Raw genomic sequence first — 45,524 nt, forward strand, 5'->3', positions numbered from 1 at the left:
AACCCACCGTCCGGTGGGCGCGCGGGCACCCACGGGAGACGTCGGGGTCACCGGATATCCGGTGACCCCTGAGCTTCTGTACCGAGATCTCGGCACAGAAGCGGATGGGTCACCTGATATCCGGTGACCCATCCCATCCGCCAGCGACCCGCTCAGGCGGGCGCGAGGTAGCCCAGCGACCGGAGCCGGGCGAGCTCCTCGGCGACCGCGGGGGAGGCGTCGGCGGCCCGGGCGCCGGCGACGTAGACGCCCTCGGCGGATGAGCCGGCTGCGTCGAAGACGACGGTCATGCGGTTGGTGTCGGGCGCGCTGACCAGCGACCCGAGGAGTGCCACCGGGTCGGCGCGGTCCTCGAGCGCGAGCATCCGGATGGCGTCCGGCAGCCGAGGCACCTGCGCGGCCGGGGCGCCGGCGGTGACCACCTGGTCGACCACGAACGGCAGGGGGCGCGGGTGCGCGCCCAGCTCGGCGGCCACCACGCCGCCGGCGCCGATGCCGACGACCATCACGCGCGGCTCGTCGTCACCGGCCACCGCGGCCGCGATCGTGCCGGCCACCTCAGTGGCGTAGGGGGTGAGATCGCCCGACGCCAGCCGCAGCGCCGGGCCGTCGTCCGGTGCGGGCTGGGCCGGCGGCCGACCGACGTAGGCGATGTAGCGCGCGGGGCTGGTCCGGTGCACGAGCACCCGGCCGTCGAGCGACTCGAGCGTGGTCATCAGGTCGGTCAGCGACGTCGGCACCCGCGGTGCCTCGACCGCCGGCGACACGTCGAGCGGGGCTCGAGGACCGGCCAGGAGACCGCCGGCGACGTCGCGGAGCGCCGCGGCGGAGTCCTGGCGCATCGGGTCGACCCCCACCGCCCGCAGCCCGCCGCGCGCGGCCTGACGGCCGGACTCACCCGAGATCAGTCCGGACGTCAGCGCCGAGCGCATCTGGAGGCCGTCGAGCAGGCCTCCGCCACCCGAGACGACGTGGTCGAGCAGCTCGGGGTTGGTGGCGGCCAGCTCACTGAGGTAACCGGCGAGCCCGTCGCGGTCGAGCGCGTCGGTCTCGATCAGCCCGGCGCTGATGATGGCGCCGCCGAGCGCGACACTCGGGGCGAGGTAGCCGATCGCCCGTCCGGCCACGGCGCCGAGCGTCTCGTAGGCGGTGGCGCGCAGGTCGTCGATCCACTGGTAGGTCAGGACGGTCGCGCGGACCACCAGCGCGTCGGCGTCCAGCTCGATCGAGCGCGAGAGCAGGCCGTGCTTGCCGGTGGTCGCGGCGCGGATGTCCTCCTCGGCCCGGGCGTGCGAGGACGACGACAGCTCGGCGGAGTCGGCGACCGCGTCGTCGCGCAGCACCTCCGCGCCGAGCGCGCTCATCGCCCGCAGCTCCTCGCCGGCCCGGTCGAAGACGCCGGCCAGCGCCAGCAGCTGGTCGTACTTGTCGGACCGGTCGGCCACCCGGACGGTCATGCACACACCTCCGCGAGCACCGGCGCGAGCTCGGCGGCGAGGTCCTCCGGGATCACCCGGGCCACCTCCAGCCGGAGGCCCTCCTCGGCGTGGTGGCCGCGCATCGCTCGCCAGCCGTCGCCAACCAGGGTCCACGCCAGCACCCCGACCGTCGTGGTCTCGTCGCCGGAGACGTCGGCGACCAGTGCCCGCAGCCGGCCGCGCGCCTCGGTGGCCAGGCCGGTGAGCACCGAGACCACGTCGCTGTCGGTGAGCTCCCGGCCCGCACCGTCGGTGACCGTCCCGCGCTGCTGCCGCACGAGCACCGGAACCAGGTCGGCGCGGTGGGTGCGGGTGGCCTCGATCGCTGCGTCCGCGAGCTCGTGCGGAAGGTCGAGGCGGTCCGGGACGACCGAGTCGGTCAGCGGCAGGTCCTCGGGTACGACGGCGGCCCGCGCCAGCTCGGCGGCCCACGCCCAGGTCGGGAACCAGGCGAGCTCGAAGACGAGCCCGTCCTGGGTGGACAGCGCGGCGACCGCGCCTCCGCTCTGCCGGTGCCACGACTTCACCTGAACCGGTCCGGCCGCGATGTCGAGGTCGACCGCCACGGCCGGCGTGGCCAGCAGGCCGACCGCGCCGAGGAGTCCCTCGTCAACGGCGCCGTCGTCGGGACCGCCGACCAGCAGCCCGCGGCGGGAGAGCGAGGTGGCCGGGTCGTGCAGCCGGCCCAGTGCTGCGGCGTACGCCGCGTGGTCGTCGGAGCCGCGGCTGCGCCCGAGCCGGTCGTCGAGGCCACGGTCAGCCGCGTCGGCGTCGCGCAGGTCGAACGGCAGCGGCGCGCCGTTGGCGCGCGCGGCCACCAGGTGCAGCTCGGGCAGCGTCAGCGCCACCCGGCGGGGGAGCCCGTCCAGGAGGTCGTGCGGGGTCGGACGGGGTGGACCGAGGTCGATCGTCGCCACGTCAGGTCATGACCTCGGCTCGGGGAGTCCCGGAAGCGTGACCGCCAGCCAGTCCTTGTGCCCGGGGGCGGGTGGCTCGAACCTCGGCAGTGCGCCGTCGTCGAGCAGCGCCGTGGCCCGGCGCTCGTTGTCGGCGATGGAGTCCTTGAGCTCGCCGACGAGCACGGTGTGGGTCTCGAGCGTGTGGGCCGCGACGTCGTGCCGGTCGGCGGCCTCGCGCAGCCGCGCGGCCCGCTCGCGGATCCGTTCGCGCATCGCGTCTCCTGCGCGGCCGGCCCAGGTGACGGCCTCGGTGCGGGCCACGAGCTGGTCGGCCATCGACCGGATCTCGTCGGCCTGCTCGCGCAGCCGTCCGACGTGCTTGCGCATCACCTCGGTGTCGCCGTACATGGGGTCCGCCTCCTCAGGGCACCACCTACCCCTCGACGCCGCCCCGAAACCCGTGCCGCGGAGCTGCCGCGGATGTGTTAGGCCTTGTGGATGGACAAAGGTGTTCTCGGGGACCTGAAGGTCAATCGCGTCGGGTTCGGGGCGAAGCGTCTGCTGCGTGCGGGGTTCACCGCCGCCGACCGCGAGGGGGCGGTGCGGCTCCTGCGCCGGGCCGTCGAGCTCGGAGTCGACCACATCGACACCGCGGCGTTCTACCCCAGCGTCGCCAACAAGGCCGAGGGGCCGACCGGCTTCACGTCGCTGGACGTCGCCAACGAGCTGATCCGCGAGGCGCTGGCGCCGTACGACGACGGGCTGGTGGTCGCGACCAAGGTCGGTCCGACCGAGCACGGGATGGCCCGTCCCGACCAGCTCCGCGGCCTCGTCGAGGCCGATCTCCGCGCGCTCGGTCGCGACCGGCTCGACCTCGTCTACCTCCGCCAGAGCGGGCTGGAGTCGGTGGCGGAGCACTTCGGCGTGCTGGCCGAGCTCCGCGAGGCAGGGCTGATCCGCCACCTCGGCCTCTCCAGCATCCGGCCCGAGCACCTGGTGCAGGCGCAGGAGATCGCCCCGGTCGTGGCCGTTTCCAACCGGTACGCCCTCGACTTCGGCCGGGTCAACGACGACCTGGTCGACAGCTGCGGTGCGGCCGGGATCGCCTTCGTGCCGTTCTTCGCGCTCACCGGTGAGGGTCGCGAGGCCGGCGGCGTGGCCGCGCACGACCGCGTGAGTGAGGTCGCCCGCGCGCACGGCGCCACGCCGGCGCAGGTCCGGCTGGCCTGGGCGCTCAGCCGCGGCCCGCATGTGCTCGTCATCCCTGGGACCAGCAGCGAGGCGCACCTGCTCGAGAACCTCGCCGCTGCCGACCTGGAGCTCACGCCCGAGGAGCTCGCGAGGGTCGGGTGAGCGTGGCCCCACTGCGGCGGCACGCGCCGCAGCAGGGCCACGAACCGGTCAGGTGTGCGCTGCCAGCTGGGCAGCCTGCTTCAGCAGCGCCCGGGCCTGGGCCATCTCGGACTGCATCTCGCCATGACCGGGGACGATCCCCATCGCTGCCCGGGCGAGGGTCGCCTTCATCAGCGTCGCCACTCGGTCGCGGTGCGCGGCCAGCTCCGCGAGCGTGTCCTGCTCGTCGGCGTAGCGAGAGTCGTCGGACGCCGAACCGCTGGCCAGCGCCTTCGAGTCCGCGATCAGCGTGTCGGTCGCGAACGCGCCAACGCTGGAGTTGACCTGCTGGTAGAGCTCCCCGAGCTCGGCGACCTGGGCGAGCGCGCTGTTGGGGTGGGTGAGCGCCTGTGTGATCACCTGACCGTCGGTCTGGTAGTCGTCCTGCAGGCCGACGAGGTGCAGCAGCGTCGGTCGCAGGTCGGCCTCCTCGACCCACGTGCCCTGTGCGCTGGCTTCGGGCACCGTGTGCGTCGAGTTCGGGTCCTGCGACTCGTTGCCGCCGGTCGGCCCCGGCCCGTCCACACCGTGCACCGCGACTCCCGGCCCGGCCATCCCTGCCCAGGTGATGTCGATGTTCGGCGAGTAGTAGCCGTGGTCGTAGGCGAAGCCGTTGTTGATCAGGACGTTCGGTGTCCCGCTCGTCGAGAAGAAGTAGTCCGGCATCGGGAAGATCGAGTACGTCGGCGTGCGCAGCGGGTCGTTGGTCTGCATGTGCAGCACCCGCTGCTCCAGCGCGCCGGCCTGGTACTTCGCGATCTGCTCGTTCGGGACGCCGCTGTAGGTGAGGCTCGACTTCATCCCTGCCGTGTCGCGCTCCAGCTGGCGCACGGCCGGGTCGTCCGCCGCGGGCTGCCCGTGCACGTAGATCGACGCGCCCTGCGGCTGCACGTCGTACTGCGTGGTGGCGCTCGCCGTGGTCGAGAGCAGCCCCTTGATGTTGGCCTGGAGCTCGCCGACCTGGGTGTTCGTGTAGTGGCAGGCAACGGTCACGCCGTCGCAGCCGGCCGGGGTCGGCTGGGTGTTACGGCCGACGGCGTTCGCGCCGGCGAACTGGTCGTTCTCCTCGGCGCCGATGACGAACACCGTGTTCGCCGGCGTGATGCCGTCCGCCGCGAGCCGCTCGAACCACTTCTCGAAGGCCTCGTCGTAGCTCTTCAGCGCGGCGACGGAGCAGGCGTCACCCGGGCCGAGCGCGTTGCCGGGCGAGGTGCAGCCGGTGGCGCCGCTCTTCTTGTCGTGGGTGTCGGAGATGTAGCCGTAGGTGACGGGGATGCCCGCCTCCTGCATGTCTGCCAGGACGGCGAGGCTCTGCGACGCGGTCGGGTTGAAGCCGGGGAACCCGGGGGTGTGGGAGAAGGGCTCCTGGAGAGTGTTGCCGTCGAGGTCGACGAGGTTCCCGTTGGCATCGGTGACCCGGTAGCCGTTGTGGAACACGTTGGGCCCACCACCGATGGCCGGCGCGACGTACTGCGCGCCGAACAGTCCCTGGTAGCCGTCGTAGCCGCCGGGCTCGGTCGGCAGCGCGTCGGTGACCGCGCGAGGCGAGCTCGCGCAGACAGCGGCGCCCTGGGCGCAGTGGATCGCCTCACCGACGTACTTCGCGACCTGGATGTCCTTGAACGGGTCGGGGTTCGCCGCGGTCTCCAGGGCCTCTGGCGAGCCGGCGCCGAAGACCGTCGGGACGTCGACCGTCGCGTTCTCGAGCACCATGTTGGCCGTCGAGAAGTCACCGACCGTGCAGCCGGCACGGGTGAACGGGACCCACGGTGCGGGAGTGACGCGGTTGGGAGCACCACTCGCCGGGACGGTGTCGGAGTAGGTCATCGACGGCGCCGCGTCGACCGCGCTCGGCGCCGCCGGGCTCACGCCGGTGTCGATGATCGGCGAGGTCCAGTAGGTGAACGACGTCGCGGTGTGGGTGCCGCCGCCGGGCTGGTAGACGTTGTAGGTGTTGGTCAGCGGCTGGCCGTGCCGGTCGCCGTAGAGACCGGTGTAGATCGTCAGGCTGTCGTCGGCGGTGTGGGCGATCAGCGGCGTGTGCGAGTTGGAGAACACCGTGCCGTTCGACTCGAGGAAGCTGAGCAGGTGCGGCATCTGCTCGAGGTCGGACGGGACGAACTTGTTGTCCCGGAAGAAGTGCACGTTGTCGAAGACGATGTTGATCACGTGCTGGACACCGTTGCCGAGCTGGCAGCTCGAGGGGGCGCTGGCGGCCGCCGGAGCGGCCGGAGTGGCGGCGACTGCTCCTGCGACGGAGCCGACCAACAGCGCGGTGGCGGCGAGCCCTGACGTGCTCCTGAGGTGACGCGGACGAACGCCCATGTTCGCTCCTTGACGTCGACGAGAACCGGACCAAATGACGCTAGACCCGCAGGCGCCCGCCAAGATGCCGTCAACCTGCAACGGTTGCGGCCGCCGGGTGAACATCGGGAGTACGCCGCGGGCGGCTCACGGCGCTCGGGTGATCTGGAAGACCTGGCTGATCACCGTCCCTCCCGTCCCGAGGTAGCCGTGGTCGTGGAGCGACTGCACGAGGTCGACCACCGACGGGTCGGTCGACGCGTCGACCAGCCCGGCGCCCTGCTCGTAGGCGTCGTAGGAGTGGTGGCCGAGGACGCCGCCGTCCGGGTGGGCGTCGAAGGTGACCGTCGTCTGCTCCACGGAGTCGGGGTTGGGCGCGCCGTCGAGCTCCGGGACGATGTCGCCGAGCTGCTCGAGGGAGAGCACGTGGGTGCCCGGCGGGAAGCCCGCGACCTGGGCGGTCGGTGACCCCGCGGTCACGACGTCGGTGACCTGGAGCCCGTGGTGGTGCGCGGCGAGCGCGGCGGCCTCCATGCCGCCGAGCGAGTGGCCCACGACCAGCAGCGGTTCGCCCGCGCCGACGCCGGCCTCGTGGAGCGCGTCGAGGATGCCCTGCTGGTAGGCGTCGGGCCGGCCGCCCATCGCGTCGAGGTCGGTCTCGAGGTCGCGGACGTCGCTGTCCTGGTCCCACGGGGCGTTGAAGTCGTCGGTGCCGGGAAGGTAGAGCACGTGCCGGACGGTGCCGTCGGGAGCGGTGATCGTCTGGACCTCCACGGTGCCGTTGGCCGGGGAGTCCGGGCCGCCGGAGAGCGAGGCGACCTGGTGCAGGTGCTCGAGGAGGCCGCGGACGGTGGTCGGCCGTCCGGTGTCGAGGTCGGCGACGTAGGGAGTGACGACCGGCCGGCCCGGCCCGCCGAAGGGCACGGTGAGGAGCCCGGCCGCGAGCGGTCCGCCGAGCCCGTTCACCACGTGCTCGAGGAGCCCGGGCGCCTCGGTGAGCAGGTCGGGGTCGGTGACGACCACCGCGGCGGCCTCCGGGAGGACGGCGAGCGCGAGCTGGTGGTCGAGCCCGGTCACGGCCGCCCGCACGGCGTCGTCGGTCAGTTCGAGGCACTCGATGGCCGCCCGGACGCCGACCGCGTCGGCCTCCCAGCCGAGCGATGCCGCCACCACGCCGTCGGGCCCGCCCGTCGCCTCCAGCACCGCCGCCTCCGCGGCCGCGCACGAGCCGGGCGCCAGCAGCCCGGACTCGAGCAGGTCGGGGTCGCGCATCACCCGCAGGCCGGACTCACCCCAGCCGCGGAGCCGGTCGCCGGCGGTGTCGAAGGCCTCGGCCAGCGTGCGGGCGGCAGCGTAGGACGCGGCGACACCGGCCGCCCCGCCACGGACGTCGACGACCTCGGCGTCACCCACGGGACAGCCCCGGCAGGTCGACCAGGAGCCAGTCGCGGTGGCCGTGCGGGGGCGGCACGAACCCAGCCAGCAGCTCGTCCACCGGGTCGGGCAGCACGCTGGACACCAGGCCGGCCAGCCGGTCCCTCGCCGCCGAGACCAGCGCCGTCACCCGGTGCTCGATCTCGGCGATCAGCGCCTTTCGACGATCGACCTCCTCGGCGTGGTGGTCGAGGGCGACCGCAGCCACGTCGGAGAGCTCGGCGGTGCGGCCGAGGGCGGCCGCCTGGGCCCGCACCCGGGCCCGCATCGCGTCGGCGGCCACTCCCTGCCAGGGCACGCTCTCGGCGCGCGCCAGCAGGGTGGCCGCCTCGGAGCGCAGCGCCTCGCCCTGCTCGCGCATGGTGCGGGCAAGCCCGCGGATCGCCTCGGTGTCGCCGTACATGACCCGGCTTCTGCCCGGGAGGGACGCTGGTCGAAACGCCCGTCAGAGAACTGTGGACAGCCGGTCGAGGGCCTCCTCGATCGTCGCCGCGCGCCCGGGGAAGCTGATCCGTACGAAACGGCTCCCGACCTCGGTGTCGAAGTCGATGCCGGACGCCATGGCGACACCGGTCCGGGCGAGCACCTCGTGGCAGAGGGCCATCGAGTCCTGGGTCAGGTGGCCCACGTCGGCGTAGGCGTAGAAGGCGCCGTCGGCCGGCGCCAGCTCGGTGATGCCCAGCCGCGGCAGACCCTCGAGGAGGATCCGGCGGTTGCCGGCGTAGCGCCGCACATGGCCGTCGAGCTCGTCGTACGACGCCTCGGTGAACGCCGCCACGCCCGCTCGCTGGGCGAGCACCGGCGGGCAGATCGTGAAGTTGCCGGTGAGCACCTCGCAGGCGCGGCGCAGCCGGTCGGGCACCAGCATCCAGCCGATCCGCCAGCCGGTCATCGAGAAGTACTTCGAGAAGCTCGCGAAGACCACCGCCTCGCGGGAGGTCTCCCACGCACTGTGCGCGAGCTTCTCCTCGGCGTACTCGATGCCGTGGTAGATCTCGTCGCTGATCAGCTGCACCTGCTCCGCCTCGCACCACCGCGCCAGAGCGGCGAGCTCGCTGGGCAGCAGCATCGTGCCGGTGGGGTTGGCCGGGCTGGCGACCACGAGGCCCTTCAGCCGGTGCCGATCGTGGAGCTCGGCGACCTGCTCGACGGTCGGTTGGAAGCGGGTCTCAGGGCCGGTGGGGATCTCGATCACCTCGATGCCCAGCGCGGTGAGCACGTTGCGGTAGCACGGGTAGCCCGGGCGGGCCATCGCCACCTTGTCGCCTGCCTCGAACGCCGCGAGGAACGCCAGCAGGAACCCGCCACTGCTGCCCGTCGTGACGATGACCTCGTCGGGGTCGACCTCCACGCCGTAGGTACGCCGGTGGTGGCCCGCGATCGCCTCACGCAGCTCGAGGATCCCGGTGGACGGCGTGTAGCCGAGCGGGTCGCCGCTGTGCAGCAGCCGGACCGCCTCGTCACGGACCGGCGCCGGGGCGCCGGTGCTGGGCTGCCCGGCCAGCAGGTCGACCAGGTCGCCGTGGGTCCGCTGCCGGGTGTGCGCCGCGGCCAGCAGGTCCATCACGTGGAACGGCGGCACGTTGGCGCGCGAGGCCACCTGCCAGCGGTCGGCGGTGGACGTCATGGGCCGAGATTACGGGTGGTTGCGGTCACCGGATATCCGGTGACCCCTGAGCTTCTGTAGCGAGATCTCGGCACAGAACCGGATGGGTCCCCTGATATCCGGTGACTCATCCACCCGAGCCGCGAGCGGCGTGCCGCCCCGCCCGCCGCCCGAAGAACGACCCCTCGCCGAGCTGGGTTCCCGAGCAGTAGCCGGCGCCGTCCTGGGCGATGTTGGAGGCGCACGCGCCGGCGGCGTAGAGCCCCTCGACGAGCGAGCCGTCCGCGCGCTGGACCTGCCCGTCGACGGTGGTCCGCAGCCCGCCGAGGGTGAAGCCGGCGTAGAGCGCCCTGCCCAGGGACAGGTCGTAGGCACCCCACGGGCCATGGTTCTGCGGGGCCAGCCAGTCGGGGTGCTTGTGGAAGTCGGGGTCATTGCCGCGCGCCGCGTGCTCGTTGTAGCGGTCGAGGGTCTTCGCCAGCGAGCCGGTCGGGAGGTCCAGCCCCTGCTCCATCTCCTCGACGGTCTCCCAGCCGTCGATGAAGGGCACCAGCGGCATCGTCGGGTGCTCGATGTGGGCGCTGTCGACGATGAGGTAGGCGACCTGCCCCGGCTGGTGCATGACGTGGTACGACGTCCGCGCGTGGTAGCTGTCCTCGGCCACGAACCGCTCGCCGTCTCGGTTCACGACGACCCCGGTGACCAGCACCGACGGCGGGTAGAACGGGGCGGTGACGAACGGCTCGTCCATGTGCTTGAGCTCGCCTCCGACCGAGGCGCCGAGCCTGATGCCCAGCCCGTCGTCGTAGGTCGAGCCGAGGGTGAACAGCTTCGAGCCGAGCGCCGGCGTGTGGGCGGCGACCATGTCGGGGTTCATCACGAAGCCGCCGGCGGCCAGCACGACGGCGCCGGCCAGGACGACGCCGGACCTGTCGAACGACCTCCACTCCACCCCGACGACCCGGCCGTCGTCGGAGGTGACGAGGTGGCCGGCGCCGGTCTCGTAACGGACCTCGACCCCCGCCTCCTCGACCCGATCGCGCAGCAGGTCCATCACCAGCCGGGCCCCGTCGGTGTCGCCCGGCACCGGCACCTTGTGACCACGCGGTGCCGGCCGGGCCTGGTCGATGAACGGCCACACCTTCTCGTTGCCGGTGTACATCAGCCCCTGGGTCCCGGGCTGGATCACCGCCTTCTCCGGGTAGTACGAGCGCTCGAACCGGAAGCCGAGCGACTCCAGCCAGTCGAAGTGCGACACCGACCCCTCGCAGTAGGCGCGGATCTTGTCGGGCTCGGGCTCCTTCGAGGTGATGGTCAGGTAGGTCACCATCTCCTCGACGGAGTCATCGTGGCCGGTCGCCCGCTGCACCGCGGTGCCGCCGCCGAGGTAGAAGTGGCCCCCGGACATCGACGAGGTCCCGCCGTGGACCGCCGCCCGCTCGAGGATCAGCACCCGCGCGCCGGCCCGGGCCGCCTCGAGCGCGGCACACCCGCCGGCGATCCCGAAGCCCACCACCACGACGTCGTACGACGGCGCGCCGGCGGCCACCTCCGTCGCGGAGCGGACCTCGGGGAGGTCGGTGCCGGCCACGAGCGCCAGACTAGAACAAGTTCTAGTTAGGTGGAATCCTGCACGGTGTGATCCTGATCGACCTCGTCGGAGGCGAGCACGAGCGCGCTCGGACCTAGGGTGGGGCCATGGCCGCGAGCATGAGCATGAACAAGGTGATCCACTGCGCCGTACGCCGGGACCTCACGCGGTTCCGGGCCGCGCTCGACGCGTTCCGGGACGGGGACCGGGACCGTGCGGCGGCCCTGCACCGAGCGTGGCAGAACTTCGACGCGCAGCTGACCGAGCACCACGAGGGCGAGCACGAGATCGCCTGGCCGGCGCTGAAGGCGATGGGGGTCGCGGAGTCGTCGATCGCGACCTTCGACGGGGAGCACGAGGCCATGGCGGCCGACCTCGCGGCCGCGCGGGCCACCATGGAGCAGCTCGCTCGAAGTGCCGGCCGCGCCGACGCCGACACCGCCGCGGCGGCGATGGCGAAGCTCGAGACCACCACGGTCACCCACCTCGACCACGAGGAGCAGGAGACCGAGCCGGTGCTGGCCGCCAACCCGGACCACCCGGCGTACAAGCAGATGAGCAAGCAGTTCGCCCGCCGGTCCGGGCCTCCGGCGGCCGGGACGTTCTTCGCCTGGATGGAGGACGGCGCGACCCCCGACGAGAAGGCCGCGCTGCGCCAGAGCGTGCCCGGGCCGGTCCTGGCGATCATCGGGGCGATCTTCGGCAGGAGGTACCGCAGGGAGGTCGCGCCCGTCTGGGCGTCCACCGGATCGTTCTGAGCGCAGGCGCGGGTTGAGTGCTCGGTAGGGTGGTGCCCCGCCACCCCGATCGAGCGAGGTGACATGTCCACCCCACGTACCCGTGAGATGGGGGCGCTGCGCGCCGACGGAGCACGTACCCGCGTGGACCCCGAGGCGGCATGAACTTCGACGTCCACCAGCTCGACGTGTTCGTGCTGTGGGGGTCGGTCGTCACGTTCCTGGCCATCCTCGCCGTCCGCGTCTCGTCACGCACCAGGCTGCCGTCGCTGCTCCTCTACCTCCTGATGGGCGTCGCGCTCGGCGAGGCCGGGCTCGGGATCGGCTTCGAGGACGCCGAGCTCGCTCACGCCCTGGGGTTCGCGGCACTGGTGGTGATCCTGGCCGAAGGTGGTCTGACCACGTCATGGCCGGACCTCCGCCAGTCGATTCGGCTGGGCCTCTCACTCGCCACCGTCGGCGTCGCGGTGAGCGTGCTCGTCGTCGCGGCCGGCACCCACTACCTGCTCGGCTTCGAGTGGGAGACCGCGGTCCTGCTCGGCGCCGTCACCTCGCCGACCGACGCCGCGGCGGTCTTCTCGGTGCTGCGCGTCGTCCCACTCCCCAAGCGGCTCACCGGCGCTCTCGAGGCGGAGTCCGGCCTCAACGACGCCCCGACGATCGTGCTGGTCACCCTCATCGCCACCGGAGCCCTGTCCGACCACGGCCTGGCCTACAACGGCGGCCTGATCGCCTACGAGCTGCTCGCCGGAACGGCGCTGGGGCTGGCGACGGGGTTCGCGGGCGCCTGGGTGATGCGGCGGTTGGCGCTGCCCTCGTCCGGCCTCTACCCGCTGGCCGTCATGGCGCTCTGCTTCATGGCCTACAGCGGGTCGTCGGTGGCGCACGCGTCCGGGTTCGCCGCGGTCTACGTCGCCGCGCTGGTGCTCGGCAACTCCGAGCTCCCGCACGGCTCGGCCACCCGGTCGTTCGCCGAGGGGCTGGCCTGGCTGGCGCAGATCGGGCTGTTCGTCATGCTGGGGCTGCTCCTCTCGCCCGCGCGGATCGACGTGGGGACCGTGGCGTTCGCCGTGGCCTCGGGCCTGGTGCTGACGCTCGTCGCCCGGCCCGTCTCGGTCGCGGTCAGCGCGCTGGTCCAGCCGCTGCCGCCACGCGAGCTCGCGTTCATCTCCTGGGCGGGGCTGCGCGGCGCCGTACCGATCGTGCTCGCGACCATCCCGCTCGCGGAGGGGAGCCACGACGCCGAGGACCTCTTCGACATCGTCTTCGTGATGGTCGTGGTCTACACGCTGGTCACCGGCCCGACGCTGCCGCTGGCGGCCAAGGTGCTCCGGGTGGCCCGCCGCTCCGAGCCGCGCGGCCTCGAGATCGAGGCGGCGCCCCTGGAGCGCATCGCCGCGGACCTGCTCCAGATCACCATTGCGCCCACCTCGAAGATGCACGGGGTCGAGGTCGGCGAGCTCCGGCTGCCGCCCGGGTCGTCGGTCTCGATCATCATCCGCGACGGCGAGACCCTGGTGCCCGAGCGCCGGACGGTCCTCAAGCACGGCGACGAGCTCCTCGTGGTCGCCCCCCGCAAGCACCGGGCGCAGACCGAGGAGCGGCTCCGCCAGGTCAGCGCCAAGGGGCGGCTGGCGCAGTGGTTGCGCTGAGCCCAGCGGGCCTCGGCCCCAGGTCTGCCGGCCCGTCGGCGCTCAGTCCACCGGCGGGCTGCACACCACCGCGTCGTCGGTGAGGACGACCGAGTCCGGTCCGTCCTGGAGGTCGCCGAACTGGTCGCCGACGACGAGGGTGATGCCGGCGGCGGTGTTCTCGGGGTGCTCCACGACCGGCACCTTGCCGACCCGCTTGCGCAGGAGCTTGACGCCCGGGTCGTCGGGCTTCTTGACCCAGATCTCGGCGGGCCCGCTGAGCGCGGTGCCCTTCGGCGCGTTGGCGGTCTCGCCGCCGGAGAAGCCGGCGTCCTCCAGCTGCTGCAGCGTGCGGGCCGCCAGCCCCTCGCGGGCGCTGGCGTTGAAGACGCTGACCGTGACGTCCTGGACGGACAGCTCATCGCCCGTCCGGTAGGTCGTGTCGACGCAGATCGGCGCGTCCACCTTGCCCGGGAACGGCTTGAGGACCTGGGCCCAGCCCCAGGTGATGCCCAGGAGCATCAGCAGGAGCAGCGCCGCCAGGGTGATCGCCGTGCGCAGCCGCGCTGTCAGCTGCCACTCCCGCACAGGGTCAGCCCGCCATCGTGTGGACGCGCGCGTGCAGCACGTTGCGCTGCTGCAGCGCCGCGCGCAGGGCCCGGTGCAGGCCGTCCTCCAGGTAGTACTCGCCCTGCCACTCCACGACGTGGGCGAACAGGTCGCCGTAGAACGTCGAGTCCTCGTCGAGGAGAGCGGCGAGCTGCAGGGTGTCCTTGGTGGTGACCAGCTCGTCGAGCCGGACCTGGCGCGGCGGGACGGCCGCCCAGGCCTTGGAGGACAGGCCGTGGTCGGGGTACGGCCTCCCCTCGCCGACGCGCTTGAAGATCACCGGGCGATGCTAACCCGGTCGGCGCCTCGGCCCCGTGCCGTGAGTGCGAGGGTGGACGGACCGCGGCCGGTCCGCCCCTCACTCCTCGGTGGCGCCGGCGGCCGGCTCGGTGGCCAGGCTGGCCACGGTCACGACGGCGAGCACGCCGACGATCACCGCGAGCGAGAACGAGGTCGAGACCTGGGGCACCTGCCACGTCGCGAGGTGACGGACGTGGGTCTCCCACATCGCCTCGAGGACGAGCTTGACCCCGATGAAGCCGAGGATGACGACGAGGCCGGCCCTGAGGAAGCGCAGCCGGGTCAGCAGCGACTCGACCACGAAGTAGAGCTGGCGCAGCCCCAGCAGCGCGAAGGCGTTAGCGGCGAGGACGACGTAGGCGTTGGTCGTCAGCCCGAAGATCGCCGGGATCGAGTCCACCGCGAACACCACGTTGGCCACCGCGATCGCACTGATCGCGAGCACCAGCGGTGTGCCCAGCAGCCGGGTTCCGTCCCGCACCACGAACCGCGAGCCGTGGTAGTCCTCGGTGAGGGGCAGCCACCGTCGCAGTCCGGCCACGACCCGGTGCTCGTCGGGGGTGTCGTCGTCCTGGTCCTCGAGGGCCAGGACGACCGCGGTGTAGAGCAGGAAGCCGCCGAGGACGTAGAAGGTCCACGTCGCCGCTGAGATCGCGGCCGCGCCGGCGAGCACGAACACCGCCCGCATGACCAGTGACAGCACGATGCCGATGAACAGCACCCGGTCCTGGGCCACCGCGGGCACCTGCATCCGGGACATCACGAGCAGGAACACGAACAGGTTGTCGACACTGAGGCTGTACTCGGTCACGTAGCCCGCGGCGAACTCCGGACCGCTGTGCGCGGGTCCCCACAGCCACAACCCGGCTCCGAAGAGCACGGCCAGCCCGACGTAGGCCAGCAGGGAGAGCAGCGCGGCGCGGGTGGACACCTGGGTGCGCCGCCGGGCCATCACGAGCAGGTCGAACGCGACGACGCCCATGAAGCCCAGGACGGTGAGCGCCCAGACCCAGGCCGGTACGCCGCCGCTCATGCCCGTCGCGGGGTCGTCACGCCGCGACCCGCTCGTGGCGCGGCGTCCGGGCCGAGACGAGCACCGCACCCAGGAGGACCAGCTGCAGGGCCGGAGCCCCGGCAGGGAGCAGGGTCACCAGGCCCGCACCGGCCGCGGCCCCCGCTACCAGCCCGCACAGGAGTGCCGCGGAGTGGCGGACCGTGTGCAGCGGCTGCCGGCTCACCAGCCGCACCACCACCGTGGTCAGGGTCCCGGTCAGGTAGGTGGTCGAGAGCCCCGGGACCCCGAACCGCAGGATCGCGCTGCTCTGGACCCCGAGGGCCATCGCGGTGAGGGCGAGCAGGGGCGGGGCCCAGCCCTGCGACGGGTCGTTCCCGTGCAGCCACCATGCCACCGCGAACACCGCGAACAACCCGAGCTCGATCGTCAGGGCACGCGACACCGCGGCGGGCCAGGGCGGGTCGTCGGGCTGTGGCGTGCCGGCCACCCTGGTGCCGAGCGCGGCGCCGGCGACGTACCCCCCGAAGGCCGAGAGCAACAGCACGACCAGCGAGGCGTCGCCCGACCCGACGGCGACGCCCATCAGCACCATGTTGCCGGTCATCACCGAGGTGAAGGCGCCGCCGAGCGCCAGGAAGCCGGTCGCGTCCGTGGCCCCGCTGACCAGCGCCAACAGCACCACCAGCCGGTTGCGCTGCGCACCGCTGACGCCGGTCGACGCACGCAGCACCCCCTCGCTCAGCGGCTTGCTCACCGGACAGATGGTGCCAGCGGGGACCCGGCGGAACGCTGGTGAAGCTGCACGAGAAATCATCGTTGATGTGTGCACTTCGACTGTGGGCCGCCTCGTGGTCGCGCACCTAGTTTCGAGACTCACAGCTACCCACGAGAGGAATGACGAGATGCCCGAGCTGCTCTCGCACGACGAGTTCCGCGCCGCCCTCAAGGACGCGATCAAGGGCCGGGAGGCGGCCAACGCGTCGTTCTCCCAGGCCTGGGCCGACGGCAAGCTGCAGCGCCACCACTTCGCGCGCTGGGCCGAGAACCACTACCACTACGTCGGCCCGTTCGCCGACTACCTCGGCTACATCTACGGCAACACCCCGGACCGCTTCACCGACGCCAAGGACTTCCTCCTGCAGAACATGTACGAGGAGGAGCTGGCCGACATCCGCCACACCGACCTGCTGATCCGCTTCGCCGAGGCCTGCGGCACCACCAGGGAGCGGATCGAGGACCCCAACAACATGAACGCGGTCACCCGCGGCCTGCAGAGCTGGTGCTACGCCACGTCGATGCGCGAGCACTTCGCGGTCGCGACCGCGGCCCTCGTGGTCGGCCTCGAGTCGCAGGTGCCCACGATCTACAAGAAGCAGATCGTCCCGCTGCGCGAGGCGTACGGCTTCACCGAGGACGAGATCGAGTTCTTCGACCTGCACATCACCTCCGACGAGGTGCACGGCGAGCGCGGCTACCAGATCGTGCTCGAGTGCGCGGACACGCCCGACCTCCAGCAGCGCTGCCTGCAGTACGTGCGTTGGGGTGCCGAGATGCGCTACGCCTACACCCGCTCGCTCTACGACACCTACGTCGCGCCGGACCTCGGCGCCGACGCCGGCGGCGACGGCGTGGTCATGGTCGAGGAGCTGCTCGGCTCGGCCTGAGCCGGGCAGCAGCGGCGGGCACCGCCGAGCCGACCGAGACAGCACGAGAGGAACCCCGGCATGACGGAGTGGCACGCGGTGGCGCGGCTGCGGGACCTGCAGGCGCGCAAGCGCACCGCGGTGACCGTCGAGGACACGACGATCGCGCTGTTCTGGATCAACGGGAAGGTCTATGCCCTGGCCGACACCTGCATCCACGAGCAGCGCCAGCTGAGCAAGGGCGCGATCCTGTTCGGCAAGGTGATCTGCCCCGGGCACCAGTGGAAGTTCGACCCCGAGACCGGTGAGGCCGAGGGGCAGGACCGGTGCACGACGACCTACCCCGTCCACGTCGACGACGATGGCACCGTCTCGGTGAGCCTCGAGCGGGAAGCCGCGGCGCGATGAGCGCCGGCGCGTTCGTGCTCGTCGGCGGCGGACAGGTCGCGGCGGTCGCGGCCCGCACGCTGCGCCGCCGGGGGTACGACGGACGCATCGTGGTCGTGGGAGAGGAGCCGCACCGGCCCTACCAGCGACCCCCGCTCTCCAAGGAATACCTGAGTGCGGGCGACGACAGCGGCCTGGTGCTGCTCCCCGAGCAGTGGACCGAGGACAACGACGTCGAGGTGCGCACCGGCACCCGCGCGCTCAAGGTCAGCGCCGCGGACGGTGCGGTCCTGGTCGACGACGGGTCGTCGATCGCCGCGGACGCGGTGCTCCTCGGGACGGGTGCCCGGGCGAGGCGGCTGCCGGGGGTCGACGGTGAGGGGGTCTTCCACCTCCGCTTCCGCGACGAGGCCGATGCGCTGCGGGACGCGCTGGTGCCGGGTGCTCGCGTGGTCATGGTCGGCGGCGGCTTCATCGGCGGCGAGGTCGCCTCGAGCGCGGTCGACCGCGGAGCGCACGTCACGCTGCTGGAGGCGGGGCCGGTGCCGCTGGCGATGGCCATCGGTCCCCGGCTCGGCGCGGCCTGCGCCCGGCTCCAGCAGGACGCCGGCGTCGACGTGCGCGTCGACACCGCGGTGCAGACCGTGACGCGCACGGGCGGCCGGCTCGTGGTCGCGACCACGCGCGGCGACGTCGAGGCCGACGTGGTCGTGGTCGGGGTGGGCGCCGTGCCGAACACCGAGCTGGCGGTCGACTCCGGTCTCGACGTGGACGGCGGCGTCCTCGTCGACGAGCGGTGCCGGACCAGCCAGGACCGGGTGTTCGCCGCGGGAGACGTGGCCCACCACGTGCACCCGGGCCTGGGCCGCCGGGTGCGGGTGGAGCACTTCGACAACGCGAGCCGGCAGGCCGCGGTGGCTGCGCGGAGCATGCTCGGCGAGGATGTCGTCTACGACGAGCCGCACTGGTTCTGGTCCGACCAGTTCGGCCACAACCTCCAGCACGTCGGCCACGCCCACGCCGATGACCGGATGGTCGTGCGCGGAGACCTCGCCGAGGGCGCGTGGACCGCCTTCTTCCTGGCCGGCGACCGGGTCACCGCGGCGTTCGCCGTCGACGCCGGCGAGGACATCGCCGTGGCTCGCGAGCTCATCACCACGGGAGTCGCCGTCCCGGACGCGGTGCTCGCCGACCGCGAGGCCGACCTGTTCGAAGCCCTCGAGGGGCTCGCGTGAGCGCCGCGACCACCACCGACGTCGCCACCGTCTCCAACTTCGTCGGCGGCGAGTGGGTCGGCGCCGGGTCGGGCCGCACCTACCAGCGCGAGAACCCCGCCCGCATCGACGAGGTCGTGGTCGTCGCTCCCGACAGCGACGCGGGCGACGTCGAGCAGGCGGTCGAGCACGTCGCGAACGGCTACCACGCCTGGGCGGAGACCCCGCCCGAGACCCGGGCCGACGTCCTCCTCAAGGCGGCCGACCTGCTGGCCGAGCGCGCCGACGCGCTGGCGGTCGAGCTGGTCCGCGAGGAGGGCAAGACCCTGGCCGAGGCGCGGGTCGAGGCCCGCCGGACGCCCCAGAACCTCCGGATGTACGCCGGCGAGAGCCTGCGCCTCAACGGCGAGAGCATCCAGGCGCCGGGCGACGGCCTGGTCGTCACCATGCGCGAGCCGGTTGGGGTGGTCGCGGCGATCACGCCGTGGAACTTCCCGCTCAATATCCCCTCGCGCAAGCTCGGCCCGGCGCTCGCCGCCGGCAACGGTGTCGTGTTCAAGCCCAGCGAGCTCACGCCGCTCCTCGGGCAGCGGCTGGTCGAGGCGCTGGTCGAGGCCGGCGTACCGGGCTCGGCGCTGGCCCTGGTGCACGGCCATGCCGACGTCGGCAAGGCGCTGGTCGCCGACCCGCGCATCGGCGCGGTGACGTTCACCGGCTCGACCGCGGTCGGCGAGGCGATCCACGGCAACGTGCCACCGTGGGTGCGCACCCAGCTCGAGATGGGCGGCAAGAACGCGCTCGTCGTCTGGGACGACGCGGACCTCGACCGGGCCGCCGACGTCATCGTCAAGGGAGCCTTCGGCCTGTCCGGCCAGGCCTGCACCGGCACCTCGAGGGTGGTCGCCCACGAGAGCGTGGCCAACGGGCTGCTCGACCGGGTGATGGAGCGGGCCAGGGCCGCGGTGGTCGCGGACGGCCTGACCGAGGGCACCACGATGGGGCCGCTGGCGAGCCTCCCCCAGCACGAGAAGTACGACGCCTACCTGCGCGTCGGGAGCGCCGACGGGGGCCGGCTCGAGACGCCGACCCACGGCTGCGCGCCGTCCGGCGGCTACTTCGTCCGGCCCGCGGTGTTCACCGGCGTACGCCCGGACCACCGGCTGGCACAGGAGGAGGTGTTCGCGCCGATCCTCGCCTTCCTGACCGTCGCGTCCTACGACGAGGCGGTGCAGGTCGTCAACGGCACCTCCTACGGCTTGTCCGCGGGGATCGTCACGAGCAGTCTCGACACCGCGCTGCGCTTCGCCCACGACGCCGAGGCCGGGGTCGTGAAGGTCAACCAGCCCACCACGGGCATGGCGATGAACGCGCCGTTCGGGGGGCTGCGCCGGTCGAGCACCCAGACCTTCAAGGAGCAGGCCGGTCCGTCGATGATGCAGTTCTACACGCGCGAGAAGACCGTCTACTTCACCCCCGAGGACTCCTGATGACCGATGCAGAGCAGAAGCCCGCCCACGACGAGGTGGTCTTCCACCGCGTGGCCAGGTCCGGGCAGGTGCCGGACGGGTACGTGCGGCGGTTCTACGTCGGCGAGCTCGAATGTGCGGTGGCCCGGCTCCACGGCAAGGCCTACGCGACCAGCAACTACTGCACCCACCTCGACTGCCTGCTCAGCAGCGGGAAGCTGATCGACGACGGCATCAAGTGCTCCTGCCACGGCAGCGTGTTCGACCTCGACACCGGCGACCCGATCTACCCGCCGGCCACCGAGCCGATCCAGGTCTACCCGGTGCGCGAGGAGGACGGTGAGGTGTACGTCGGCGTGAGCCAGGCGGACATCGAGGCCGGCGGCCCGCGCCGGCGCAGGTTGCGCCGCGACTGAGCGGCCACCGGTGACCATCCACCCGATCGCGCCCCGCCCATCCGCCGCCCTGGGCGCCTCGGGTGCCGTCACCTCCAGCCACCGCGCGGTCTCGCAGGTCGGCGCCGAGGTGCTTGCGTCGGGAGGCAACGCGTTCGACGCGACCCTCGCGATGGCCGCGATGTCCTGGCTGGTGCTGCCGGGTCAGTGCGGCCTCGGTGGGGACGCGTTCGTGCTGGTGCGCGAGGCCGACGGCCGCACGTGGACGTCGAACGGCAGTGGCTTCGGCCCGGACGGCGGCACCACGGACTTCTACCGGGAGCGCGGGCTCGACGCGTTGCCGCTGGCGGGGCCGTTGTCGGTTGCCGTACCGGGCGCACCGGCCGTGGTCGCCACCCTGAGGCAGCGCGCGACCCGCGAGCTCGCGGAGCTCTGGGCGCCGGCGGTCCGCGCCGCCGAGGACGGCGTCCCGTGCACGGCGAAGACCCTGGGCGACCTGTCCGAGCAGGCGGCCGTGCTCGCCCGCGACCCGGGCACGGCCGCGGTCTACCTTCCCGACGGCCGGCTGCCGCGGATCGGCGACCTGCTCCGGCAGCCGGAGCTCGCGGCCACCATGCGCCGGCTCGCCGACGACCTCGGCGCGTTCTACACGGGGTGGTTCGCCGACCGTGCGGTCAGCACACTGGCCGACGCCGGCGCGCCGTTCTCCGGCGAGGAGTGGCGGCTCGCCGCTGCCGCAGCGCCCGAGCCGTCGGTCGAGACGTCGTACGGCGGGATGCGGCTGCACCAGACCCCACCGCCGTCGGCCGGCTGGATGGTGCTGCACGAGGCGCGGGTCCTGGACGGTGTGCTGCGTGAGCACGAGCAGCTCGACGCGGAGTCCCTGCACTGGTTCGCCGAGGCCGCGCGGGCAGCGTTCCGCCACCGGTTCGACCACTGCGGCGCCGACAACGACCACTGGCGCACCGCCCTCGAGGATGCGGCGGTGCGGCGGACCCGGCACGCGATCGGGCTGGCTCGGGCGACCACGGCGGTCGGGGTGCGCGACGGCGACACGACCTCCATGGTGTGCGTGGACGGCGACGGGACCGCGGTGAGCTTCATCCACTCACTGGCCTTCACCTTCGGCTCCCGCACGACAGTCCCGGGCACCGGCGTGGTGCTCAACGACAGGCTGGGCCGCGGTGCCTACCTGATCGACGGCCACCCCAACGAGGTGCGGCCCCGGCGCAAGCCGCTGCACACCCTCAACGCCTGGCTGCTCGCCGACGACCACGACCTGGTCGCGGTCGGCAACTGCCCCGGCGGCGACGCGCAGGTGCAGTGGAACATGCAGGTGGTCAGCCACCTGGTCGACCACGGCGACGACCCGCAGCGAGCGGTGTCCCTCCCTCGGGTGTCGGTCTACCCGGGGTCCGACGCGAACGCGCTGGGCGATGCGGCCGAGCTCCGCTGCGAGGAGGGGATCCCGGAAGAGACACTCGCCCGGCTCGAGGGCTGGGGCCACCGCGTGACCCGCCTGTCCGCGCAGCGCGGCGGATCCGGTGGCTCCGCCTGCGTGATCGCCCACGACATCGAGCGCGGCGTGCTCGAGGCCGCCGCGGACCCACGGATGGACGGGGTCGCGCTTGCTCTCTGACCGGCTCTCCGAGCAGCTGCCGCCTCCGCCGAGACCGCAGGGCGGCTACGTGCCGGCCGTCCGCCACGGCGACCTGGTCGTCACCGCCGGGATGACCCCGCGCGTCGACGGCGCCCTGACCCACCGCGGCCGGGTCGGCGAGGACGTCAGTGTCGAGGACGCCCGGTCGGCGGCCGCGATCGCGGTCGCGAACGCCCTCTCCGCCGCCGTCTCCGTGCTCGAGGGCGCGCAGCTCGAGCGGGTCGTGCACCTGGCGGTCTACGTCAACGCCGCGGAGGGGTTCGAGCAGCACACGGCGGTGGCCGACGGAGCCTCGGCACGGCTGCAGGAGCTGCTGGGCGAGGCGGGTGCGGCGAGCCGAGCGGCCGTGGGCGTCACCTCGCTGCCGGGTGGCGCCTGCGTGGAGGTCGTGCTCACCTGCGGGGTGGCCCCGGCATGACCCGCGGTCAGGTGGGCGGGTTGGCCGCCACGTGGTCGGCGAAGGCCTGGAGCCCCGCCGCGCCCACCGCCTTGTCCTGCTCGCCGTTGCCGCCGGAGACCCCGAGCCCGCCGACGATCGTGCCGTCGTACTCGATGGGGAAGCCGCCCACGAAGATCGCGAACTTCCCGGGCAGCATGTGGCTGATCCCGAACGCCTCGTTGCCCGGCAGGGCAGGGCCGTTGGGGGGCTCGTTGAACAGGTGCGTGGCCCGCTCGTGCCCGGCCGCGGTGAACGCCTTGGCGATCGCGATGTCCACGCCGGTGAGCCGGGCGCCGGGGAGTCGGTGCAGCGCGACCACGTTGCCACCGTCGTCCACCACGCACAGGGTCTGCTTCACGCCGAGCTCCTCGGCCTTGGCGCGGGCGGCGGCGAGCACGGGCAGAGCGTCGTCGAGGGTGATCCGGAAGACCTGGTGCACGCGGCTCATTCTGTCCGGCCGTCCAGGCGGACGGTACGGGCAGCATGCTCACCTCCGGCGCGCTGGTTCGGATAAGGTGCACAGGTGACCGCCGCGCCGGTCTCGGTCGCGCGTCCGGCCGAGCCCACCCTGGCCCGTCTCCTCCAGGAGCGGCTGCTGCGTGGCGCGACCGTGGTTGCCGGCGACGACCGGCTCGACCGCCCGGTGCACTGGTGCCACACCCTCCTCGACGTGCTCCGGGAGGACGGAGACCTCACCACCACCGTCGCGCTCGCGGACGAGACCGAGCTCGACGCGCACCGGTGGCCCACGCTGCTCCGGTCGGGGTGTGCCGCGATCTTCGTCCGCGGCGAGGCCAAGACGCGGATCCCCGCGATCCCGCACCTCGACGCCGCGCCGGTCGTGGTGCACGTGCCCATGTCGGTCAGCCGGCGGGCGCTGGTCGAGCTGGTCGCCACCTTGAGCCTGGCGCACGAGACCCACGTGCTGCAGTACGGCCAGCGCGTCCACTCGACCCTCGCGGGGCTGCTCCACCGCGGGGCGGGGCTGACCGCCCTGTGCAGCCGGCTGGCGTGGCTGAGCGAGTGCAGCGTGGCGGTGCTCGGCACGAACCTGCACCTGCTCGCCTTCGACCCGGGACCGGCGCACCTCGACCCGCACGCGGTCACCAGCGCGGTCAAGGACGCCGCGGAGCGGCTCGCCGCCCTGGCGCCGCCGCGCGGTACCCACCACCACGTGGTCGACCTCGACCTCGTCGTGCGCGATCGGCCCGTCACCTGCGTGGCCGGTGCCATCGAGCTGGTCGAGCAGCGCGACGGCTGGGTGATGCTGCTCGACGACTCGGCGGCGGTCACCGACCACGACATCGCCGAGCATCGGGTGGCGGTCGAGCAGGCAGTCACCATCGTGGGCACCGAGCTGCTCCGGGTGCGTGGCCTCGAGCGCGCCGAGGAGCGGGCTCGCGGGAACTTCCTGCACGCCTTGCTGCACGCCCGCTTCTCCAACCGCGCCGACCTGATGGCGCGGGCCCTCCACTACGACTTCGACGTCGACGCACGCTACGGCGTCGTGGTGGCGCACAGCGGCGGACTGATCGCCCACCGTGACTCCCCGACCCGGCTGGCGGAGATGGCCCGGGAGGCGACCCGCCTGCTCGAGAGCCCCGGCCAGCAGACCCTCGCTGCCGTGGTCGGCGACGTCATCGCGGTCGTCCGACAGGTCTGCCCGAGCCGGCGCGGGCAGCCCGACCCGGCCATGGACGAGCTGCGCGACTTCGCCACGGCCCTCGACCGCCGGCTCGCCGAGCGCACCCAGCGCGACGTCCTGGTCGCCTACGGTCGCCCGGTCTCCGGGGCGGAGGCCATCAGCGAGAGCTACCGGGAGGCCCGGGTGGCGCTCGACCTGCGGCAGCGGCTCAACGTCGGGGGCGTGTGCGGCTTCGCGGACCTGCGTGTGGACTCGGTGCTGCTGGAGCTGGCGCAGCACCAGGACGGGAGGGAGTTCTCCGCGGAGCTGCTCGACCCGCTGCGCTCCGAGCGGGACGGCAGCCTGGTGGAGGTGGCCCGCGTCTACGTCGAGTCCGGTGGGAACCTCAACGAGGCCGCGCGCCGGCTCAGCGTGCACCGCAACACCATGCTCTACAAGCTCGACCGGATCTCACGGCTGCTGCAGCGCGACGTCCGCGCCCCCGACAACCAGTTCGCGCTCTGGCTGGCGATCCGGCTCACCGACCTCGACGAGACCGCCCGGCGGGTCAACCAAGACCTGAAGTCCGGGTGAGCTCCGAGGTCACCATCGGCTGGGGCTCCGGACCCAGGAAGCTGGCGGCGAACGCGAGCGCCGCCAGCACGGCGCAGCCACCGAACAGCAGCAGCATGTGGCCGGACGGGTAGACCAGCGCCACCCAGGCCGCCGCCATGCCGGACCCGGAGAACCGCACCATGCTGAACAGTCCGAGTGCGGCGCCGTACGCCCCGGCCGGGGAGCTGCTCGCGCCGGCGGCCGCCGGCGTCTGCACGCACGCCATGCCGGCGCCCAGCACGAACAGCATCGCCGTGAGCGCCACGGTCGTCGGCGTGTCGGTCCCCCCGGCCGCGAGGACGCCGGTCACGGCGTTGCCGGCCACGAGCACGACCAGGCCCGTCCGCAGCACCTTCCGGGGACCGTGGACCTGGCTGACCCGGCTGACGACCGGCGCGGCCACGGCCATCACGGCGGGCAGCGCGAAGAAGAGCAGCCCCGCGACCGCGACGGACATCTGTAGGGGGCCGGTGAAGAACAGGGGCAGCGCGACCAGCGCCGCGCCCAGGCAGAACATCTGGCCGAACGCCGCCGCGGCGCTGCGCAGGAACCGGCTCTCGAGCAGGACGGGGAGCGGGATCATCGCGCTCTCGCGGCCGCGGGAGACCGCGCCGTAGCCGAGGAGGAGCACGGCACCTGATGCGATCCCGGCGACGGCCGCCTGGGTCGAGGCCCGCTGGCTGATCGTCGTCACCGAGACCAGCACCAGCCCGACGCCCGCGGTGAGCAGCACCGCGCCGCGCACGTCGAGCGGGCTGCGCCGGTGGGGGACGCTCGGGACCAGCAGCCAGGTCGCGGTGAGCACGACCACGCAGCACCCGGCGATCAGCACGAAGATCGCGCGCCAGCCGAAGGCGTCGCTCACCAGCCCGCCCACCGGTGGCCCGATCGCCTGGCCCACCCCGTTGGCGGCGGCCCACGCGCCCATCACCTCCAGCCGGCGCAGCGGGTAGTAGGCGCCGAGCAGCCCCATCACCATCGGTGGGATGGCCGAGCAGGCGAGCCCCTGGACGCCGCGCAGGGCCACCAGGACGGGCAGGTTCGGGGACAGGGCGGCGAGGGCCTGGGCGACGAGCATCAGCACCAGCGAGAGGACGAGGGTCTGCTTCTGACCGATCCGGTCACCCAGCCACCCGGTCACGGGCATCGCGATGGCGAGCGCGAGGACGAACGCGCTGACGCACAGCACCGTCGCGGACAGCGGCTCGCCGAAGTCGTCGGCGATCGAGCGCAAAGGGACGTTGACGACGTTGTTGCACATGGTGCCGAGTACCGTCACCGACAGCAGCGTGTAGCGAGCCGCGGCACGTGGGGTGCTGCCGGCGGCGGGCGCCAAGGAACCTCCATCGGCTCGGGGGCGAAGGGGCGGTCGTCGGACCACCATCATCGCGCGCGCGAGGGGCCGGGGGCACAGGCAGGATGCACAGAAAGACCCGTCGGGGTTGGGCAACGTCGACGTAGCAGCAGGCCGAGGCGGACGAGCAACCTACCGGCATCCACAGCCCGCAGGAGGCGCACACACATGCATGACTTGACCGCGGCCCATTGGGTCTATCTCGTCGGCGTCCTGGTCATTCTCGGCACGATGCTCGCGCGCAAGAACATCGTGGTCCCGGCCGTCTTCTTCACCTTCCTGACCGCACTGGTCTTCTCCAAGACCCTGTCCGGCGGCATCGCCGCGGTGTTCAACGCCAGCTTGGTGGCCGGGCAGGAGCTGTTCAGCATCTTCCTGATCATCGCGCTGGTCACCGGAATGCTGGGTGCGCTCCAAGCCCTGGGCGCCGATACGAAGATGGTGGCGCCGTTCCGGTCCGTGATGCGCAACGGCCATCTGGCGTTCTGGACGCTGGCCGTCGTCACCTACCTGATCTCGCTGTTCTTCTGGCCCACCCCGGCGGTCCCGCTCATCGGCGCGGTGCTCATCCCGGTAGCCATCGCGGCAGGGTTGCGGCCGATGGCTGTTGCCTTCACCGTCGCGGTGGCCGGCCAGGGGATGGCCCTCTCCAGCGACTACGTGATCCGGGTGGCGCCCGGCCTCTCCGCCACCGCCGCAGGAGTCGACGCCAACTCCGTGGCTAACCGCGGCATGGTCCTCTCGTTGATCGTCGGCGTCACCGCCCTCGTCATCGGCTACGTCCTCGAGCTGCGCCGGATGCGTCGGCCTTCGCAGGAGTGGCTCGACGAGTGGGAGTCCGGCGACGTCGAAGCCCGAGTCCTCGAGCTGACCGAGATCGAGGACGCCCCCACGATCGGCCACGGCCCCGCGATCCGTGAGCGAGGTGCCCACCTGGTCGCAGGCGGCGGCGAATGGGACGAAGGCGCCGAACCGCACACGTCGACCACCGCGGTCGCGGTCGCCGAGGGCACGGGCTCGGGCGACGACGGCGGCTCGTCTGCGAACGGGAACCGGCCCAGCCTCCGAGGTCGTCCGGAGGGTGCCGCTGGCACCCCCGCGAACCAGGCGCCGGCGTGGGCCTCGACCGCGTTTGCGATCGCTGTTCCCGCGGCGTACCTGGCGCTGATCGCCTACCTGATCTACAGCCTCAGCAGCAAGGGCACCGACTCCGGACTCAAGGGTGGTGACGCAGCGGCCCTGGTCGGCGGCATGGCAGCGATCATGATCTTCCTGGCCGCGTTCACCGAAAGTCGGCACACCTTCCTGGAGCGCTCGGCCGAGCACGTGGTCGACGGTCTCGTCTTCGCCTTCAAGGCGATGGGCGTGGTGCTGCCGATCGCCGGCTTCTTCTTCATCGGCAACGGCGACTTCGCGGGCCGGATCCTGGGTGTTCCCGCGAACGCCGACGGCACCCCGGCCGGGCCGGCGTTCCTGTTCGACCTGGTGCTGCACGGCCAGGAGCACATCCCCGACAACGGATTCCTCACGGCGTTCGGCATCCTGGTGATCGGGATGGTCGCCGGACTCGAGGGCTCGGGCTTCTCGGGGCTGCCGCTCACCGGCTCCCTGGCCGGCACGCTCGGCCCGGTGACCGGTGTCGACTCCGAGACGCTGGCCGCGATCGGCCAGATGGGCAACATCTGGTCCGGCGGCGGAACCCTGGTCGCGTGGTCGTCGCTGATCGCGGTGGCCGGGTTCGCCCGGGTCCCGGTCATCGAGCTGGCCAGACGGTGCTTCATCCCCGTCGTGTCCGGCTTGGTGCTGGCGACGATCCTCGCCGTCTTGCTGATGTAGAGCCCCGTCTCCCCTACGCGCTCGGCCCCCTCGCCTCGAGGGGGCCGAGTCGCGTCGGTGGCTGGACATTAGGGTCGGAACGTGACGCAGACACCGGGCCCGGGGCCACACGCCGACAACCCGATCGTCCAGGCGGTGGCGACCGGCTACCAGTTCGAGGGGCCGGCCCTCGAGCTCGGCGGGCTGATGATCGACGCGACCACGCTGACCGGCACCCACATCCGGATCCCCCTCGGGATGCTCAACCGACACGGCCTGGTGGCCGGGGCGACCGGCACCGGCAAGACCAAGACCCTCCAGCTGATGGCCGAGCAGCTCAGCGCGGCCGGCGTGCCGGTCTTCGCCGCCGACATCAAGGGCGACCTCTCCGGCCTGGCCACCCCCGGGGTGCCCAGCGACAAGCTCACCGAGCGGTCGGCCTCGGTCGGCCAGGACTGGAAGGCGACCGGCTTCCCGGTCGAGTACTACGCCCTCGGCGGCCAGGGCACCGGGATCCCGCTGCGGGTCACCATGACGGCGTTCGGGCCGACCCTGCTCAGCAAGGTGCTCGGCCTCAACGAGACCCAGGAGTCCAGCCTGGGGCTCGTCTTCCACTACGCCGACCAGGCCGGGCTGCCCCTGCTCGACCTGGCCGACCTGAGGGAGGTGGTCAAATACCTCACCAGCGACGAGGGCAAGGCCGACCTGAAGAACCTCGGCGGCCTCTCGTCAGCCACCGCGGGGGTGATCCTCCGCGAGCTCATCTCCTTCTCCGACCAGGGCGCGGACGCGTTCTTCGGCGAGCCGGAGTTCGAGGCGAGCGACTTCCTGCAGCAGGCCACCGACGGCCGCGGGCTGATCTCGCTCGTCGAGCTGCCCAACCTCCAGGACCGGCCGGCGGTCTTCTCGACCTTCCTGATGTGGCTGCTCGCGGACCTGTTCCACGACCTGCCCGAGGTCGGCGACACGGACAAGCCGAAGCTGGTCTTCTTCTTCGACGAGGCGCACCTGCTCTTCAACGACGCGTCGAAGGCGTTCCTCGACCAGATCGCCCAGACCGTGCGGCTGATCCGCTCCAAGGGCATCGGCGTCTTCTTCGTGACCCAGAGCCCGACCGACGTACCCGACGCCGTGCTCGCCCAGCTCGGCTCGCGGGTCCAGCACCAGCTGCGGGCGCACACACCCAACGACGCCAAGGCGCTCAAGGCGACCGTGAACACCTACCCGACGTCGGCCTACGCCGACCTCGGCGAGGTGATCACCGGCCTGGGCATCGGCGAGGCGGTGGTCACCGTGATGAACGAGCGCGGCGCACCGACCCCGGTGGCCTGGACCCGGCTCCGCGCTCCGGAGTCGCTGATGGCGCCGACCGACCCCGCGGCGATGCAGGCCACGGTCGCGGCCAGCCCGCGCTACGCCAAGTACGCCACCGTCGTCGACCGAGAGTCGGCGCGCGAGATGCTGGCGACCAAGCTCGAGGCCGGCGCCAAGCAGGCGGCCGCGGACAAGGCCGCCGAGGAGAAGGCCAAGGCCGACGCGAAGGCCCAGAAGTCGGGCACCGGCTCGTCCTCGCGCCGCTCCAAGAAGGAGGAGGAGGGCGTCGTCACCCAGGTGGTGAAGTCGGGTGCCTTCCGGCAGTTCATGCGCACCGCGGCCGCCGAGATCGCGCGGGGGATGTTCGGGACCGGTCGGCGGCGCTGACTTTCTACCCTCGTGATCGCGGGGCGCGCTCGCTCCGCTGGAAACACCCAAGTGGGCAGCCGGTCGTCAGGATGAGGCGCGGAGGCGGGACAGGGCCGCCTCGCCGGCATCGGTGACGGTGACCGCGCGGTGGCCGGGCCGGCGGACCACCCACCCCTGGGCCAGGGAAGCGTCGAGCACCGCCGAGCCCAACCGGCCGGCGAGGTGGTGGCGCTGCTCACTCCAGTCCAGGCAGAACCGCAGCAGCGGTCGCTGGCCCGCGCCACGGCGTACGGCGTCGATGTCGACCCCCAGCTCCTCGAGCACCGGCCCGGCGTCGGGGCCGAGCTCGTAGGGGTGCTCGTGCAGCTGTGCGGACAGCGGGTCGCTCTCACGCCGCCGGGTGTCCGCGATGCCGTCACCGGCGACCAGCACACCCCGGTCGACCAGCCCCTGCGTCACCGCGCAGCCGTAGCGGCCGGCCAGGTGGTCATAGCAGGTCCGGGCCCGGCGCAGGGCCGCGGCGCGGGTGCCCTCGCGCAGCGAGCGGACCGGCCGCCGCGGCGCGAGCGCGGACAGCGCCTCGATCACCGTCGCCACGTGGTCCGAGGCCAGGCTGTAGTAGCGGTGCCGTCCTGACACCTCGACGTCGATCAGCCCCGCCCTGGTGAGCTTGCCGAGCTGCGCGCTCGCTGCCGGCGCGCTCACCCCGGCCTCGTCCGCGAGGACGCTGGCGGCCAGCGCGCGACCGTCGGCCAGGGCGCTGAGGATCGACGCTCGGGTGCGGTCGGCGAACAGCGACGCCACGGAGGAGATGTCGACGTCGCCGCCGACCTCGGCGTACGGCTCGGTGGTGACCATGGCTCCAGTGTCGCTCGGGCACGCTTCCGCGCCGGTGGAAGCGTCAGCGGGGGACCGTGGAGGAGATGACCTCTCGCCGCCTGCTCCTCCTCGTCATGTGCATCGGCTACTTCCTGGTGCTCCTCGACGTCACGGTCGTGAACGTCGCGCTGCCGTCGATCACGCGCGGCCTCGGCGCCTCCGTGACCGGTCAGCAGGCGGTCGTGGTGGGCTACACCGTCGCCCTCGCCTCGCTGCTGCTGCCGGCGGGTGCGTACGGCGACCGGGTCGGCCACCGGCCGGTGGTGCTGGCCGGCCTCGCCGTGGTCGGCCTCGGGTCGCTGGGCTGCGGGCTGGCACCCAGCGTCGCTGCGCTGGTGGTGGCGCGGGTGGTGCAGGGCGTGGGCGCGGCGGTGCTCCTCCCGGGCACGCTCGCGACCATCGCCGACACGCATCCGGACCCGGCCGAGCGGGCCCGGGCGATCGCGGTGTGGGCAGCGGTCGGCTCGGTGGCACTCCCGGCCGGCCCGCTGGTCGGAGGACTGCTCGTGGAGGCGTTCGGCTGGCGCTCGGTGTTCCTGCTCAACGGGCCGGTGGTGGTCGCCGCCGGGCTGGTGGTCGCCCGCATCGCACCCCGCGGCCCGCACTCCGGACCAGCGGAGCCGGGACCGCGGAGGGCGCTGGCGCTGTTCCGCCGGCCGGCCTTCACCACCGCGAACGCGGTCGCCGGTGCCATGAACTTCGGCTCGGTCGCGCTGCTCTTCCTCACCTCGCTCTACCTCCAGGAGGTGCAGCACCGATCCGCCGCCGAGGCCGGGCTGGCGATGGTGCCGGTCACGCTGCCGCTTGCCGTCGTGCCGCCGCTCGCCGGCCGGTGGGTGGCCCGCCGTGGACCCGCTCCCGTCGCGGCGACCGGCCTGGTCGTGGCCGCGACAGGTGTCGGGCTGCTCGCGACCTGGGACTCCGGGACGCCCTTCTTCGCGCTCCTGCCCGCGCTGGTGGTCTGGGGATGCGGCCTGGGCACGCTCACGCCGGCGGTGGTGACCGCCGCGGTCGCGGCCGCGCCACCGGACCGGTCCGGGCTCGCCTCGGGCGTCAACAACACCGCCCGGCAGGCGGGCGGAGCGCTCGGCATCGCGGCGTACGGCGCCCTGGCCGGCTCGCCGACCGACCCCGGCCGGTTCCTGGCCGGGCTGCACGCAGCCGGGCTGGCCACGTCCGTCCTCTATGCCGTCGCAGCGCTCGCCTGCCTGCGCTGGCTGTCCGGGCTCAGGCCGACCAGCGCAGCGAGTCGTTCACCAGGTCGGCCAGTGCGTGCACGCCCTTGAGGTCCTGGCGCCGGGAGAGCAGCCTGGTGAGCTCCCGGCTGTGCCGGTTCCTCGTCTCCGCGCGCTGCGCGCGGATGCGCTCGAGCTCGGCGTCGAGGGTGCGGTCACGGTCGGTCGGCTCGGGATCCACTGCGGTCTCCTGTGGTTCTGGCCGGACGAACCCGAGCTGGGCCGGCCGCGGACGGGACGAACTCAGCGTGGCCCACGAAGATCGCCGGAAGGTTGACGCAGCATTGCCTGCGAGTTACATGCTCCCGGACGGCCCACAGAGGGTTGGACTACGTTGCGTCCGTGAGCGACGACCTGGCCGGCCTCGCTGCCCTGGTGTGTGAGGAGCGCGACGTCCGCGCGATCTGCGAGCTGAAGTACCGCTACCTGCGCACCCTCGACTCCAAGGACTGGGACGGCTTCGAGCAGTGCTTCGTGCCCGAGGCCACCGCCGACTACAACGGCCTGGTCTTCGACGACCGCGCCGCGCTCGTCGCCTACATGCGCGAGAACCTGGGCGAGGGGCTCGTCACGCTGCACCAGGCCCACCACCCCGAGATCGAGGTGGCCGGTGACACCGCCACCGGCCGCTGGTACCTCTACGACCGCGTGATCGTCGAAGCCGTCTCGTTCATGCTCGAGGGCGGCGCCTTCTACACCGACCGCTACGTGCGTACGCCGGACGGCTGGCGGGTCGCGCACACCGGCTACCGGCGCACCTTCGAGGCGACGTACAACCTCTCCGACCTGCCCGGCTTCAAGCTCACCGGACCCGGGGGGTAGCTCCGCTTGCCAGTCCCGGCTGCGCCGAGTGCGTCGAGTGACCCAATCCGCAGGATGGAAACGCTTACGTACCTGCCACATGGGTCACTCGACGGCCCCGGGACGTCAGCCGGGAAACCACAAGCGGACGTCAGAGCGACGGCTCGGTCCATGCCATCTGGACGACCTCCACACCGCGGTCGCGGGTGATCAGGCGGCCGCGGCCGGGTGGAGCGGGAGCGGCGCGCAGGTTGCCGAGCAGCGGGCCCTCGTCGGGGCTGCCGGAGAGCATCAGGCCGGGCATGGCCAGGTCGCGCAGCGACTGGATCACCGGCTCGTAGAGCGCCCGCGAGGCGCCGCCGGAGCGGCGCGCGACGGTGACGTGCAGCCCAACGTCGCGGGCCTGGGGCAGCAGCGGCTGCAGCGCCGCGACCGGCGAGCTCTGCTGGGTGGCGACCAGGTCGTAGTCGTCGACGAGCACGAACACCTCCGCGCCGGTCCACCACGAGCGGTTGCGCAGCTGCTCGGGGGTGACGTCGGGGCCGGGGATGCGGTTCTCGAGGTAGGTCGCCAGGTCGCGCAGTGCCGGCTGGGCCTGGCTCGCGGAGGTGAGGTAGTTGAGGAGATAGTCGTCCGGCACCTCGCCGAGCAGCGCCCGGCGGTAGTCGACCACCACCAGCTGCGCCTGCTGCGGGGTGCGGGTCCGCATGATCTCGCGGGCGAGGCCGCGCAGGATCGAGCTCTTGCCGGACCGCCCGTCGCCAAGGATCAGCAGGTGCGGCTCGGTCCCCGGGTCGAGCACGACCGGGGCCAGCTCCTTCTCGTTGATCCCGACCAGGAGCGGGTGGGCACCCTTGTCGGCGTCCTGCAGCATGGCGGGTACGCCGGCCTGGGCGCGCACGTCGTCGAGCGAGATCCGCTCCGGCAGCAGCCGGAGCTTCGGGCCGGGCGGTCCGGCCCAGGCCGCGGCGACCCGCTTGACCAGGTCGTCCACCCCGTCGCCGAGGGTCTCCGGCCGGGCGTCGCCGTCGATGCGGGGCAGCGCGGTGAGGAAGTGCAGCTTGCTCGCCACCAGGCCGCGGCCCGGGCGGTTCTGGGGGACGAGCGCGGCGATCCGCCGGTCGATCTCGGAGTCGAGAGGGTCGCCGAGCCGCAGCTCGAGCCGGCTGCCGAACATGTCCCGCATCGCCGCGCGGAAGTCGGCCCACCGGCTGGTGGCCGCCACGACGTGCAGGCCGAAGGTCAGGCCGCGGGTGGAGAGCTGCTGGATCTCCATCTCCAGGTCGTCGAAGTCCGCACGCAGCGTGCTCCAGCCGTCGACGACCAGGAACACGTCGCCGTAGCCGTCGTCGGCCCGCCCCTGTGCGCGCCGCGCCCGGTAGGTCTCGATGGAGTCGATGCCGTTGGCCCGGAAGTACCTCTCGCGCCGGTCCACGATCCCGGTCACCTCGGCGACGATCCGGCTCACCACGTCGGGCTCGGACCGGGTGCCGATGCCGGACACGTGCGGGAGCCCGGTCATCCCGGCGAAGGTGCCGCCACCGAAGTCGAGCACGAAGAACTGCGACTCCTGGGGTGTGGTCGTCAGCGCCATACCCGCGACGACCGAGCGCAGGGTCGTGCTCTTGCCGCTGCGCGGGCCGCCGACCACCGCGATGTGGCCGGCCCCGCCGGACAGGTCGACCGAGAGGGTGTCGCGGCGCTGCTCGCGCGGCCGGTCGACCGTGCCGAGGGGCACGACCAGGCCGCCCAGCGCCCGCCACTCCTTCGACACCAGGCCGAGCTGGGGGTCGACGGCCAGGTCCGGCATCAGCTCGTCGAGCGTGTCGGGCACGTCGAGCGGCGGCAGCCAGACCTGATGTGCCTCGGGGCCGTGGCCGACCATGTGCCCGACCGCGATGTCCAGGAGGGACTGCTGGTCGCCGGTCTCGACCGGCGTGGGCTCCGGCTCCGGCTCGGACAGCGGCACGTCGAGCTTCTGCACCTCCGAGATCGTGAACGGCAGGATGCCCTGCAGCTTGCCGCCCTCGTCGCGGCGTACGTGCACCCGGCCCGACGGCGGCCCGGAGACGTACGCCGCCTTGAACCGCTGCATCATCGCCGGGTCCGGCTTGAGGTAGGCGAGCCCGGGGATCGGCGGCAGCTCGTAGGCATCGGGGACGCCCAGCACCGCCCGGGACTCCTGCGCCGAGAACGTCCGCAGCCCGACCCGGTAGGAGAGGTGCGACTCCAGGCCGCGCAGCCGCCCCTCCTCGAGCCGCTGCGAGGCCAGCAGCAGGTGCAGCCCGAGCGAGCGGCCGAGCCGGCCGATCGCCACGAAGAGGTCGATGAACTCGGGCTTGGCCGCCAGCATCTCGGAGAACTCGTCGACCACGATGAACAGCGACGGCAGCGGCTGCAGGGGCTCACCGGTGGCGCGAGCCTTCTCGTAGTCGCGGATCGAGGCGAAGTTGCCGGCCTCGCGTAGCAGCTCCTGCCGGCGCACCATCTCGCCGGACAGCGCGTCCTGCATGCGGTCGACGAGGGTGAGCTCCTGGGCCAGGTTGGTGATCACCGCCGAGACGTGCGGCAGCTCGGACATGCCCGCGAACGTCGCGCCGCCCTTGAAGTCGACCAGCACCATGTTGAGGTGCTCGGGGGAGTGCGTCATGGCCAGCCCCAGCACGAGTGTGCGGAGGAACTCCGACTTGCCGGAGCCGGTCGCGCCGATCACCAGGCCGTGCGGGCCCATGCCCTGCTGGGCGGACTCCTTGATGTCGAGGTGCATGACCGATCCGCCGTCGCCGACGCCGATCGGCACCCTCAGCCGGTCGCGGGCCGGCCGGTGCTGCCACGCCTGGTCGGGGTCGAAGCGGTATACGTCGCCCAGCGCCAGCAGCTCCATGAAGTCGGCGTCGCCGCTCGACTCCGCGCTGCTGCTCTCGACCACACCACTCACCGTGTGCAGCGGCGTCAGCCGGCGGGCGAACGCCTCGGCGGTGGCCAGCGGGCACTGATCGACCTTGGCCCGGATCACCTCGTCGCGCAGCCGCAGCGCCTGCACCGGGTAGCGGCCGCCCTCGACGGGCTCGTCGGTCTCGAACTGCAGCCGCAGCCGGGTCGCGTCCTCGATCTCGTCCCAGCGGTCGGGCAGGTCGAGCACGGTGACGCCGTGCACGCCGTCCGGTGGGATCACGTGGTTGCCCGGCGGCAGCTCGGCGCCGTCGATGACGAACAGGATGTGCGGTGTCGCCGGCCGCTCCTCGGCGCCGAACCGCGGCCGCTCGCTGAGGTCGGCCGGCAGCATCGCGGCCAGCTCGTCCAGCGAGGTCGACACCATGCGGCGCGGCCCGACCGCGTCGGACTGCTGGGCGCTCTGGCCGTGCGGGAGCCACTTCACCCAGTCCCAGTGGGTGAGGTTCTGCTCGGTGCTGAGCACGGCGACCACGAGGTGCTCCGGCGAGTGGAACGCGGTGGCCGAGCAGATCATGGCCCGGGCCAGGGAGCGGGCCGGCTCCTCGGGCCCGCAGACCTCGATCCGGTCGAAGGCGCGCAGGTCGACCGAGGCGGGCAGGTCGGGCTGCAGCCGGTGGACGACCAGCAGCCGGTGCAGCGCCGAGGCGGCGGCGGGGTCCACCTGGTCGATGGGGGCGCTCTCCGGGGGCACCAGCTCGAGCGAGAGCGGCTGGTGGCACACGCCGTAGCGGACGTGCAGGAACTGCTGGTCGCCGCTCCCGTGCTCCCACACCCGGGTGCGGTCCTCGGCGATCGCGGGCAGCGCGGACGGGTCGGGGTGGTGCCAGCTGAGCGCGCGCCGTTGCTGGTCGGCGGCCTCGCGCGCGAGCTGGCGGACGTTGCCGAGGTAGCGGAGGTACTCCGAGCGGGTGCCGGTCACCTGCTGGATGCGCTGCTTGCGCTGCCGGTCGATCTGCACCACGACGAAGCCCAGCGTGGCGAAGAGGAACATCCCCGCCGCGATGTACTGGCGGCCACCGGCGGCCGCGCCGCTCATCGTCGCCACCAGCACGATCGAGCCCAGGGAGCCGAGCATCGGGATGGCGTTCATCAGCACGCCGCTGGCGCCCTCGGCCTGCTCGATCTGGGGCGGCGGCTGGAGCTGGAGCTGGCCGTGCGGCATCTCGGGCTCGTCGACGCGGCCGCCGCGCAGCGTGCTGGGCGTCGGGCCGGAGGTCTGGCTGAACGAGCCGGTGACCGAGAGCGCCGGGGTGAGTCCGCCCGGCCCGGTCGCCGCGCGCGGCGGCAGGGCGGGTCTGTCCGTCGTCGTCACAGCACTCCTCTTGCCCGAGCAAGCATCCGTCCGATGATAGGCGTGCCCTCATCGGGGGAATCAGTCATCTAGTCTGCCGATGGGTCCGGCTCGGGACGGCGAAGGCGGTGGTGACCGGTGGCAGGCACTGTGGGCGGGCGGCGGCTGGCGCACAGCACGATCGCGCTGACCGTGCACGGCCCGTCCGGCGCGCTCGACCTCGTCGTCCCGCCCGAGGCGTCGGTCGACGACGTCGCCCGCGAGTACGCCGCCAGGGCGGGGCTCAAGTTCGCACCCACGCTGCACAGCCGGCTGGGACAGGTGCTGGTGGCCGACTCGTCGCTGGCCGAGCTCGGCGTGCGCAGCGGGGACGTGCTGGCCGCCGGTGGCGCCGTACGCCGGCGCTCGGGCGACCACGTCCCGGAGGAGCCGGAGGCGGCCCCGCCCGGAGCGTTCTCGGCGACCTGGTTCACCGTGGCGGTCGCGGTCGCGGCCCTGGCCGGCTGGTTCGGCTCCCGCGCCGGCGGGCTCGACACCGAGCAGGGAGAGGTCACGGTGGCGCTGCTGGCGTTCTCCGCGCTGCTCGGCGTCATGCCGCTCGGCCGGCTGAGCGCGCACCGGATGGTGGCCGCGCCGGCGTTCGCGGCTGCCGCCGCCTTCGCCGTCGTGTGGGCGCCCGAGCCCGAGCGGCTGCCGACCGTCGTCGGGGTGACCGCCCTCGTGGCCGCGGTCGCGGCCGGGGTCGCCCGCGCCCTCGACGTCCAGGGCGACGAGGCGCTGCGGGTGTGGATCGTGGTCGGCGTCGGCCTGTTCCTCGTCACCGGTGCGGCCGCGTTGGTGCACGCCGACCAGCGGGTCGTCTGGAGCGTGCTGCTCCTCATCGCCACCCTGGCCGCGCGGTTCGTGCCGGCGCTCGCCGTCGACGTGCCCGACCAGTACCTCATCGACATCGAGCGGCTGGCCGTCACGGCCTGGTCGGCCCGCGACCGGCCGCGCGGCCGGCGGGGCCGGACGGTGGTGCCGCCCGCCGCGGTCGCCCACGTGGCGAGCCGCGGCTCCCGGATCGTGACCGCGTCCGCGGCCGGGATCTGGGTGGTCGTCGCCGTCTCCGCGCCGACACTGCTCGGCACGGCGACCCTGCCGGTGGACCGCATCGGTGCCCGGGTGATGACGGCGCTGTGCGGGGCGGCGCTGCTGCTGGCGGCCCGCAGCTACCGGCACCCGGCCGCCCGCACCATGCTCCGCGGCGCCGGGCTCACCTGCTGGGCCGCGCTGGCCGTCGTCCTGCTGCGTCTGGCCGACGCCCCGCAGGGCGTCGCCGTGGGCATCGCCGGGGTGCTGCTGGCCGTCGTTCTCGTCGTCGTGGCGGTCGCGACCGGCCGCGGCTGGCGGTCGGCGTGGTGGTCGCGCCGGGCCGAGGTGGCCGAGGGGCTGGCCGGCGCCGGCGCGGTCGCCTCGCTGGTCGTGGCGTCCGGTCTGTTCCGGGCCCTGTGGGAAATCAAGTTCCGGGTTTAGCGCCTGCGGGCTGGGGGAGAACGGGGGTTGTCCGGGTCACACCACGATCCGAGCCCCAGGGGATCCACAGGGATCCACACCAGGCAATCACAACTCGGGTGGCTGCGACATGCCGCTCACAGGAAGGGATGAGGCGACATGGCGACGCCAGAGATGAAGGCAGGCGACCGGACTCTGTCGCGGGCGGCGGGCATGGTCAACACCGCCAAGGGAGACTTCGACAAGCTCTCCGCCACGCTCTCCGACACCATCCTCGGCTACCAGGCGAAGTGGCAGGGCCAGGGCGGCAAGGCCTTCTTCGGCCTCCACCAGGCGTGGACCGAGAAGCAGAACCGGATCGTCTCGGCGCTCAACGAGTTCGAGCAGGCGCTCACCAACACCGAGCGCGACAACATCAGCACCGACCAGGCGCAGTCGGACAACATGGCCCGCAACCACAGCCGCCTCGACGGCATCCGCAACTGACGAGCACGAAGCAGCGAAGGAGACCAAGGACATGACTGGATCGGGCTTCGACGGCCTCGTCGTCAACCACGGTGGCCTCGATGAGGTCGGGCAGCACCTCTACAAGATGGTCAAGGACATCGACAACCGGATGAACGACCTCGAGCGGGACCTCGCCCCGCTGCAGAGCGACTGGTCCGGTAACGCCCAGATGGCCTACAACCAGGCCAAGACCAAGTGGGACACCGCGATCGCGGAGATGATGCAGCTGCTCAACGACACCAGCACCACGGTCGGCCAGTCCAACCAGGACTACCACGCGGCCGACGTGCGTGGCGCCAACCAGTTCCAGATCGGACACTGACCGGCTGAACGCGACGTCACAGAGGAGGACCGGCGCCCCGGGCGCCGGTCCTCCGTGCGCGTCTCGGCGGGCAGTTACGTACCATCCCAACCGTCGACCGCTCGGGAGGTGACATGAGTCAGGCACCGGTCAGCACGTCCGGACTCGTGCGCGTCACCGTCTCCTCCGGCACCCGGCGGGTCGACCTGGTCCTCCCCGGCTCGGTGCCGGTGGCCGAGCTCGTCCCCGAGCTCGCCCGCAGCGTGGGGCTGCTCGACGCATCCACCGCCTACGGCGGCTACCGGATCGTCACGGCCGAGGGCCGTGAGCTCGCACCCGAGACAGGGCTGATCACCCAGGGCGTCGAGGACGGCGGGCTGCTCGCGGTCTCCGCGGGCGTCGACGAGGCCGCGCCGCGCGTCTACGACGACGTCGTCGAGGCCATGACAGACGTGGTCGAGCGCGACCTGCGGCCGTGGTCTCCGGCCTCTGGGCGGCGTACCGCCCTCGCGGCGGCCGGGCTGCTGATGGCGCTCGGCGCGGTGGCGCTCCTGATCCAGTACTCCTCGCTCCTGGCCGGCGTCGCCGCCGGCGTCGTGGCCGTGGCGCTGGTGGCCGGCTCCATCGTCCTGTCCCGGGTGCAGCACGAGCCCGAGGCCGCCGTGGCTGTGGCGTGGATGGGCGCGGTCTACGCCGCGCTGGCCGGGCTGATGCTGGTGCTTCGCCAGGACAGCGCCTTCTTCGGCTACCCGGTCGCGTGCGCGGGTGGCGGAGCGTTCCTGGCCGGCCTGGTGTGTGTGGTGGGCCTGGGCGAGGGCCGGACGCTCGCGCTCCCCCCGGTGGTCGTGGGCGCGATCTTCCTGGCCACCGGGCTGCTGACCAGGGCGGGCTCGTTCGACCCGGCCGTGGTGCTGACCACAGCCCTCGCCCTGGTGGTGCTGGCCGGCTCGGTGTTCCCGTGGCTGGCCCTCGGAGTGACGGGCACCAGGGTCGACCAGCTGTTCGCGCCCGCCGACATCACCTCCGACCCCGGCGAGATCGACCCGGCCCGCGTGGGCGCGGATGCCCGGATCGCCCACCAGATCCTGGTCGCGATCTCGGCGACCGTCGGGCTGCTGCTCGTGCTGGTGGCACCGCTCGCGGTCAGTCTCGGGCTGTCCGGCACCCTCCTCGCGGTCGTCTCCTGCCTGGTCGTGATGTTGCGGACCCGCCAATATCGCACCGGCCAGGAGGTCCTGGTCGGGCTCGGCTCCGGCATCCTCGGCCTCGCCTCGGTGGCGGTGTCGCTGCTCTGGATGCACCCCGACTGGCGGCCGACCGTGGCGGTGACGTTGGCCGCGACCGGCGCGGTGCTCCTCGCCCTCACGCTGGTGCCGGGCACTCCCTCACTGCGCCGCGGCCGCCTGGGAGATCTGGCCGAAACCGTCTGCCTCCTCGCGCTGTTGCCGCTGGTGGTCCTCGCCACCGGCATCTACTCCGCCATCCGCGGTTGAGGGGCGGCAGCAGATGGCTACCAAGAAGGACCTCGTCGAGGCCTACTCGTTCTCCCGGCGCCGGCTCGTCACGGCGTTCCTCTCCGGCGCGCCCGGCGGCCGCGAGGTGGAACCGTCCCGGCCCGGCCGCACGATCGTCGGTGGCCTCGCGCTAGCGGTGCTCCTGATCGCCGGTGCCGCGATCGCCTCGGTGCTGGCCTCGCGCACCCCGGAGGACTGGAACCAGGTCGGCCTGGTGGTCACCTCGGGCGACCAGCCGGCGACCTACGTCATCCTCGACGTGTCGGACCCGCCCACGCTGATCCCGGTCATCAACATCACCTCGGCCCAGCTGATCCTGGGCGCCGACGTGAAGGCGACCTCGGTCGACCAGGACGTCGTCGACGAGCAGACCCCCGGCACCCCCATCGGGATCCTGGGGGCGCCGCAGACGCTGCCCCGCCCGGACCGGTTCATCGAGACGGGCTGGACGGCGTGCACCGACGACGGGGTCGGCATCGCGATGGACGTCTCCGACGACCCGTTGGTCACCCGCACGACCAGCGGCGCGATCGTCGTGCGCAGCGCCGACCAGGACTGGCTCATCGCGACCTCGAGCGCCCGAGAGGGCAACGACCGGCGCACCTACCGCTACCCGATCTCGGACGACGAGGGCGACCAGCTGCTGGTCGACTACGACCTCGGCCAGAGGGCCTCGGCGATCGACGTGCCCCCCGCCTGGCTCGCGCTGTTCCCCGAGGGCGGTGAGATCGGCGCGACCGGGTTCGACGTCCCGCACTTCGGTGAGCCCGCCGCCGACTCACCGGTGCCCGGGGCCAGGGTCGGCGACTACCTCGTGCTCGGCGACGGCCGGGGCGCGATGGTGGTCGACCACGGCTACCAGCCGCTGGACCCGTTCGCGCTCGCGGTCCTGCAGAACCTCTCCGGTCCCAGCCAGGTCGAGGGGCCCGCTCCCACGACGTACGCCGACTCGACGTTCCTCAGCTCACACTGGCCGGAGACCTCGCTGAAGCCGCTCAACTCCGCGCCGTGCGCGGAGCTCGACGTCGACAACGGGCGGGCCCCGCGGGTCTGGCTGGCCGGGCACCCGGAGGGTCCCGCGGTCTCGCCCGAGGCGGGCTCGAAGGACCCGATCGCCGCGGACGACCGGCGGGTGAGCTTCGACCGCGGCCACGGTGCGTTCGTCGCGGACGGCACCTGGGACTCGACGTCGAGCGACTCGGTCCTCGTGGTCGACCCGCTGGGGAAGGCCTACCCGCTGGTCGGAGGGCCGGCGACGCTCGAGAAGCTCGGCTACGACCCCGACCAGGCCCCGGTCGTGCCCGACGAGTGGGTCAGCCTGTTCGACCAGGGCGTCCCGCTGTCGACCGGTGCCGCGCTCTGCCCGCCGTCCGACCAGCCCGGGCGGCCGGAGACGGGCCCCGCCTGCCAGGCGCTTGCACAGTGAGGCTGCCGCTCGCCTGCCTCGCGGCGCTGGTGCCGGCCCTGCTGGTCTGTCCGACGGCCGCGGCCACGGCCGCCGACGGCCAGACGCAGGACTGCCAGGTGATCACCCGCGAGGACGCCACCCTCTACTCGACCGACCAGCCGAGCCTCCCGCTGCAGGAGATGGGCGTCGACGACGCGTGGGTACGGCTCCGGCAGGAGCACATCAAGCCCGGCCAGGGCGTCACGGTGGCGGTGATCGACTCCGGGGTCGCGTCGAGCGCACCGATCGCGATCGCCGGGCAACCGGTGGACGCGGGCAACAAGGTCCCGGAGCCCACGGACTACCACGGCACCGCGGTCGCGGGAGTGATCGCGGGTCACGTGCGGCCCGACGGCGGCGGGCCGGTCGGCATCGCACCGTGGGCGAAGATCTTCGACGTCCAGGTCTACGACGACGCGGGCGCCTCGACCGCCCCGGACAGCACCGAGTCGCCGATGACGGTCGACAACCTGCGTCGGGGACTCGACGCCGTGATCGCCGCCGTGCCCACGCTCGGGATCCGGATCGTGAACATGTCGCTCGCGATCCCCGACGACCCCGAGATCCGGGCGAAGATCGCCCAGCTCTGGGACCTGGGCGCGGTGGTGGTGGCGCCCACGGGCAACCGCTCCCAGGAGGGTCCCGGCGACCTGCCGAGCTCGTTCGAGACCCCGCAGCCGGGGGAGGACGCCGCGCCCTACATCCATCCGGCGGACTACGACAACGTCCTGGGCGTGAGCGTGACCCCGGCCGGCTCCAGCAACCCCGATCCGGAGCACTGGGTGATGGAGAACTCGACGACCGACGTGGCCGCGCCCACCGCCGGGGCGGTGTCCTACTCGCTGCGGGGGGAGTCGTGCGTGCTCACCGACCCGGCCACGTCGTACGCCGCCGCGGAGGTGTCCGGGGTCCTGGCGCTGCTCCAGTCGGCCTACGACGAGCCGGTCGCGACCTCGGTGCAGCGGCTGCTGATGACCGCGAACGGCCGGCCGGACATCCCGACCACGCTGACCGGGGCGGGCGAGGTGCAGGCGTTGGACGCGCTGACCCGACCGATGGAGACCAGCGGAGACGACCCCGGCGCGGGCGGCGTCGAGCACCAGCCACAGGTGCTGCGCCTGCCCGAGGAGCCCAAGGACGTGCTCGCGTCGACCCGGCACGACGCGGTGTGGTGGGGGCTCGTGGGCGGCGGCATCCTCCTGCTCGCCGTGGTCCTGCGCCCGGTGCTGGCGCGGCGGCGGCGTACGGGCTGACCACGACGCTTGCCTGACCGGTCAGCAGGTGGACGTGGCCGGTCTCCCGTCGAGCCGGTCCTGGGTCCATGCGAGCAGGTCCGGGATCAGTGGGGAGTCGTTGCCGACGACCCCGACGTGGTCGACGCCGGGGTAGGTCCTGTACTCGACGGTGCCGCCGAGCCCGCACCGTTGCCGGACGTAGGCCCGCTGCGCGCTGGGGAGGATGAGCCCGTCCGCCTCGCCCTGCGCGATGAACACCGGTGCGGAGATGGGGTCCAGTGGCACGTTCTCGGCGAGCCGCTTCCCCAGTGCGCCTTCGCTCGCGGGCCTGGAGAGGATCGACTTGTCGAAAAGGAGCGAGGTGATCACCGAGACGAAGACCTCGGGCTCGGCGAGGCACCGCGCCGCCATCTCGCGGACGGGGATCCGCGCCGCGGGGCGGACGTAGTGGTCGAAGTCCACGTCGTCATAGGTCGCGCTGTAGGCGTCCAGGACGAAGGAGGCGAACAGGCTTCCACCGGTGACCTCGTCGAGGTTGGCGATGAGGCCGGTGAGGTTGCCGGCGGGGGCGAGCGCGGCGACCCCGATGACGGTGTCGTCGGGGGCGTAGCTGTCGGCGAGCTGGCCGGTCCACAGGGCCGCGTGGCCACCCTGGGAGTGCCCCCACACGACGGTGCGGTCGTCGAGGTCGAGGTCGTCGAGCTGGTGGGCCGCCCGCACGGCATCCAGAACGGAGCGGCCCTCGCCCTGCCCGATGAGGTAGGGGTGCGGGCCCTCGGTGCCGAGGCCGACGTAGTCGGTGGCGACCATCACCCAGCCGTTGTCGATGACCTGGGGCAGGGCCGGGGTGGCGCCGGCCGTGAAGGGGTCGTCGAGCAGCGAAGGCGCACAGCCCTCGGCCGCTCCTGTGGTGCCGTGGGCCCACGCGATGACCGGCCGGGGACCGTCCGGCAGCTCCTTGGGGGCGACCACGAGAGCGGACGCGACGGCGGGTTCGCCCTCGTCGCGGGTGGTGGTGTAGAGGATCCGCCACGCCTGCGCGGTGTCGGGCACGGCCCGGTCGAACGGTTCGGTGCGGAGCAGCTGGCCGGGCTCGGAGGGCACGTGGTCGGGAGCGGTGTAGAACGCGTCTGGGACCGGGTTGCCGGCGTGCAGCTTGAGGCTGACCACCACCAGCAGGAGGGTCAGTGCCAGCCCGGCGGCAGCGCGCAAGACGTGCCACGACCGGGCGATGGCACCCGGCCCGGCCGGCTCGGCCACGGTGTCCGGCGTGGCTTCAGAACTTCGTGGCCGGACCGCGGCCCAGATCGTGGTGACGCCGAACCAGATCAGCCGGGCTCCGAAGATGACCCCGATGACGATCACCGTGACGTCCGGCCATGCGAGGGCGAGGATGCCGAGGAGGACGGCGGCGACGCCGTGGAGGACCGCGGCGAGCCGCTCGGTTGTGCTTCCTCGGACGGCACCGATCACGTCGAGCGCTCCGTCGACGATCAGGGCGACGCCGAGGAGGACCGCGATGCCGCGGATGCCCAGCCCGGGCCACCCGGCCACCACGACGGCCAGCGCCAGCCAGCCGAGGGCCTTGAGCCGGGCGACGGTCCGGTTCGCGGCCTGCGGGGCGTCGGTGAGCTCCCCCGCGGCCATCACGACCAGGGCGACCACGACGAGCAACAGGAGCACGGCCAGGGACGCGAAGGGCCGGAAGATGAGGACCGCCCCGAGAAGGAGGGTGAGAACCCCGACTGCCGCTGCGAGCCAGCGGGGCAGCACGTGCACGGTCGGACGCTAGTGGCTCGCGGGGGGCCGGAGCGAGGCGATGTCCGGTGCGCACTCGCCCTCGTCGTACCGTGCGCCCGTGACCCGCGCCCGCAGCCGCCGTCCCCGCCCCGCCGACATGGCCGTCCCCGAGGGCGCCCGGTGGGTCTACACCGACGGCGCCTGCTCGGGGAACCCGGGGCCGGGCGGCTGGGCGTGGGCGCTGTCGACCACCGACCACGCGTCCGGCCACGAGGCGGCCTCCACCAACCAGCGGATGGAGATCCGGGCGGCACTCGAGGCGGTGCGCTCGCTGTCCGGGCCGCTGCTGGTGGTTTCGGACTCGACCTACGTCGTCAACTGCTTCCGCGACCGCTGGCATGAGGGCTGGCAGTCCCGCGGCTGGGTCACCTCCGCGCGTACGCCGGTGGCCAACCGCGACCTGTGGGAGCCGCTCGTCACCCTGGTCGCCGAGCGCGGTGACGTGGCTTTCCGGTGGGTCAAGGGCCACTCGGGCGACCAGATGAACGACTTCGTCGACGCCCTTGCCGTCGCCGCCTGCCGCAGGTGACGGTGGCAGAGGGCAGGCACTGCTGGCGTACCGCTGGTCGAGCTTGTCGAGACTCCGCAGGGTAGGCACCCGGGGGAGTCCCAGCGTCGGGTCGCCCGGCTTCGAGGCTCGGCGCTGGGGCGCCTCGCACCTCAGCCACCGTGGCAGGCACCTGCCGGCGCACCGCTGGTCGAGCTTGTCGAGACCTCCGCAGGGTAGGCACCCGGGGGGGTTCCAGCGTCGGGTCGCCCGGCTTCGAGGCTCGG

40 protein-coding genes are annotated in these 45,524 nt (G+C 72.8%); 22 read left to right on the top strand and 18 right to left on the bottom strand.

What is annotated here, in order from left to right; translation table 11 throughout:
* Positions 1 to 152: 152 nt before the first annotated feature.
* The 3 genes from VFV89_RS17385 to VFV89_RS17395 are packed head-to-tail and all read right to left on the bottom strand — an operon-like array spanning position 153 to position 2,785.
* Positions 153 to 1,457, bottom strand: a complete 1,305-nt coding sequence (locus VFV89_RS17385) for a hypothetical protein (protein WP_329707222.1) — start codon at positions 1,455 to 1,457, stop codon at positions 153 to 155.
* The gene (locus VFV89_RS17390) at positions 1,454 to 2,395 is read right to left on the bottom strand and encodes a hypothetical protein (protein WP_329707223.1); all 942 of its coding nucleotides are present in this window, start codon (positions 2,393 to 2,395) and stop codon (positions 1,454 to 1,456) included. The genes VFV89_RS17385 and VFV89_RS17390 overlap by 4 nt, the downstream gene beginning before the upstream one ends.
* A gap of 6 nt (positions 2,396 to 2,401) precedes the next feature.
* Positions 2,402 to 2,785, bottom strand: coding sequence for a hypothetical protein (locus VFV89_RS17395; protein WP_329707224.1), 384 nt, complete (start codon positions 2,783 to 2,785; stop codon positions 2,402 to 2,404).
* Between the two features lie 90 nt (positions 2,786 to 2,875).
* Between VFV89_RS17395 and VFV89_RS17400 the strand changes: the two genes are divergently transcribed.
* Positions 2,876 to 3,730 carry an aldo/keto reductase gene (locus VFV89_RS17400; RefSeq protein WP_329707225.1) on the top strand — a complete coding sequence of 285 codons (855 nt, stop codon included), beginning with the start codon at positions 2,876 to 2,878 and terminating at the stop codon, positions 3,728 to 3,730.
* Positions 3,731 to 3,778: 48 nt separating this feature from the next.
* On the opposite strand, the gene VFV89_RS17405 is transcribed toward VFV89_RS17400, so the two are convergent.
* The 5 genes from VFV89_RS17405 to VFV89_RS17425 form a co-directional block, all read right to left on the bottom strand.
* On the bottom strand, positions 3,779 to 6,094 hold the full coding sequence (locus tag VFV89_RS17405) for a hypothetical protein (protein WP_329707226.1): 2,316 nt from the start codon (positions 6,092 to 6,094) through the stop codon (positions 3,779 to 3,781).
* 126 nt (positions 6,095 to 6,220) lie between these two features.
* A complete protein-coding gene (locus VFV89_RS17410; protein WP_329707227.1) occupies positions 6,221 to 7,486 on the bottom strand; it encodes a hypothetical protein in 1,266 nt (421 codons plus the stop codon).
* Positions 7,479 to 7,910, bottom strand: coding sequence for a hypothetical protein (locus VFV89_RS17415; RefSeq protein WP_329707228.1), 432 nt, complete (start codon positions 7,908 to 7,910; stop codon positions 7,479 to 7,481). The genes VFV89_RS17410 and VFV89_RS17415 overlap by 8 nt, the downstream gene beginning before the upstream one ends.
* A gap of 42 nt (positions 7,911 to 7,952) precedes the next feature.
* Positions 7,953 to 9,134: a pyridoxal phosphate-dependent aminotransferase gene (locus VFV89_RS17420; protein WP_329707229.1), complete on the bottom strand. Its 1,182-nt coding sequence runs from the start codon at positions 9,132 to 9,134 to the stop codon at positions 7,953 to 7,955.
* Positions 9,135 to 9,240: 106 nt separating this feature from the next.
* Entirely contained in the window at positions 9,241 to 10,704 is a 1,464-nt protein-coding gene (locus VFV89_RS17425) for an FAD-binding protein (RefSeq protein ID WP_329707230.1), read from the bottom strand.
* A 107-nt stretch (positions 10,705 to 10,811) separates the two neighbouring features.
* Here VFV89_RS17425 and VFV89_RS17430 point away from each other — a divergent pair, with 107 nt between their 5' ends.
* Positions 10,812 to 11,462 carry a hemerythrin domain-containing protein gene (locus tag VFV89_RS17430; RefSeq protein WP_329707231.1) on the top strand — a complete coding sequence of 217 codons (651 nt, stop codon included), beginning with the start codon at positions 10,812 to 10,814 and terminating at the stop codon, positions 11,460 to 11,462.
* Between the two features lie 140 nt (positions 11,463 to 11,602).
* Positions 11,603 to 13,093 carry a potassium/proton antiporter gene (locus VFV89_RS17435; protein WP_329707232.1) on the top strand — a complete coding sequence of 497 codons (1,491 nt, stop codon included), beginning with the start codon at positions 11,603 to 11,605 and terminating at the stop codon, positions 13,091 to 13,093.
* A gap of 42 nt (positions 13,094 to 13,135) precedes the next feature.
* On the opposite strand, the gene VFV89_RS17440 is transcribed toward VFV89_RS17435, so the two are convergent.
* The 4 genes from VFV89_RS17440 to VFV89_RS17455 form a co-directional block, all read right to left on the bottom strand.
* Positions 13,136 to 13,660, bottom strand: coding sequence for a LytR C-terminal domain-containing protein (locus tag VFV89_RS17440; RefSeq protein ID WP_329707233.1), 525 nt, complete (start codon positions 13,658 to 13,660; stop codon positions 13,136 to 13,138).
* Positions 13,661 to 13,664: 4 nt separating this feature from the next.
* Positions 13,665 to 13,961 (bottom strand): type II toxin-antitoxin system VapB family antitoxin, encoded by a 297-nt coding sequence (locus VFV89_RS17445; RefSeq protein WP_329707234.1) that lies wholly within the window; start codon positions 13,959 to 13,961, stop codon positions 13,665 to 13,667.
* A gap of 78 nt (positions 13,962 to 14,039) precedes the next feature.
* Positions 14,040 to 15,014: a TerC/Alx family metal homeostasis membrane protein gene (locus VFV89_RS17450; protein WP_329707235.1), complete on the bottom strand. Its 975-nt coding sequence runs from the start codon at positions 15,012 to 15,014 to the stop codon at positions 14,040 to 14,042.
* Between the two features lie 16 nt (positions 15,015 to 15,030).
* On the bottom strand, positions 15,031 to 15,750 hold the full coding sequence (locus VFV89_RS17455) for a YoaK family protein (RefSeq protein ID WP_329707236.1): 720 nt from the start codon (positions 15,748 to 15,750) through the stop codon (positions 15,031 to 15,033).
* A 148-nt stretch (positions 15,751 to 15,898) separates the two neighbouring features.
* Between VFV89_RS17455 and VFV89_RS17460 the strand changes: the two genes are divergently transcribed.
* The 7 genes from VFV89_RS17460 to VFV89_RS17490 are packed head-to-tail and all read left to right on the top strand — an operon-like array spanning position 15,899 to position 22,179.
* Entirely contained in the window at positions 15,899 to 16,660 is a 762-nt protein-coding gene (locus tag VFV89_RS17460; protein WP_329707237.1) for an iron-containing redox enzyme family protein, read from the top strand.
* 60 nt (positions 16,661 to 16,720) lie between these two features.
* Positions 16,721 to 17,047: a Rieske (2Fe-2S) protein gene (locus tag VFV89_RS17465; RefSeq protein ID WP_329707238.1), complete on the top strand. Its 327-nt coding sequence runs from the start codon at positions 16,721 to 16,723 to the stop codon at positions 17,045 to 17,047.
* Entirely contained in the window at positions 17,044 to 18,261 is a 1,218-nt protein-coding gene (locus VFV89_RS17470) for an NAD(P)/FAD-dependent oxidoreductase (RefSeq protein WP_329707239.1), read from the top strand. The genes VFV89_RS17465 and VFV89_RS17470 overlap by 4 nt, the downstream gene beginning before the upstream one ends.
* The gene (locus tag VFV89_RS17475; protein ID WP_329707240.1) at positions 18,258 to 19,727 is read left to right on the top strand and encodes an aldehyde dehydrogenase family protein; all 1,470 of its coding nucleotides are present in this window, start codon (positions 18,258 to 18,260) and stop codon (positions 19,725 to 19,727) included. Before VFV89_RS17470 ends, VFV89_RS17475 begins: the two co-directional genes overlap by 4 nt.
* The gene (locus VFV89_RS17480; protein WP_329707241.1) at positions 19,727 to 20,122 is read left to right on the top strand and encodes a Rieske (2Fe-2S) protein; all 396 of its coding nucleotides are present in this window, start codon (positions 19,727 to 19,729) and stop codon (positions 20,120 to 20,122) included. The genes VFV89_RS17475 and VFV89_RS17480 overlap by 1 nt, the downstream gene beginning before the upstream one ends.
* A 10-nt stretch (positions 20,123 to 20,132) precedes the next feature.
* Positions 20,133 to 21,740, top strand: a complete 1,608-nt coding sequence (locus tag VFV89_RS17485) for a gamma-glutamyltransferase family protein (RefSeq protein WP_329707242.1) — start codon at positions 20,133 to 20,135, stop codon at positions 21,738 to 21,740.
* Complete coding sequence (locus VFV89_RS17490) at positions 21,730 to 22,179, top strand: RidA family protein (RefSeq protein ID WP_329707243.1); 450 nt, start codon at positions 21,730 to 21,732, stop codon at positions 22,177 to 22,179. The genes VFV89_RS17485 and VFV89_RS17490 overlap by 11 nt, the downstream gene beginning before the upstream one ends.
* A 7-nt stretch (positions 22,180 to 22,186) precedes the next feature.
* On the opposite strand, the gene VFV89_RS17495 is transcribed toward VFV89_RS17490, so the two are convergent.
* Positions 22,187 to 22,639 (bottom strand): heme-binding protein, encoded by a 453-nt coding sequence (locus tag VFV89_RS17495; protein WP_329707244.1) that lies wholly within the window; start codon positions 22,637 to 22,639, stop codon positions 22,187 to 22,189.
* An 84-nt stretch (positions 22,640 to 22,723) separates the two neighbouring features.
* Between VFV89_RS17495 and VFV89_RS17500 the strand changes: the two genes are divergently transcribed.
* On the top strand, positions 22,724 to 24,418 hold the full coding sequence (locus tag VFV89_RS17500) for a helix-turn-helix domain-containing protein (protein ID WP_329707245.1): 1,695 nt from the start codon (positions 22,724 to 22,726) through the stop codon (positions 24,416 to 24,418).
* On the opposite strand, the gene VFV89_RS17505 is transcribed toward VFV89_RS17500, so the two are convergent.
* The gene (locus VFV89_RS17505) at positions 24,393 to 25,775 is read right to left on the bottom strand and encodes an MFS transporter (RefSeq protein ID WP_329707246.1); all 1,383 of its coding nucleotides are present in this window, start codon (positions 25,773 to 25,775) and stop codon (positions 24,393 to 24,395) included. The two genes, VFV89_RS17500 and VFV89_RS17505, sit on opposite strands and share 26 nt — an antisense overlap.
* A 186-nt stretch (positions 25,776 to 25,961) precedes the next feature.
* Between VFV89_RS17505 and VFV89_RS17510 the strand changes: the two genes are divergently transcribed.
* Positions 25,962 to 27,629 (top strand): hypothetical protein, encoded by a 1,668-nt coding sequence (locus VFV89_RS17510; protein WP_329707247.1) that lies wholly within the window; start codon positions 25,962 to 25,964, stop codon positions 27,627 to 27,629.
* A gap of 81 nt (positions 27,630 to 27,710) precedes the next feature.
* Positions 27,711 to 29,309, top strand: coding sequence for a helicase HerA-like domain-containing protein (locus VFV89_RS17515; protein ID WP_329707248.1), 1,599 nt, complete (start codon positions 27,711 to 27,713; stop codon positions 29,307 to 29,309).
* 66 nt (positions 29,310 to 29,375) lie between these two features.
* Here the strand turns inward: VFV89_RS17515 and VFV89_RS17520 are convergent, their stop codons facing one another.
* On the bottom strand, positions 29,376 to 30,149 hold the full coding sequence (locus VFV89_RS17520; RefSeq protein ID WP_329707249.1) for a helix-turn-helix transcriptional regulator: 774 nt from the start codon (positions 30,147 to 30,149) through the stop codon (positions 29,376 to 29,378).
* Positions 30,150 to 30,214: 65 nt separating this feature from the next.
* On the opposite strand from VFV89_RS17520, the gene VFV89_RS17525 reads away from it, so the two are divergent.
* On the top strand, positions 30,215 to 31,456 hold the full coding sequence (locus VFV89_RS17525; protein WP_329707250.1) for an MFS transporter: 1,242 nt from the start codon (positions 30,215 to 30,217) through the stop codon (positions 31,454 to 31,456).
* Here VFV89_RS17525 and VFV89_RS17530 read toward each other — a convergent pair.
* Positions 31,398 to 31,586, bottom strand: coding sequence for a hypothetical protein (locus VFV89_RS17530; RefSeq protein WP_329707251.1), 189 nt, complete (start codon positions 31,584 to 31,586; stop codon positions 31,398 to 31,400). The genes VFV89_RS17525 and VFV89_RS17530 overlap by 59 nt on opposite strands.
* Before the next feature lie 161 nt (positions 31,587 to 31,747).
* On the opposite strand from VFV89_RS17530, the gene VFV89_RS17535 reads away from it, so the two are divergent.
* Positions 31,748 to 32,227, top strand: coding sequence for a nuclear transport factor 2 family protein (locus VFV89_RS17535; RefSeq protein WP_329707252.1), 480 nt, complete (start codon positions 31,748 to 31,750; stop codon positions 32,225 to 32,227).
* Between the two features lie 130 nt (positions 32,228 to 32,357).
* Here the strand turns inward: VFV89_RS17535 and eccCa are convergent, their stop codons facing one another.
* Complete coding sequence (gene eccCa / locus VFV89_RS17540; RefSeq protein ID WP_329707253.1) at positions 32,358 to 36,473, bottom strand: type VII secretion protein EccCa; 4,116 nt, start codon at positions 36,471 to 36,473, stop codon at positions 32,358 to 32,360.
* A gap of 117 nt (positions 36,474 to 36,590) precedes the next feature.
* Here eccCa and VFV89_RS17545 point away from each other — a divergent pair, with 117 nt between their 5' ends.
* The 6 genes from VFV89_RS17545 (at position 36,591) to VFV89_RS17570 (ending at position 42,968) form a co-directional block, all read left to right on the top strand.
* Positions 36,591 to 37,967, top strand: a complete 1,377-nt coding sequence (locus VFV89_RS17545) for a hypothetical protein (protein ID WP_329707254.1) — start codon at positions 36,591 to 36,593, stop codon at positions 37,965 to 37,967.
* A 138-nt stretch (positions 37,968 to 38,105) separates the two neighbouring features.
* Positions 38,106 to 38,432, top strand: a complete 327-nt coding sequence (locus tag VFV89_RS17550; protein ID WP_329707255.1) for a WXG100 family type VII secretion target — start codon at positions 38,106 to 38,108, stop codon at positions 38,430 to 38,432.
* Between the two features lie 31 nt (positions 38,433 to 38,463).
* Positions 38,464 to 38,775 carry a WXG100 family type VII secretion target gene (locus VFV89_RS17555; RefSeq protein ID WP_329707256.1) on the top strand — a complete coding sequence of 104 codons (312 nt, stop codon included), beginning with the start codon at positions 38,464 to 38,466 and terminating at the stop codon, positions 38,773 to 38,775.
* 113 nt (positions 38,776 to 38,888) lie between these two features.
* Positions 38,889 to 40,247: a type VII secretion integral membrane protein EccD gene (gene eccD, locus VFV89_RS17560; RefSeq protein ID WP_329707257.1), complete on the top strand. Its 1,359-nt coding sequence runs from the start codon at positions 38,889 to 38,891 to the stop codon at positions 40,245 to 40,247.
* 13 nt (positions 40,248 to 40,260) lie between these two features.
* The gene (locus tag VFV89_RS17565) at positions 40,261 to 41,694 is read left to right on the top strand and encodes a type VII secretion protein EccB (protein ID WP_329707258.1); all 1,434 of its coding nucleotides are present in this window, start codon (positions 40,261 to 40,263) and stop codon (positions 41,692 to 41,694) included.
* Complete coding sequence (locus VFV89_RS17570; protein WP_329707259.1) at positions 41,691 to 42,968, top strand: S8/S53 family peptidase; 1,278 nt, start codon at positions 41,691 to 41,693, stop codon at positions 42,966 to 42,968. The genes VFV89_RS17565 and VFV89_RS17570 overlap by 4 nt, the downstream gene beginning before the upstream one ends.
* 21 nt (positions 42,969 to 42,989) lie before the next feature.
* Here the strand turns inward: VFV89_RS17570 and VFV89_RS17575 are convergent, their stop codons facing one another.
* Entirely contained in the window at positions 42,990 to 44,729 is a 1,740-nt protein-coding gene (locus VFV89_RS17575) for a lipase family protein (RefSeq protein WP_329707260.1), read from the bottom strand.
* Between the two features lie 79 nt (positions 44,730 to 44,808).
* Between VFV89_RS17575 and VFV89_RS17580 the strand changes: the two genes are divergently transcribed.
* Complete coding sequence (locus VFV89_RS17580) at positions 44,809 to 45,279, top strand: ribonuclease H (RefSeq protein WP_329707261.1); 471 nt, start codon at positions 44,809 to 44,811, stop codon at positions 45,277 to 45,279.
* Positions 45,280 to 45,524: the final 245 nt, after the last annotated feature.

This window comes from Nocardioides sp., from assembly GCF_036274455.1.
Lineage (GTDB): Bacteria > Actinomycetota > Actinomycetes > Propionibacteriales > Nocardioidaceae > Nocardioides.

Coding starts and splice junctions, on each gene's coding strand:
- VFV89_RS17385 (WP_329707222.1), bottom strand. CDS start 1,457: ATGACCGTCCGGGTGGCCGACCGGTCCGACAAGTACGACCAGCTGCTG.
- VFV89_RS17395 (WP_329707224.1), bottom strand. CDS start 2,785: ATGTACGGCGACACCGAGGTGATGCGCAAGCACGTCGGACGGCTGCGC.
- VFV89_RS17400 (WP_329707225.1), top strand. CDS start 2,876: ATGGACAAAGGTGTTCTCGGGGACCTGAAGGTCAATCGCGTCGGGTTC.
- VFV89_RS17405 (WP_329707226.1), bottom strand. CDS start 6,094: ATGGGCGTTCGTCCGCGTCACCTCAGGAGCACGTCAGGGCTCGCCGCC.
- VFV89_RS17415 (WP_329707228.1), bottom strand. CDS start 7,910: ATGTACGGCGACACCGAGGCGATCCGCGGGCTTGCCCGCACCATGCGC.
- VFV89_RS17420 (WP_329707229.1), bottom strand. CDS start 9,134: ATGACGTCCACCGCCGACCGCTGGCAGGTGGCCTCGCGCGCCAACGTG.
- VFV89_RS17430 (WP_329707231.1), top strand. CDS start 10,812: ATGGCCGCGAGCATGAGCATGAACAAGGTGATCCACTGCGCCGTACGC.
- VFV89_RS17435 (WP_329707232.1), top strand. CDS start 11,603: ATGAACTTCGACGTCCACCAGCTCGACGTGTTCGTGCTGTGGGGGTCG.
- VFV89_RS17450 (WP_329707235.1), bottom strand. CDS start 15,014: ATGAGCGGCGGCGTACCGGCCTGGGTCTGGGCGCTCACCGTCCTGGGC.
- VFV89_RS17460 (WP_329707237.1), top strand. CDS start 15,899: ATGCCCGAGCTGCTCTCGCACGACGAGTTCCGCGCCGCCCTCAAGGAC.
- VFV89_RS17465 (WP_329707238.1), top strand. CDS start 16,721: ATGACGGAGTGGCACGCGGTGGCGCGGCTGCGGGACCTGCAGGCGCGC.
- VFV89_RS17470 (WP_329707239.1), top strand. CDS start 17,044: ATGAGCGCCGGCGCGTTCGTGCTCGTCGGCGGCGGACAGGTCGCGGCG.
- VFV89_RS17480 (WP_329707241.1), top strand. CDS start 19,727: ATGACCGATGCAGAGCAGAAGCCCGCCCACGACGAGGTGGTCTTCCAC.
- VFV89_RS17510 (WP_329707247.1), top strand. CDS start 25,962: ATGCATGACTTGACCGCGGCCCATTGGGTCTATCTCGTCGGCGTCCTG.
- VFV89_RS17520 (WP_329707249.1), bottom strand. CDS start 30,149: ATGGTCACCACCGAGCCGTACGCCGAGGTCGGCGGCGACGTCGACATC.
- VFV89_RS17525 (WP_329707250.1), top strand. CDS start 30,215: ATGACCTCTCGCCGCCTGCTCCTCCTCGTCATGTGCATCGGCTACTTC.
- VFV89_RS17550 (WP_329707255.1), top strand. CDS start 38,106: ATGGCGACGCCAGAGATGAAGGCAGGCGACCGGACTCTGTCGCGGGCG.
- VFV89_RS17555 (WP_329707256.1), top strand. CDS start 38,464: ATGACTGGATCGGGCTTCGACGGCCTCGTCGTCAACCACGGTGGCCTC.
- eccD (WP_329707257.1), top strand. CDS start 38,889: ATGAGTCAGGCACCGGTCAGCACGTCCGGACTCGTGCGCGTCACCGTC.
- VFV89_RS17565 (WP_329707258.1), top strand. CDS start 40,261: ATGGCTACCAAGAAGGACCTCGTCGAGGCCTACTCGTTCTCCCGGCGC.